Genomic DNA, 57,291 nt, shown 5'->3' with positions numbered 1-57,291 from the left:
GCTGGCTGGCAAGCGGATTGATGGGCTTTCCCCCGAAGCGCGCGATATCGCCATGGTGTTCCAATCCTATGCGCTGTTTCCGCATATGTCGGTCGCCAAAAACCTCGGCTTCGGCCTAAAGATGAAGAATGTGCCGAAAGACGAGCGGGCGCGGCGCATCGCCCATGTGCTGGAGATCTGCAATCTCAGCGCCCTGGTGGATCGCATGCCCCGGCAATTGTCCGGCGGCCAGCAGCAGCGGGTAGCTTTGGCCCGCGCCATCGTCATGCAGCCAAGTCTTTTGCTGTTTGACGAACCGCTCTCCAATCTCGATGCCAAGCTGCGTGACAGCCTTCGCCACGAGCTGGTCGAGCTGCATCGCCGTATCGGCGCGACAAGCCTTTACGTCACCCACGACCAGGCCGAGGCCATGGCGATGTCCGACCGGATCGTGGTGATGAATGGCGGTCAGGTTGTCGAAATCGGCACGCCGCTTGAGCTGTACCGGGCGCCGAAAGCGGCCTTTACCGCCAGCTTCCTCGGCCAGACCAATCTTCTCTCCGTCAAGGCGTCCGGCATGGATGCATTGCTGCCCTGGGGCCAAAACGTGATGCTGGACCGTCCCGCTTTAGGCTCAATGCAGATTTCGGTCCGCCCGGAAAATATCGGCATCGAGCGCGACGAGAGCGGATCGGCAACCGTCACCTCTGTTTCATTCATGGGTGCCAATATCCTCTACACCGCCGATATCGGTGCTGTCGGGATCAAGATCAGCCAGTCGGGTGGCGGCACACCGATAGAAGCCGGCAGCCGGGTCTCGCTGACTTTCCACGATGCCGTGCATCTGCTCGAAGACCAGCCGGTGATGGAGGCCGCCTGATGCCATTGCTGCTTCGCCGCCGCTCAATCCAACTCCTGCTATTGCTTCTGCCGGGTGTCGGCTACCTGCTGTTCTTCTTCGGTCTGCCGCTGCTGTCGGCGCTGGTCGGCAGCTTCCGGCTGGAAGATGGAAGCTTTACACTGAGTTGGTATCAGCGGATCTTCACCCGGCCCTCCATGCTGCGCGGCTTGTCCACATCAATCTATTACGGTGTCATGCCGGTTTTCGTCTCGCTGGCGCTGTCTGTGCCGCTGGCGCTTCTGCTGCGCAAAAGTTTTCTTGGGCGCAAGCTGTTCGGCGGGTTTTACAAGCTGCCGATGGCCGTTCCGAGCATCATTGTCGGGCTGATGATCATCGTCGTCTTCGAGCGTGGCGGCTTTTTCGACCGCCTGCTGGCACCGCTGGGCTTTACGCTGCCGAAAATGGTCCGCGACGATTGGGGTGCTGGCGTTATCATGGCCAGTTCCTGGAAGCAGATCCCGTTCATGACGCTGATCATCACCAGCGCCTTTGCCGCCATTCCCGAGGATATCCGCTTTGCGGCCCGCACGCTTGGTGCATCCCGGCTTCGGACATTCCTGGCTGTGGACGTGCCGCTTGCCATGCCGGGCATTACCGCCGCCATTCTCCTGACCTTCATCGGCTCGATGGGCTCCTATGCCATTCCTGATATCGTCGGCCCGCCGACGGCGCGACCACTCTCTGTCCTAATGGTTCAGGAGTTCAAACAGGGACGGTTCGAGCAGGTCTATGCGATGGGCATGGTCCTCAGCCTGTTCGCGGTCATCGTTCTCCTGACCTATTATGCTCTAACCAGCCGGATCGGTGCTGGCAATACGCGGGGGAAGGCATGATGGCTGTTCTTGAGCTCGATACCCCTGCCACAGCAAAACGCCGCATGTTCCGCCCCGAAGACCGCCTGCTGGTTTCCATCGGCCTGTTCGCCACACTCGCCCTGGCCATCGCCCTGCCGCTTGCCCTGATGTTTGTCTGGAGCATCGCCGATGGCTGGCAGCCGCCGCATGTGCTGCCGCAAGTCTATACGATCAGCCGCTGGGCCAGCGTGCTCAGCGATCAAGGCCTGATCCAGGCCATGGTCACCAGCCTCGCCATCGCCTTCACGGTCACGTTCGCAACGGCTGTCATCGCCTTGCCGACAGCCTGGGCCATGGCCCGCTTTCCCTTCCGGCTGAAACGGCTGGTGGAGATCTTCATTCTCGCGCCGGTCATCATTCCCGGCCTGGTGGTCGCGGTCGGCATCGGCCAAGTGTTCCTGGCGCTGGGCCTTGCCTATTCGGTGGCTGGCGTCATCATCGTCCAGATCGTCGGCACCTTGCCGCTGATGATCCGGCTGATGACCGCAACGCTGGAGACCATTCCTGACGAATTGATCCATGCGGCCCGCTCGCTGGGTGCCGGAACAGTTGGCATTGTCGCGCATATCATCCTGCCGCTGGCCGTACCCGGCCTGCTGGCGGGCGGAATGATGTCGTTCATCGGCAGTTTCGAGGAATTCGACAAATCCTTCATCGTCGGCGCGCCTGTGGTCCAGACCCTGCCGATCAAGCTTTACATGTATCTCGACCCCTATTCGATGCAGCTACCGCTGGCTGCCATCGTTTCCTTCATCCTGCTTTTGCCAGCCCTCATCGTCTTCATCATCGCTGGTCGCATCCTGCGCGACGACCTGATGGCGGCAGGCATGGGCAAGATCTGATTCCTTCCATAATCCTAACAGCCGAAAGTCTAACCCATGCCTGTCCAGATATCCACGCTTGCGCACCAATCCCTGGTCACCCACCCCTGCTCGATTGCCGAAATGGCGTCGCGCACCAATCCCACCATTCTGACCATCGCCCATCGTGGCCTGTGGAAGAGCACGGCGGAAAATTCGCTGGCCTCAATACGGGAAGCAATTGCCCAAGGTGTGGATATGGTCGAAATCGACACCCAGGCCAGTGCCGATGGTCATCTCGTGGTTATTCACGATGCGACCCTGGACAGAACGACGACCGGCAGCCGCACGGTCAGCGATTTGCCGTTCGATGTCATCCGTCAGGCAAAGCTGCGCAGCGGCGCGGGCGGCCCTGAGGCTGATATAACCGAGGAATGCGTTCCGACACTTGAGGAAATTCTCGAAGAAGCCCGTGGTCGTATTACCGTCAATATCGACACGAAATTCACCCGTGATCTGCCGCAGGTGATGGAGACGGTGCTGCGGATGAACATTGCCGATCAGGTTCTGGTCAAGACCGACATCGATCTCGACGCGGACCATTTCGCCATTACCGATGCCGACTGGTTCGGAAAAATCCCGCATATGCCGATGTTTCCCGTTCGTCCTGGCCGGTTTACCGAGGACCTGCGCCGCATCGAGAGCCTCAAGGCGCCGATGATCGAAGTGAAGTTCACGGATCTGGCCGATATCGCCGATGCGCGGGCCGAGCTGGATCGCCAGAACATCCGCGTCTGGATCAACACGCTCGACGTATCGCATTGCCTTGACTTCAACGACACCCGCGCCCTTGCCGATCCGGACGGTGTGTGGACCGTTTTGGCAGATGCAGGCGTCGGCGCCATCCAGACCGACGAGGTCGAAGCATTCAAGGCTTGGCTCCACGCCAGACAGGCGTAAGCATAAACGGAGACGCCGTGCATCCCTTCGGATGCACGGCGTCTATTAGCGAGTAGCCTTGATCGATAATTACTTGGCAGTCATGCCCGGCAAGGTCACGCGGAACACCTGGAACATGGTATCAACCTCAGCACCGCCTTCAGCCTTGTAGGCAGCACCGACCTGATAGCCATCCTGGGTCAGGAAGTCGTTGTCATTGGCGACGAACAGGAAATAGTCATCCGGAGCGGCTGGATCGAGCGCCGATGCGACCGACATGGCTTCCCATTTTTCAGAGAGATTACTCTTGTCGTTTGGCGCGCCATTGTGCAGACCAAAGCGGGCGAGGTCCTTGTTGTCGTTGATGTCGATGAACGGCGTCACTGCTGCCACCTTCACAGAGGCATCCACCACGCCCTTCGGGGCAACCGGCTTCGCATCGTCAAACGCGCCATTGGCAATATCGGTAGCAGCAGACAGATCGACCAGGTCGATTTTGCGGTAAACCGAGGTATCGCCCTTCATGCTCTGGCCGTTATTGCTGTCACGCGCCAGCATCAGGAACGTCTTGTCCGACAGTGCCAGAATTTCGCTCTGAGCAGCAACGGCAACCTTGCCCTTGTTGTCGAAGGTCGGCAGCGGCACGACATATTCATGCACCAGCTTCAGATGATCCATATCGGCTGCATCATAGACGAGGGCGCGGGTATTCATCCGGGTGGAGCTGCTATCACCGCCATCCTGGCGGGTTGCAGATTGCAGCAGCGCAATCAGGAACTTACCATCCGGTGTCAGCGACATGCCTTCCAGGCCCTGGTTGTTCTGGCGACCGCTATCTGGGTCTTTCGGGTCTGGCTTCTTGCCGCCTTCGCCAACATTGTTGGACGAGAAGTTCAGCTCACCCTTGCGCATCGGCAGCAGAGCCTTTGGCGGCTGGGTGGCGGAGAGCAGTTTGCCCGCAGCCGAGAAGTGATAGATATAGGGACCGTATTCGTCGCTGATCATCATCGAGCCGTCCTTCAACAGAACGACGGCTTCCGGATCGAGCGAGATCTTGCCCGTGGTCGCTTGCGGCAAGGCTGGCAATGTCTTGGTCGCGGCGCGAATGCCGGATTCAGGATCAAGACCGGTCAGGCTCTTGCCCTCGCCGTCCGTCAGCAGGATCGTATCGGCAAGCTTTGCGTCAAAGCCCTTCTGCTGCTTGTCGGCTGGCAAAGTGGTTCCTGCCGGTGCTGGCGCAAGGGTAAAATCAATCTTGTTGATGCGGGTATTGTAATCCGTCGTGCCTTCGACATTGTAGCCACGATCCGGCAGGAGCCAAAGCGAACCGGAATAGGTCTCGCCCTGCTTTTTCCATTGCGTCAGATCGACCGCCATGCCGGAACCGGAGCCGAAGGTTTCCTTGAACTTGTCGCGCTCGTTGGCCGGAATGCGGCCGATGGCGACAAGTCCCTTGTTGGCGATTGTCACCCCATTGGCGCTGACCGTTCCTTCCGCCAGAACGACACCAACTGAGGAAACCAGAACAGTTGCAGCCAGAAGCAATGCCTTGCGTGAAAATACCATGATCCCGATCCTTTGCATCAACCGGGGCAGCGCTCAGCCTTGATGGGATACGGAATTGTCTGCCGTATCACTGCTCCCCCATCAGGGCCATTAGAAGCTTCCCGTGACAGGATCGTGACAAGGTCATACAGGAAACGGGCATTCTGCCGAAAGCCTACAGCCCCTTTTTCCCGCTGCAACTTACAAGACGGGCGGCATGGCAATTGTGCCAGAGCCCGGCTTCCACTCTGGCATCACCAATCCACCGGAAATCAGCAGCTTGGCGCCCTCCTCCGGCGTCATATCCAACAGTTTCAGACGGCTGCGCGGCACGAACATCAGGAAACCCGCCGTCGGAACCGGGGTCGGCGGCATGAAGACGGCAATCATCTCCTCGCCCTCCTCATTCAGCCGGGCCGCGATTTCGCCAGTGACTTCAGTGGCAACAAACACCATGGCCCAGGTGCCTGGTGCCGGGAACTCGATCAGCCCGACCTTTTTGAAGGAGCTGGATTGTTCCTTCAGCACCGTTTCAAAAATCTGCTTCAGGCTTTTGTAAAGGGTGCGAACCAGCGGCATCCGGCTGAGGATCGATTCCCCGAAATTGACGACGGAGCGCCCGACAAGATTGCGCCCCAGAAAACCGATCATGGTGATGCCGACCACCGCGATCACCAGGCCGGTGCCGGGAATGGCGATATTGAAGTAATATTCCGGATTGTAGCGCTGCGGAATATAGGGCGTCACCCAGCTGTCGGCCCAATCGATGAAGGTGAAGGTCAGCCAGACGGTGATCGCCAAAGGCGCACAAATAATCATGCCGGTCAGGAAATTGGTCCTTAGCCGGCTTGCAAAAGAAATTCGTTCTGGTTTATCCGACATATGATCCGATTTTTCATGAAATGGCCTGCTTCGCCGTACGCCGAACAAGGATGGCCCACAGCGACGCAGTATGGCCAAAGTGTGCGGCACCTTGCCCGCCAAGACAAGGTGCGCAGGCGATAAATCGATCACTCAACCGTGACGGATTTCGCCAGATTGCGCGGCTGATCGACATCCGTCCCCATGAACACCGCCGTATGATAGGCGAGCAACTGGATCGGCAGTGAAAACACCATGGGCGCGATGATTTCCGCCACATCGGGCAGAACGATGGTCGCCATGGTTTCCAGCCTGGAGGATGCAGCGCCCTTCTCATCAGTGATGAAAATAATCCTGCCGCCGCGCGCCGCCACTTCCTGCATGTTGGAGACGGTCTTTTCAAAGAACCGGTCATGCGGAGCGATGACGATAACAGGCATGTTTTCATCGATCAGTGCAATCGGCCCATGCTTCAGCTCACCTGCGGCATAGCCTTCGGCATGGATATAGGAAATTTCCTTGAGCTTCAGCGCCCCTTCCAAGGCCAGCGGATAGCTGGTGCCGCGACCGAGATAGAGCACGTCCTTAAATTTAGACAGGTCCCGAGAAAGGCTTTCCATCTGCGGCTGGATCAGGTTGACCACCCGGCTCATGATGCGCGGCAGTTCGGACAGATGCCGCACCATCTCCTTTTCTTCCTGTTCACCGATCAGGCCCCGCGCCTTACCGGCAGCTATCGCCAGCGATGCCATGACGGCGAGCTGGCAGGTGAAGGCCTTGGTGGAGGCAACGCCGATCTCCGGCCCGGCCAAAATTGGAAAGACCGCATCGGCCTCGCGGGCAATGGTCGATTCCTGCACATTGACGACCGCGCCGATTTTCAGCCCCGCCTCCTTGCAATAGCGCAGCGAGGCCAGCGTATCGGCGGTTTCGCCCGATTGCGAAATGAACAGCGCTGCCTGATCCGGCGACAGCGGCATTTCCCGGTAGCGAAATTCGGATGCGACATCGATTTCGACAGGCAGCCGGGCATAGCGCTCGAACCAGTATTTGCCGATCAGACCCGCCAGATAGGCCGTACCGCAGGCCGAAATCGCCAGCCCGCGCAGGCGGGCAAAATCCAGGCCGATCACGTCGCTCTTCACCGTATGGGCGGCCAGATCGACATAATGCGCCAGCGCGTGGGAGATCACCTCCGGCTGTTCATAGATTTCCTTCTCCATGAAATGGCGATGATTGCCCTTATCGACCAGATAGGCGCTGCCCTGGGAGGTCTGCTTGATACGCTTGACCGGCTTGCCAGCGAAATCCATGATCTGGGCGGTGCGGTGGCCGATCACAGCGAAATCCCCATCGACCAGATAGGTGATCTGGTTGGTGAAAGGCGACAGGGCAATGGCGTCAGAGCCCAGGAACATTTCGCCTTTGCCATGGCCGATGGCCAGCGGCGGCCCAAAACGAGCGGCGAAAAGCTGGGTCGGATCATCGGAAAACATCACCACCAGCGCATAGGCGCCGGTAATCCGGTTCAGCATCGCCAGCATCGCGGCTTTATGATCCAGCCCCTGACAGCGGAAGCGGGCAAGAAGCTGGGCGACGACTTCTGTGTCGGTCTGGCTGGTGAACGTAGCGCCATCAGCGACAAGCTCGTCGCGCAGCTCGGAGAAATTCTCGATAATGCCGTTGTGAACGACCGCGACGCCTTCGACGAAATGCGGATGGGCATTGGCTTCATTCGGCACGCCGTGCGTGGCCCAGCGAGTATGGGCAATGCCGATCAAGCCTGGAAGCGGCTGTTGTGCCAGCTTGGTTTCCAGATTGAACAGCTTGCCCTCGGCGCGGCGGCGATCCATCACGCCATGATCGAGCGTCGCAACGCCTGCCGAATCATACCCCCGATATTCCAGCCGCTTCAGGGCATCCACCAAGCGTTCCGAAACCGGCCGATCACCGACAATTCCGACAATACCGCACATGCAATTCTCCTTCTCGCGCTCACGCGAGGTCAGTCCTACCAATTCCGGAGGATTTCTCAATTCCAGGGATGGTCAATTTGGATATCGTGACGTTACGAAAATATCCGTGATCAGGAACCGGATTTTTTCATGGCCACTTTTGTTTTACGCATTTCCGGACGGAAAACCGCTTCACACTTTTCCTGAAAATGCTTTGATCGCCATATTCCGCTCGCGGATGACTTTTGCCCGCTCCGGTTTGATTTCCTGGCGCGCCCGGCCAAGCGCCAGAGCATCGGCAGGCACATCATCCGTAATCACGCTGCCAGAGGCGATCAACGCGCCATCGCCAATCGTGACCGGGGCGACCAGGGCGCTGTTGGAGCCGATAAAGGCATTCGCGCCAATCCGGGTCTCATGCTTGTTCACCCCATCGTAATTGCAGGTGATGGTGCCCGCGCCAATGTTGGTTTCCGCGCCAATAAAGGCATCGCCGATATAGGTGAGATGGTTGATCTTGGCACCTGCGCCGATCTCGGCCTTCTTCACCTCGCAGAAATTGCCGACCTTGGAGCCCTCGCCAAGATTGGCGCCAGGCCGCAGCCGCGCAAACGGGCCGACTGTCGCACCAGACGCCACATGCGCACCTTCCAGATGCGAAAAGGCATGGATCACAGCGCCGCTTTCCACCGTCACGCCGGGGCCGAACACCACATTCGGTTCGATCAGCACATCCTGGCCCAATACCGTATCATGAGCCAGAAACACGGTTTCCGGGGCGATCATCGAAACACCGGACAGCATAATCTCGTGACGTCGGCGCTCCTGCCAGAGCTTTTCGATCACCGCCAGTTCGGCGCGATTGTTGCAGCCGGCAAGCTCGGCTTCCGGCGCATCGACCGCAACCGCCTTGCCGCCCAGAGACCTGATGATTTCGACCAGATCGGTCAGGTAATATTCACCCTTGGCATTGGCATTGCCAATCCGCCCCAGAAGGTCCAGTGCCTTCGCACCATTGATCGCCATCAAGCCACTATTGCACCAGGTCACCTTGCGCTCTTCGTCGCTGGCATCCTTTTCTTCGCGGATAGCGACCAATTCACCATCCTCGACCAGAAGACGGCCATAGCCGGTCGGCTTTTCCGTGTGAAAGCCGATCACCGCAATGTCATTGCCGTCAGCCAAAGCCGCACGCGCCGCCAGCAGCGGACCTGGCGTAATCAGCGGCGCATCGCCATAGGCAACCAGAATATCGTCATAGCCTCGGGCAAGTGCCTCGCGCGCTGTCAAAACGGCATGGCCGGTGCCAAGCCGCTCGGTTTGCTCGAAGGCGGTAACGGACAGGCCTTTAACGCTGGCGGCTTTTGTCACCTTATCGGCATCACGTCCGACGACCAGCGCCACATCGGTAATATCGCTGGCGGCAATCGTCTGCATCACATGGGCAATCATCGGCAGGCCCGCCACCGGATGCAGCACCTTGGACATCGCGGATTTCATCCGCGTGCTATCGCCTGCGGCGAGAATGACGGCAAGACAGGTGCGGCTCATCAGGTATCTCCAGCCAGTATAGGGTCCAGCATGCACGGCAATACGACCGGCGAACGCTGTTTACCAGCTTGAATGAAAACTACAAATGGAGAAATATCAGCCGTCTTCGCTACCGGCCGACGAATGGACGGAACGATAGGCTGCCAGCAGCTCTTCGACAGAGATCCCATCGATGGTGGCTCCAATCATCCGGCAGCCGACGATTTGCAGACCGGAGAGATTGGCGTCGTGAATTTGCGCACCGGACAAGTTCACATCATTGACCCGCAGACCCGAGAGATTGGCATTATCGATCTGCCAGCCGGACAAATCGCCGTCGGTGAAGCGGGCACCGGAGACGTTGACCTGCTGAAAATGGCTGCCCGAAAGATTGGCATCTTGAAACTCCGATCCAGACAGATCGCAATCCTTCACATCCAACCGTTCCGTCACGCCATGAAGCTGCATGTCTTGATATCCTTGTTCGCAAAAAAGCCGCCCGGCCTTGACCGAGCGGCTCAATTTAACTGGATCGGACCTTCAGGCCAAGCTTACTTCGGCAGCTTGTCGTCCACGCCTTCGACGTAGAAGTTCATGCCGAGCAGCGTCTTGTCATCGGCCTTTTCACCAGCCTTCAACCAAGCCGTGCCGTCCTGCTTGTTGACAGGACCGGTGAAGGGATGCAATTCACCGGACTTGATCTTGGCTTCGGTTTCCTCGGCCAGTTTCTTCACATCGTCTGGCATGTTGGTGTAGGGCGCCATGGTCAGGATGCCGTCCTTCAGGCCGTCGAAGCTCTGTTCAGAGGTCCATTTGCCGTCCAGCAGGGCCTGGGTGCGCTTGATGTAATAAGCGCCCCAGGTGTCCTTGATGGCGGTCAGCTGCGAGGTCGGGCCAGCGGCGATCATGTCGGAGGCCTGGCCGAACGCCTTGATGCCGCGCTCCTGAGCGATCTGCATCGGGGCGGTGGTGTCGGTGTGCTGGGTCAGGATATCGACGCCCTGGTCCAGCAGCGCTTTAGCTGCATCGGCTTCCTTGCCAGGGTCGAACCAGGTGTTGACCCAGATGACCTTCATCTTGAAATTCGGATTGACGGATTTCGCACCCTGCTCAAAGGCATTGATGCCCATGACAACTTCAGGGATAGGGAAGGAGGCGATGTAACCAGCGTCACCCTTCTTCGACATCTTGCCGGCAATCACGCCGGAAATGTAACGGCCTTCGTAAAAGCGCGAATTGTAGGTCGCAACATTTTCAGCCGATTTGAAGCCAGTTGCGTGCTCGAATTTCACCTTGGGGAATTTCTTGGCGACCTTGACGGTGGCATCCATGAAACCGAAGGAGGTGGTGAAGATCAGCTTGCAGTCTTCGCGGGCCAGACGCTCGATAGCGCGTTCGGCATCCGGTCCTTCAGGCACGTTTTCAAGGAAAGGCGTGTCGATCTTGTCGCCGAAATGCTTCTGCAATTCCTGACGGCCCAGCTCGTGAGCCTGGGTCCAACCGCCATCGGTTTTGCTGCCAACATAAACGAAGCAGATCTTGGTCTTGTCGGCGGCGCTGGCGCTACCGGCAACGGAAAGCATCGTGGCGACGGAGGCCGCAAATGCGAGTGCGAGTTTTTTCATAATATCCCCTGATTGCATGAGAGTGAAGATGATGGGTCAGCGATCTGGAACGAAAGGCTTTCCCAGAGAAGCGGGCGTATTGATCAGCGTTGTGCGCCGATTATGCGAAATCGCGATCAAAACGACAATGGTGGCAGCATAAGGAAGTGCTGATAAAAACTGCGATGGCAATCCGATACCGAACGCCTGCGCATGTAGCTGGCCAATGGTGACCGCCCCGAACAGATAGCCGCCCGCCAGAACGCGCCCCGGCCGCCAGGAGGCAAACACCACCAGCGCCAGCGCGATCCAGCCGCGCCCGGCCGACATGTTTTCCACCCATTGCGGCGTATAGACCAGCGACAATTGCGCCCCGGCCAGACCGGAACAGGCACCGCCGAACATCACCGCCAGATAGCGGGTGCGGATAACTTTCAGCCCCAATGTATGGGCGGAGGCCGGACTATCGCCCACCGCCCGCAGCATCAGCCCGGCCCGACTTTTGAACAGGAACCAGTGGACGCCGATAACGAGGACAATCGCCAGATAGAAGATCAGATCCTGCCGGAACAGAAGAGAGCCGATGACGGGAATATCCGACAGCAGCGGAAATTCGATGGCCTGAAGCTTGACGCCAGGCTTGCCGACAAAACTCTCGCCCAACTGGCCGGAGACGCCAAGCCCCAGAATGGTCAGCGCCAGCCCGGTCGCAACCTGGTTGGTGACCAGCGTCAGCGTCAGAAACCCAAATAGCAGGGAAAACCCCGCCCCGGCGACAATGCCCGCTACCACGCCCAGAAGCGGTGACCCGGTAGAATAGGCGCATGCGAAGGCGGCGACCGCCCCCATGACCATCATGCCTTCGACGCCGAGATTGAGCACACCGGCGCGCTCAGTGACAAGCTCGCCAAGAGCGGCGATAACCAGCGGCGTCGAGGCAGTGATAACCGTCAGGAGAATGGCTTCGAGGATCATTTCGCACCCTCTGCCACGGAAGAGCGGGTTTTGGAGAACACCAGACGAACCTTGTAATAGATCAATGTGTCGCAGGAGAGCACGAAAAACAGCAACAGGCCCTGAAACACCCGCGCCACCTTATCCGAAACGCCGATCGCCAGCTGCGCGCCCTCGCCGCCCAGATAGGTCAGCGCCAGAACCAAACCGGCAACAATGATCCCAAGCGGATTGAGCCTGCCCAGAAAGGCGACAATAATCGCCGTAAATCCGTAGCCCGGTGAAATCGACGGCTGCAAGTGATTGATCGACCCAGAAACCTCCGAAATCCCGGCAAGACCGGCCAGCGCGCCGGAAAACAGCATGGAAAACCACACCATGCCCCTGGAGGAAAACCCGGCAAACCGCCCTGCCCGTTCCGACTGGCCAAGCACGACGATTTCAAAGCCCTTCAGCGTATAGCGCATCATCAACCAAACGCCGACAGCCGCAATCAGGGCAAAGACAAAGCCCCAATGGGCGCGTCCTGATTCTTCCCAGATGGCAGGCAGAATGCCCTCCGTGACGAATTCACGCGTCTGGGGAAAATTGAAGCCTTGCGGGTCACGCCACGGGCCGCGCACCAGATAATCCAGAATGAACTGAGCAATATAGACCAGCATCAGGCTGGTGAGAATTTCATTGGTGTTGAAGCGGGTTTTCAGCAGGGCCGGGATGGCGGCGTAGAGCGCACCGCCAACCATGCCCATCACCATCATTAGCGGCAAAAGCAGCGGTGATTGCCATTCGTAAAAGATCACCGGAATGATCGATCCGCAAATCGCCCCGACCGTGAACTGGCCTTCCGCGCCAATATTCCAATTGTTCGAGCGATAACAGACCGACAGGCCAACGGCGATCAGGATCAGTGGCCCGGCCTTGATCGCCAGCTCATGCAGCGACCAGATCTCGGTGAGCGGCGCGATGAAGAAGCTGTAAAGCGCAAAAAACGGGTCCTTGCCCAGGGCTGTAAACATCAACCCGCCGAACAGCAGCGTCAAAGCCAGCGCCAGCAGGGGCGAAACCAGCGTAAACAGTCCGGACGCGCGGGCGCGTTTTTCCAGTTCAATGCGCATCGGCGCTCTCCAGACCATGCAAGCCGCCCATCAACAACCCGATCTTCTCGCGGTTCATCACGCCGCTTGGATAGACTTTCGACAGCCTGCCTTCCGAAATCGCCGCAATCGACGTCGAGACTTCGAAAATCTCGTCCAGATCCTGGCTGATGATCACCACAGCCGAGCCTTGCGCCGCAAGATCGATCAGAGCCTGGCGAATGCGGCTGGCCGCACCCGCATCCACACCCCAGGTTGGCTGGTTGACGACCAGCACCGCCGGTTTGCGGTCCAGTTCACGCCCAACAATGAATTTTTGCAGGTTGCCGCCCGAAAGCGATCCGGCAACCGGGTCCTCGCCACTCTTGCGCACATCCATCGCCTCGCAAATCTGCCGGGTGGACGCCTTGATGGCACGATGACGGATCATTCCGAACAGTCCGGAAACATAGCGACCACGATCCGACCCATGCCGCGCCAACAGCAGATTATCCGACAGCGAAAGGCCGGTAACAGCCGCATGACCATGGCGCTCTTCCGGCACAAACCCCGCGCCGATCAACCGGCGCCGGTTGATGCCGAAACGCCCGACCGGTTGGCCGCAGAGCTGAATAGCCTGATGGTCACGCACGGTATATTCGCCGGACAGCACATCGAACAATTCGCTCTGGCCATTACCAGCCACGCCCGCCAGACCGAGAATTTCACCGGCACGCACATTCAGCGACACATCCTTCAGTGCCATGGAAAATGGTGTCCGCGCATCGACGCTGAGATGGGTGACCGTGAGCAGGTCCGCACCAACAGGAGCCGCACTATCCGGCGTAACACCCACCACTTCGGCACCAACCATCATTCGCGCCAACGTGGCCGGGGTTTCTTGGCGTGGATCGCAGGTCCCTGTCACCTTACCGTGGCGCAGAACCGTGGCACGATCGCAAATGCGCTGCACTTCTTCCAACCGGTGGCTGATATAGAGCACCGAACGCCCTTCGGCCCGCAGTTTTTCCAGCGTTTCGAACAGCTTGTCGGCCTCCTGCGGGGTCAGCACCGAGGTCGGCTCATCGAGAATGATCAGTTTCGGATTTTGCAACAATGCGCGGACGATTTCGATCCGCTGGCGCTCGCCCACCGACAGATCGGCCACATGGGCCGAAGGATCGAGCGGCAAACCGTAAGACAACGATAACGTCCGCGCCTGTTCGGAGATTTCGCCAATCGACACCGAGCGATCCAGGGACAAGGCGATGTTTTCAGCCACCGTCAGCGCTTCAAACAGCGAAAAATGCTGGAAGACCATGCCGATGCCAAGGCGGCGGGCCTCCGCTGGAGAAGCGACATCGACGGGACCTTGATGATCCCAATGGATCTCGCCAGCGCTTGGCGTCAGCACACCAAACAACATTTTGACAAGTGTGGATTTGCCCGCGCCGTTTTCCCCCAGCAGGGCATGGATTTCGCCGGGAAGAATGTCGAGATCAATACCATCGCAGGCGGCAAATGTGCCGAATCGCTTCGTCAGGCTGCGAACCGAAAGCAGCGGAGATGGCGCTACTTCTTTGCTATGCGACACTCGACCCCCTTGCTCCGCCTCGGTCGGGACGAACATCCACAACAAGGAGACGAAACGGATACCTAAACCATTTCAACACCTTCACACCATAGAACAGCGTGAAGAACAGATTGCTGAATGTATTGATACCGGTTTTATTGCCGCTTACAACTACCGGAAAGGTTATTTTTTGGGTCTTGCCCGTTTTTAAGGCAGGGCATTGTTTTCAACTACGGCCAAGCAACGGAAAAGCCTGGAGAATTCCACCAATCACATAGAGGTAAATGCCACTGATAATGAAGGGGATGACCAGGAAAGACGGCGTTTGGAAGTGCATCAGCAAGGCCGCGCCCCCCAGTCCGCACCACAGGAAAAACACCGCCAGATTAAGCGGTCTCAGCCGTTTGACCCGGACGGGATGCAGGAAGCTGATCGGCAGGAAGGTGAGCGCCACGGAAATGCCGACCACGATCATCGCTGTCGTCGCCGATGCATCGATGACGAACAGGGTGAAAACGATCATATTCCACACCACCGGAAAGCCGGAGAAGAAATATTCGTCGGTCTTCATGCCCATATCGGCATAGTAGATAGCGCTGGACACCACGATCATTCCGGCAGCGACGAAGGACCAGGGCTGGCCGATCATACCGCTCTGATAAAGCGCAAACGCAGGAAGCAGGACATAAGTGACATAATCGATAATGTTATCGAGCGTATCGCCTGACCAATTGGGCAGGACCTCCTTGACCTTGACCTTGCGGGCAATCGGCCCATCAATGCCGTCCACGGCCAGCGCCAGGCCAAGCCACCAGAACATATCGACAAAACGATGCTCTGCGGCGGCCACGACCCCCAGAAAGGCCAGGAACGAGCCGGAGGCTGTCAGAATATGCACGGAAAACGCGCGCATCTCTGCATAGGGTACGCGCTTATAGTTGAAAATCTTCATAATCCGCCGGTAGAAACCCCTTTGATTGGTTGGGGGATATTCTCCGAATCTGCCCCAAATGCAACCTTTCATCCAGGCTTTACCCGTTTTCCAGCACCACGCCGCGACATATCGTCATTCGGTTGCGACACACAAGCCCATGGATTTTCAGCGTCAGACACCCTATTTTGCAGATGAATGCATGAAGGAGCAGACGATGGAAACGGTCGATGTCACGGTAATTGGCGCGGGTCTGGCTGGGTCGGTCGCGGCGCTGACGCTGGCACGGCGCGGGCGCAAGGTAACGTTGGTTGCCGGGGATACCCGCCCGAAAGATCGCCGCACCACGGCGCTGATGGATCAATCGATCCGCTTCCTTGACCGTCTCGGCCTGTGGGAAGACCTCAAATCCCAAGGCGAAGCGCTTTCGACCATGCAGATCATCGATGGCACCCAGCGACTGCTGCGCGCGCCGCCTGTCGCCTTTCGCAGTTCTGAAATCGGGCTGACCGCCTTCGGCTATAATTTTGAAAATCGCGATCTTCTCGATGTGTTCGACGCTGCCCTGGCGCGAGAACCCAATCTTACCATTTTGCATCAACAAGCCGCCTCGATTGATTTTACGACCGACACTGCTCGCGTAACGCTTGCCGATAACACTGTTATCGAATGCGATCTGGTGGTCGGTGCCGATGGCCGGCACTCGATGACGCGCGGCGCGGCGGATGTGGCGGTGCGGACCTGGTCCTATCCGCAAACGGCCGTGGTGCTGAATTTCACCCATGCCCTGCCCCACAACAATGTCTCGACCGAATTTCACACCGAAACCGGGCCGTTCACTCAGGTGCCGCTCAAAGGCAACCGTTCCAGCCTGGTCTGGGTGGTCGAGCCTGCGGAAGCGGAGCGGCTGACATCCTTGCCGCTCGAAGAGCTCAGCGCTCTGGTCGAAGCACGCATGCAGTCCCTACTGGGGCAAGTCACAGTCGAGGCACCGGCCCAGGCGTGGCCGCTTTCGGGCATGAGCGCCAACCGCTACGGAAAGGGCCGCGCCGTTTTCATCGGTGAGGCGGCGCATGCCTTCCCGCCCATCGGCGCGCAGGGCCTCAATCTCAGCCTGCGCGACATCATGGCCCTTGAAGATCTTGTCGGGCATGAGCCGCAAAAGCCACTCGGCGCAACACTTGGCGACCGATTCGACCGCCGCCGCAAGGTGGATGTCTGGAGCCGCACTGCCAGCGTCGATCTTCTGAACCGCTCGCTGCTGTCGTCCTTCCTGCCGGTGCAAATGGTGCGCGCCGCCGGTATTCACCTTCTCTCAAACCTGTCACCCCTGCGCCATTTTGCCATGCGCGAGGGCGTCGCACCGGGCCGTGGTTTCGGCGCATTTCCGCAAATGATCCGCGACAAGCTGAAGTCGCGATTCTGAGATCAGGCTTGATGGACCGAAAACTTATCCGATCCGCGACAAGATCGGAAAGCTCTGCTGAAACCAGATCGCCAGATCGGACACAAAACCGAAGATGAAGGCAAGCCCGGTTGCGACCAGCAGCAACCCCATGAGCTTTTCCACAAGGCCGAGATGGCGGCGAAACCGGGTAAGAAACCGCATGAAAGCCCCTGAAAAGCCAGCGGCGATCCAAAAGGGAATGGCAAGCCCCAGCGAATAGACCGCCAGCAGCACCGCCCCCTGTCCGACCGTGTCACGGGCTGCGGCGACCGCGAGAATAGCACCCAGTACCGGGCCGATGCAGGGCGTCCAACCGAAGGCAAAGGCCAGCCCCATCACATAGGCCCCTGTCAGGGTCGCAGGCTTGCCGCCACCTGAAAAGCGCATTTCGCGGGCCAGCAGGCCAATGCGAAACAACCCCAAAAAATTCAGCCCCATGATGATGATGATCAAGCCACCGATCTTCGACAGCAGATCGAGATGCTGACGCAACATCATACCGATGGAGGAAGCACCTGCCCCGAGCGCCACAAAGACGGTGGCAAAGCCCAGGGTGAAACACAGCGCCGAAAAAATCACCGCCGAGCGCGCCCGCCGGTCAACCGCCACCGCCTCACCGCGAAACTGCTCGACGCTGACCCCCGCCATATAGCAGAGGTAAGGCGGCACCAGCGGCAAAACACAGGGCGAGAGAAAGGACAGCGTCCCGGCCACAAGCGCCGTCAGAAATGGAATTTCAGCAATCGTCACAATGTCCTCACCGCCCGGTATCTATTTTAATCGGTGTGGTAGCCCCGATGGCAATGACGTGCCAATCACCTTTTTGCCAAAGCCATAAAAACCTCTGGTGAAAATGTGAAAAAAGCTGTTTTTTTGGGTTGACCGAAAACACCGCCCTGCATATGGTCCGCGCACTTCCAGAGGGGCAGTTGCTCCGCTTCGGGAGCGCGTAGCTCAGCCGGTAGAGCAACTGACTTTTAATCAGTAGGTCCAGGGTTCGAATCCCTGCGCGCTCACCACTTTCCCAGAAGATGTCAGCTTATCATTTTACCGCATGGTGCGTTCAAAACTTGCCTGCCACCTCGCTACAGTACGTGAGTACCGGAAGCGCAGAAATTGCCATTTGCAAACGGCCAGCGGCGATTATTGGTTAGACTGTTAGAACTCGCCTGCAACCTCCCGGCGTCGCAGGTCCAGTTCTTCACTATAGCGGCGAAGCGTGTGGCTTTCGGTCAGCAAGCCGATTGGACGGTTCTGGACGCGGTCGTTCATCACGGCCAGCGCTTCGCTCTGGGTGGAATCAAAGATGGCGGCGGCCTGTTTGACATTCATGGTCGGCAAAAGCACATCCTTGGTATAGCGCAGATAGGTTTCCAGGCTGCGGCTCTCATCCTCGCGGTCCATTGGATCGGCATAGATTTCCGGCAGAAGCACGATACCGGCATAGCGGCCGTCGTCATTGACCATGATCACCCGCTGGGTCGAGCCCAAGGGAAATTGCTTGCAGAATTCCTCAAGCCCCATGGAGAGCTTGGCGGTGCGGACATCGGCGCGCATCATCTTGGCCACCGTCAGGTCACGTATCCAGCCGACATCCTGGGCGCTGCGAATGGTTTCGCCGCGCAGGTGAAAACGCCAGGTGGCGAAGGAATAGCCGAACGACACCCGCACCACCAGCGAGGTGGTGATAACAGAGGCAAGCACCAGCGCGGTGATCGGAAAGTCGCCGGTCAATTCCAGAGCCAGAAAGGTCATGGTCAGCGGTCCACCAATGACGGCGGCGGCAAAGGCGCTCATGCCGACCACGGCATAAATCACCGGCGTCAGCGTCAGAACTGGAAACAGCATGGCACCAAAGGCAAAGATCTTGCCGAGCAGCGCACCCATGAACAGCGAGGCGAAAAACAGGCCGCCACGAAAGCCGGAGCCGATGGAGACGGCGCTGGCAATGGATTTCAGGACGAACAGCAGCACCAGCGCATAAAGGCTGCTCTGGGTATTGAGGTTGATATGCAGCGCACCGTGGCCACCGGCCAGAACCTGCGGGGAGACCAGCGCCAGAAGGCCGATGATGATCCCGCCGATCATTGGCCTGAAGGGCTGGGAGATGAAGCTCTTGCGCGCGGTTTCCTCGATGAAGGATACCGCCTGCATGAGCACGATGCCAACGCCTGCGCAGACAATGCCGAGCATGACGGCGGGCAGGTAATCGATTGGGGTGATGTTACCAACCGCACCGATGTCAATGGACAGGCCCTGCCCGCCGATCTGGCTGGTAACGATTTTTGCCACCAGCGCCGAGACGATCACCGGGGCAAGCGTCACGACCGTATAGGAGCCGATGATCAGTTCGACCGCGTAGAAAGCACCGGTCAGCGGCGCATCGAAGGCCGCAGCAATCGCACCGGCGGCCCCGCAGCCCACCAGCAGCCGCAAGTCACCGCGCCGCAGCTTCAGCTTGACGCCAAGCTTGGAGGCAAAGCCGGAGGCGATCTGGGTGTAACCGGCCTCCAGCCCCACTGAGGCCCCGAAACCGTTGGAAATGATATTCTGCACGCAAACGATGATGCTGTCGGTCAGTGACAACCGTCCGCCATGCAGCGCATTGGCCTCGATGGGGTCGACCATCGGCTTTTTACGGGTTTTGGACAGGATGAAGACGATAATGCCAAGGATGACCCCTCCGATTATAGGGCCGCCCAGCACAATAGGGCCGGTAATGCCGCTGCCACTCAGCGTGCCTTCCACTCCGAAAATAAGAAAATGCAGACTGGCGCTTAAGAAACTGACCAGTGACACCAGCAAACCCGCGAGTATGCCGATAATGGCGGCCAGCACCACAAGCCCCAGTTCGCCCCGCCGTAGCAGTGCCTGAAGCCGGGATGCTTTCAGATTGTTGAGAAAGCTGGCTGTGCTGGGAGATTGAAAAGGCTTGTTCAACATCGTCTATCCTGGCCCGCGCCATGTTTTCGAGAAATCAGGCTGAAAGCGTGACCTCGAATTGCATCTGGTCATAGGCCGGCTCGACATGGTCAGGCGTTTCGCGCAGGACGGTGTCGTAATCGAGCGGAATATGCATATGTGTCAATATCGCCCGCTTCGGGGCAAGCCGGTCGATCCATGCCAGTGATTGCGACAGCGACAGGTGGCTCGGATGCTCCCTATATTGCAGGGCATCGATAACAAGCACATCCAGCCCAGCCAGGCGCGGCACGGTATGCGCTGGGAAATCACTGACATCGCTGCAATAGGCGACATCGCCGATCCGAAAGCCGAGTGAAATAATGTCGCCATGCTGCTGTTCCAGCGGCAGGAGCGCAATGCGCCCGCCTGCGCCATCGATCTCGACCGGACGGTCCATGTCCTCGATGAGATGCGGGCGCACGATGGGGGGATAATTGCTACCATCAGGGGTCTTCAGGCAATAGCCGAACCCCGTCTCTATCCGGCGCATGGTCTCCGGCTCGGCATAGATCGGAATGCGTCCGCGCTGCATCAAGGAATAGCCGCGCAGGTCATCGATGCCATGCAAGTGATCGGCATGGGCGTGGCTATAAACCACGGCGTCCAGCGATTGGACACCCGCTCGGATCATTTGTTCACGAAAATCCGGGCCGGTATCGACGAGAACCACGGTCTTGCCGCCATCAGGGCCGATCTGCTCGATCAGGAAAGACGCGCGTGTGCGCCGGTTTTTCGGGTTTGAAGGATCGCAGTCTCCCCAGTCACCATTGATCCGCGGCACGCCCGGCGACGATGAGCATCCCAGAATGGTGAAGCGGCGGAGATAGGTCATCTGTCACTCAAAGCCTTGGCATTTTCGAAAACAGTCTTAATGCATTATCCGTGGTGATCGCGGCGATGTCCGCGTAGCTGACACCCTTGACCTCCGCCAGCACCTCCGCCGTATTGACGACATAGGAGGGTTCGTTGCGTTTTCCACGCCAGCGCTTCGGCGCAAGGTAAGGCGCGTCGGTCTCCACCAGTAGCCGGTCCATCGGCAGATCCTTGGCGATATCGCGCAGCTCCTGCGATTTCGGAAAGGTCAGGATGCCGGAAAAGGAAATATAGCCACCCAGCTCCACGCCGGTTTTCGCCAAAGCCTCGCCAGCCGAAAAGCAATGCAGAATGAAGGGAAACGCACCCTTGGCCGTCTCCTCACGCAGGATCTGCGCCATGTCGTCATCGGCGCTGCGGCTATGGATTACCAGCGGCAATTGTGTGCGGCGCGACGCCTCGATATGACGCAGGAAGCCGGTCTTCTGGTCTTCAGGCGTTTGGGTATCGTAGAAGTAATCCAGGCCGCATTCGCCGATGGCAACGACCTTCTCATGCGCCTCGGCCAGCCGCACCAGATCATCAGCACCAATCTCCAGCTCTTCATTGGCATTGTTGGGATGGGTACCAACCGAGCAGAAGACCGAAGGATAGCGCTCCGTCAGCGCCAACAGCGCCGGAAGCTTGGCAACGCGGGTGGATATTGTCACCATCTGCTTGACGCCCGCGTCATGGGCGCGCTTCACCAGCGCGTCGCGCTCTTCCTCGAAATCGGCGAAATCCAGATGGCAATGGGTATCGATCAGCATCTATCAGGCCTTGTCTGCTGCTTTGTCTGCGTCCGGGGCAACGTAGCGCGGGAAGACCGGTGATACGGCAAGAAGCTCCGTTCCGGGTGTCAGGCGGCCTGCTTGGCCCAGTTTGGCGAACACCCGATCATCCGGTGCAATGGCCACGAGATCAAGCAGCTTCGCCGCACTGTCGGGCATGATCGGCTGGAACAGGATGGCAATCTGCCGCACCACTTCCGCCGTGACATACAGAACCGTTTCCATGCGCGGCACATCCGTCTTGCGCAGCACCCAGGGTGCCTGGGCGGCGAAATAACGGTCGGCTTCGTTGACAATGTTCATGATTGCACCCACAGCCTTGTGGATCTGCTGGCGAGACATTTCCTCGCGGCAGATGGTAATGGCCTCGTCGGCAATCGCAAGAATGGCCTCGTCGGCCTCAGTCAGAGGGCCGGGCTGCGGCACCTTGCCGTCGAGGTTCTTGGCGATCATCGATAGCGAACGGCTGGCAAGATTGCCGATGCCGTTGGCGAGATCGGCATTGATACGCGGAGCAATAAGCTCAGCATTACAATTGCCATCCTGCCCAAAAGAGATTTCGCGGCACAGGAAATAACGGACATTATCAAGACCGAACTGCTGCAACAGGTCAAAGGGGTCAACCACATTCCCAAGCGATTTTGACATCTTCTCGCCCTTGTTCAGGACGAATCCGTGGGCGAAAATTCGCTTAGGCAACGCAACACCCGCCGACAGCAGGAAAGCCGGCCAGTAGACGGCGTGGAAGCGGATAATGTCCTTGCCGATGATATGGGCGTCTGCTGGCCAATATTTGGCGCGCGGACCGTTTTCATCCGTCAGATAGCCGGTGGCTGTGATGTAATTGGTCAGCGCATCGACCCAGACATACATGACATGCTTGTCATCGCCGGGCACCTTGATACCCCAGTCAAAGGTGGTGCGCGACATCGACAGGTCCTTGAGACCGGACTTGACGAAGGACAGCACCTCATTGCGGCGCTCATTAGGGCCGATGAAATCCGGCTGATCCTCGTAGAGCTTCAGCAGCTTGTCTTCATAGGCTGAAAGACGGAAGAAATAGCTCTCCTCTTCCACCCATTCCACCGGCGTTCCCTGTGGCCCATAGCGAACGCCATCGGCGCGCATTTCGGTTTCGTCTTCGGCGTAATAGGCCTCGTCGCGCACCGAGTACCAGCCCGCATAGCTGTCCTTGTAGATGTCGCCGTTTTTCTCCATCCGCTTCCAGATTTCCTGGCTGGCGGCGTGGTGGCGGGCTTCCGTGGTGCGGATGAAATCGTCGTTGGAGGCATTGAGCAGCTTGCCCATGGCGCGGAATTCGTCAGAATTGCGCTTTGCCAGCTCCTCTGGCGCAATGCCTTCGTTGCGGGCGGTCTGCTGCATTTTCTGGCCGTGCTCGTCGGTGCCGGTCAGGAAGAACACGTCCTTGCCATCCAGCCGCTGGAAGCGCGCCATCGCATCCGTGGCGATCAGCTCATAGGCATGGCCAATATGCGGCTTGCCGTTCGGATAGGAGATGGCGGTGGTGATGTAGAACGTATCTTTCATGGGTCGGCCCTTGCAGTCCGCTTTATCGATCAGGAATGTCCGCCGCTCTTAGCGCATGTCGCCGCGTTGCGAAACAACAAGTTTCTCGGCCAAGCGCTTTGCGCATGAGGTCTTCGCCTTGACCGGCGTGCATTCCTTTCGCTAGATCGCTTTCATCGGCCCTGTCCGAATCCGAGGAGGCGACGTTCTGACCGGTTTTTCATTCGATCCAATGGTTTCGCTTTCAGGCTTTTTCGTGGGAGCTCTGGTTGGTATTACCGGCGTCGGCGGCGCATCGCTGATGACGCCGTTGATGGTGCTGCTGTTTGGCATTCATCCGGCAACCGCCGTGGGAACCGACCTTCTCTATGCGGCAATCACCAAGATGGCGGGTGCCGCTGTGCATCATCGCCACGGACATATCCGCTGGCGGCTGGTCGGCCTGCTGGCGCTGGGCAGCATTCCGGCCACGTCAGTGACGCTCTGGCTGATGAGCGGTGTTGACAGGAAAAGCGCCCATTCCACCGATCTCCTGACCACCAGCCTCGGCATCATGCTGATGATCACTGCACTCATCCTGCTGTTTCGCGATCTGCTGATGCGCTATGAAATCAACTGGCTTCAAGCCCATCGCAGCCCGAGCCCGCGCGCCATTGCAATCGGCACTGTCGTTCTAGGTCTGGTGTTGGGTGCAGTCGTTACGCTGACTTCGGTTGGCGCTGGGGCCATCGGCGTCACCGTGCTGCTGTTTCTCTATCCACGTGCCGCCATCAACGACATCGTTGGCTCTGATATTGCTCACGCCATTCCCCTGACGCTGATTGGCGGCATCGGCTATTGGGTGATCGGCGATGTCAACTGGGTGCTGCTGGGCTCCTTGCTGATCGGCTCCATTCCCGGAATCGTCTTGGGAAGTTATGCGGCACCACGCCTGCCGGAAAAAGCAGTGAGAATGATCCTGGCGGTTATTCTGGTCGTCGTCGCTGCAAAGCTGATCGCGCTATAGAACCCGATCAAGCTTATACAGCCGCGACCTCACCAAGAATTTCCAACAGCGTCTGCTTGCGATCGAGGTTATAGGCCCCGGCCACGCCAAGCTTTTCGACGATGGCACTGGAAAGCCGCGATAGCCGTTCGGCCCGGGCAAGATCACCGGCCATGGCGACTTCACGCGCATTGTCCATCAGGAATTCGGACAGATGCTCGATGAAGAAATGATAGATCACGTCACTGTCCTTGGCTGAAAGCGCATCGGCCAGCTTGTGCATCTGCCGTCTTGCCGCCGGGCCTTCGCTCGCCAGGATCGCATTAAAGGCAGCGATGATTTCCATGCCGCCATAATTAATCAGTTTCAACGCCTGCGACACGCTGCCCTTGGAGAGATCGGAAAGCGCCGCCATCTGCTCCACAGGAGGCGAAACATCCAGGTGCGCCAGCACGCTGGCCAGATCGTCCACGCCAAGCGTTTGTAATTTCAGCGGCATGCAGCGCGAGCGGATGGTGGGCAAAAGCTTGCCCGGCGCATGCGACAGAACCAGGAATAGCGACCGTTTCGGTGGCTCCTCCAGCACTTTCAAAATCGCATTAGCCGCATTGCGGTTCATGTCGTCGGCGGGATCGAGAATAACGATCCGCCAATTGCCACCGCCCGAGGTCTGGGAAAAGAAATGCCCGGCCTTGCGGATTTCTTCCACAGTAATCGAGGCTTTCGCCCTGCCGGTCTTCTCATCCACCGGTCGGGCAATATGCAGGAGGTTATGCGAGGCCCCGGAGGCAATTTGGCGTCCGACCAGCGAGTTCGGGTCCGGGTCGGCAAGAACGAAAGGCGCGCTGGCGGGGTCGGGATGCGACAGGACATGATGAGCAAAACGGAAGGCCAGCGTTGCCTTACCGATCCCTTCCGGCCCTTCGATCAGGATTGCATGATGCAGCTTGCCGGACTGGTAGGAGCCCGCCAGAAACTGTTCCGCCGCGCCATGGCCAAACAGCTTGTCATTGGCAAAGGGCGCAATGGCGCCATCGAGAAGACCGGGCTTTTCCATCCTAGTGCCTTCCGTGGTTTTGAGGCAGAAGTGGTTTCACGGCTGCAAAAATCTCCTCGGCGATCTGCTCGATCCCGACGCTCGCATCCACCACTCTGCAACGCGCAGGCTCGGCCCGCGCAATAGCTTGAAAAGCCTCGCGGCGGCGTTCGTGAATGGCGATTTCCTCTTTCTCGAAACGATCAGGCGCATCTTCTCCCAAGGCCCCAGCCCGGTTTTTCGCCCGCGCCAATCCGATATTTGCCGGCAGATCGAGGATGATCGTCAGGTCCGGCACCACGCCGTCCACGGCAATGGCTTGCAGCCGCTCGATGAAGGCAGAAGAGAGATTGCCGGTCGCGCCCTGATAGACCCGCGAGGAATCCATGAAGCGGTCGCAAAGCACCACATCGCCCCGCAGCAGCGCCGGGCGCAGCCGGGCTTCGACATGGTCATTGCGGGCGGCGGCAAACAGGATGGCTTCCATTTCCACCCCGAACGGCTCGGCGGCACCCGACAGCAGCACATGTCGCAAGGCCTCGGCGCAGGGTGAGCCACCCGGTTCTCGGCTGATGACGACGGCAAAGCCGAGTGCCTCCAGCGCGTTTGCCAGAAGCCTGATCTGGGTGGACTTGCCCGCGCCCTCGCCGCCTTCGAATGTTACGAATAATCCGCTGCCAACCGACACTGATCCGCTTTCTTTCCTGTTTAGAGCGTTTCGGTGTTTCATGGAAACACCGAAACGCTCTAAACTTTTGTTTTTACGCATTTCCGGACGGAAAACCGGTTCCCACGTTTCGGTCCGTTGCTCTAGAACCGCTGTGTAACGCAAGCTTGCGCCCTGGGAAACCTCTGTCGGCTCAAACCCAGGAAAACAGCAATTCCACCAGTGCGTCACGGGTGCGTTTGACCAGCGAGCCCAACGTTGACGGCGACGCGGCCTGAAGCGGCATGTCGCGCAGCAGCTTATCGCCGAGCATCACCTTCAAATGCCCGACCTGCTGGCCCTGGGCAACGCCGGGGCGCAATGGCCAGGGATAGATCACCTTGGCTTCCAGCTTATCGCTTGCGCCAACCGGCAGATAGACATCAACCGGCTGCGGCGAGACCAGCGGTACCTGTGCCGGTTCCCCACCATAAACGCTGGCCTCGCCGATCACTTGCCCCGCCTCAAACAGGCGGCGCTTCTCAAAGGCGGAAAAGCCCCAGGCCAGCGCCTTTGCCGCATCCTCCTGCCGGGACTTGTCACTTTCGCTACCAGCCAGGCCGAGATAGAGACGCACGCCGTTCTGCTGCGCGGAGGCGACGATGGAATACCCTTCCCCCTCGGCAAAGCCTGCCGCCAGGCCATCCACACCGGGTGACTGGCCAAGAAGCGGATTGCGATTGCGCTGGAAAATCTTGTTCCACTCGAAATCCGGCTGAGCGTAGAGCGCATAGAAATCCGGGTAATTGGACTTGAGCGCCTGCGCCAGCGTGATCATGTCGCGCAGGCTGACTTTATTACCGGGATCGGGAAGGCCGGTTGCATTGGCAAAATGGCTGTCCTTCAGGCCAAGCGCTGCCGCCCGTTCATTCATCAGCTTGACGAAACCCTGCTCCGATCCGGCCATGCCTTCGGCAAGGATCAAGCAGGCATCATTGGCCATCTGCACCATGACGCCCTTCAGCAACGCCTCCACCGGCACGCGCGAGCGCACGGCAGCAAACATCGTCGCCGTGCGTGACGGCGCGCCACCGGTGCGCCAGGCAAATTCGGAAACGGGAAACTCCTGGGACAGCGTCAGGCGACCGGATTTCAGCGCATCGAGCACCACTTCCGCAACCATCATCTTGGAGAGAGAGGCCGAGGTGAAGGGCTGATCGCTGTTCTTTTCAAACAGCACACTGCCGGTTTCGGCCTCGATCAGCAGGACCTGCTTGGCCTCGGTGGCGTAGACGGCGGGCGTTGCCGTGTCGGCTGCCGCTCCTTGCGCAAACGTGCTGGTCTGAAAACTTACGCCGTAGAAAAGTGCTGCAAGCAGCACAAGCATCTTTCTATAGTATGATCCACCATACGCCCAGAAGCGCTTTGTGACCGGCAAGCCGATATGCATCGCCATCCTTCACCAACAATAATATGCTGGACGGCGAGAATCGCGACCGGCATCTATAATGGATAGGTTTTATGGAGGAAGGCGTCTACCCTTGAAAGCGGCTAGAGCAAGGCTCGAACAAGCCTCACCAGCGCCAGTTGGGATCAACCTTCATTGGGATTGGAATAGGCATTGGCTGTTACCGGAGCCGGGCCAACATGCCAGCCGGGCGGCAGGCCGCCATTGGACGGTGCAGCCACGGGCTTTTGACGGGTTGCGGTAGCCCGAACCGGCTGCGGTGCGGCCACAGGCGCCATCTCCCGGCGAGCAACGCCGGTGCTGGCAGCATTGCGCGGCTGCGGCATCGGCTCAGCGGAGGCAATGGCCGGAGCCTGCCATTCACGGGTCGGCTCAATGCGGGTCGGTTCTGGCCGCGATACGGCGACCGGCTGATGCTGGACCGGGCGCGGTGCATTGGCACTGGCGGAAGACGGATAGGAGTTGCTGCCGTAAGCCGTGGCTGATGCCGACGCAATAACCGGTTTTGCAGTTTTGGGCTGCGGTGCAGAGGCACTGGCCGGGCCTGCGAAACGACCGAAGAAATTCTGCTGCGGCGCATTCGACGCCACCATCACGCCACTGGCGATCTGGCCTCCACCGAAGGGATCGACGCCGGGAACGCGCTGGCCCTTGCGGACATAAGACGCCATCAGATAGGGCATGTCATGGCCGGTCATGTCGGCAGGACCGACATATTTGACCTTCACATGGGCCGTGCCATGGCCCTTGACGTCAAGGAGTTCTGCCGCCTTGTCGGAAAGGTCGATCAGGCGATTGGCGTGAAACGGGCCACGGTCGTTGACGCGGACAATAACCGAACTGCCGGTATCGAGATTGGTAACGCGAGCATAGCTGGGCAGCGGCATGGTCGGGTGGGCGGCGGAAATGCCATATTGGTCATAGACTTCGCCATTGGCGGTGTAGCGACCATGGAAAGCGGAGCCATACCAGGAAGCAAGCCCGGAGGCTTCGTAATTGGGGTTTTCGCGCGGCTTATAGACCTTGCCAGCGACCACGTAGGGGTTCCCGACCAGACGGCGACCGCCGCCTTTCGGCACGGGACCGTTTTCCACCACACGCGGGCTGGCCTTCACGCCATAGGCGGATTCGGCAAAATATTCCTTGCTGCGTTTCTTGGTCGTGCTGACCTTGCTGACATCATGGTTGGCGCCACAGGACGTCACCGCCACGCCCGCCAGAACAACCCATGCCATCCGAAAACATCCGGAAACTGAACGCCGCTGCAAAACCATTTTTACCGTCATCGCACCGACACACCAATCAGGACCGCAAGACGGCCATTGCAAAGAATAAATGTCAAATTTTAGTCCCCCGAAGTGACACAGGACTGTGCCACAATAGAAATGGGGATAAAATGGCGAAAATGCGATTATGGTTAAGGCGTTAGGGGGAATAGTTCGCGTTATGGTTAATGAAGAGTTAATCGCAAGCCTTCAAATCGACAACCCTACCCATCATCAGGGAGCACGTCTTGCGCCTCCCGCGGTTATACCGACCGGGTCAGTCCACCATCCACTTTGAGATTTTGGCCGGTGATATAGCCCGCACCTTCGGATGCCAGGAAGGCGACGGTCGCGGCAATCTCAGCACTTGTGCCATATCGCTTCATCGGAACAGCATCCTGGCGCTCTTCGGTCGCGGGCAGGCTGTCAATCCAGCCCGGCAGAACATTGTTCATGCGAATATTGTCAGCGGCATAGGTATCCGCAAAAATCTTCGTATAGGCGGCAAGACCGGCGCGAAATACCGCCGAGGTTGGGAACATCGACGAGGGTTCAAACGCCCAGGCGGTGGAAATATTGATGATCGCGCCCGATTTTTGCGCCTGCATGATCGGCGTCACGAGACGGACAGGACGAACGACGTTCATCAGATAAACGTCCATGCCCATATGCCATTGCTCGTCGGTGATCTCGATGATCTGAGCGCGCGGGCCGTGACCGGCGCTGTTGACCAGCACATCGATCCGACCACAGGTGTCCATGGTAGTATCGATCAGACGCACCAGATCGTCATTGGATTGATTGGACCCGGTTACGCCAATACCGCCAAGCTCCGTTGCCAGTGCCTCTCCCTTGCCGGAAGAGGACAGGATGGCGACCTTGTAGCCATCAGCGGCAAGACGTCTGGCGCATTCGGCTCCCATGCCGCTTCCACCAGCCGTAACAACAGCAACTTTCTCTGCGGACATCATATCTCTCCCAAGGACGAACCGGAAAATTATGCAGTCTATACGCTTGGTGAAACGCACAATGCTCTAGACGCAGCCACCCGTGATCCGTTCGTGCGGCAGCAACACTGTCGCACGAAACTCGGTATCAACGATACAGCACCGAAAATCAGCCGACGAACGCCCGCTCGATGACGAATTCGGCTGGCTTGTTGTTGGCGCCTTCGGTCAGCCCCGCCTTTTCCAGCAGCGCCTTGGTGTCCTTCAACATGGCCGTCGAGCCGCAGATCATTCCACGGTCAATGGCTGGGTCCAGCGCCGGGACGCCGAGGTCGGCAAACAGCTTGCCGTTTTCGATCAGGTCGGTGATCCGGCCCATGAAGGGATAGTCTTCACGGGTAGCGGTGGCATAATGCTTCAGCTTGTCGCCGACGATTTCGCTCAGCATCTCATCGGCCTTGATTTCGGAAATCAGGTCGAACCCATATTTCAGCTCGGCGACATCGCGGCAGGTATGGGTGAGGATGACTTCCTCAAATTTCTCATAGGTTTCCGGGTCGCGGATCAGGCTGGCGAACGGTGCAATGCCGGTGCCGGTCGAAAACATATAAAGCCGCTTGCCGGGCGTCAGCGCGTCCAGAACCAGGGTTCCGGTCGGCTTCTTGCGCATCAACACCCGGTCGCCCGGCTGAATCCGCTGCAAATGCTGGGTCAGCGGGCCGTTCGGCACCTTGATGGAGAAGAATTCCAGTTCCTCGTCCCAGGACGGGCTGGCGATGGAATAGGCGCGATAGAGCGGCTTACCCTCCACCATCAGGCCAATCATCGCGAACTCGCCCGACCGGAAGCGAAAACCGGCGGGCCGGGTCATCCGAAAGCGGAACAGGTGGTCGGTATAATGCGTCACGCTCAGCACCGTTTCGGCATAGACGCCTTCCGGCACGATCAGTTCGGCATTGTCGGTCTTTGCAGGAGCATTCATCAGCGTTCGGATCCTTCAAATCTCACGCCGAACTGCCTCGCATAGGGCATATTCGGGCATGCATTATCCGCCTTTTCGGCCTGTTACTGTAAAATCCTGCGCCTGACCAGTGGCCATGCGCAGATGCGATCATAAACCGCAGTGTCGCACGCCTTCCGCAATCGGGAAAACGTGCAACAGACAGTGAGGCCATCGATCAGGCTCTGCCATGGGTGATAGTCCGCTCCTCAAGACGCAGACCGGCGGCGCCAGCTATAACCACCAACCTCGTCCGCTGGCCGGGCGGTTGGCTGATAGTGATTAGCAATCCCCGGCAGACGCCCCTCTTCCAGCCGTTTCAGCGCCACCGCATTGGCCACGGCAAAGCTGTCAAAGCCGGTGCGCAGCATCAACGGCACCTGATCGATCAGCACGTCGCCCACCGCCCGCAATTCGCCCTGATAACCAAGCCTGTCGCGCAGCAGCGAGGCATGGCTGAAGCCTCGGCCATCGTTATAGGCTGGAAACTTCACGGCAATGATGGCGATGCGGTCGAGATAGGGTTTCAACTTCGTCACGTCATCGGCTGGCGCGATGACCACGCCGAGATCGACGGCATTGCTGTCTTCGGCCGCAGCGATAAAGGCATCCAGCGGCAGAAGCGCCTTCTGGCCCTCAGCCGCTTTCACCTCTTCGGTCTCCTCCAGCCAGATGTCCTGTGCGGCGAAACCGGTTTCGGTCCAGATACGGGTCATGATCGCGCTCCTCAGGCGGCTTCGGCGGATGCGCCGCCATACAGGGCTTCCTTGAAGGGCTTTGGCCCGACACGGCGATAAGCCTCAAGGAAGGTTTCCTTCGGATCAAGCCGCAGCGCCAGATAGGTTTCAACCACGGTCTCCACCGCATCCGTCACCTTTTCCGGCTCGAAACCGCGACCGATGATTTCGCCGATGGACGAGTTTTCATCCCCCGATCCGCCAAGCGTGATCTGGTAAAGCTCCGCGCCCTTCTTTTCCACACCCAGCAGACCAATATGCCCGACATGGTGATGGCCGCAGGCATTGATGCAGCCGGAAATCTTGATTTTCAGCTCACCGATTTCCGCCTGACGGGCCTGGGAGCCGAAGCGCGTGGAAATCGCCTGCGCCACCGGAATGGCGCGGGCGTTGGCCAGCGCGCAATAGTCCAGCCCGGGACAGGCAATAATATCGGTAATCAGGCCTGCATTGGCCGTGCCAAGATTAGCACTGGACAGCGCCTGATACAGCGCTGGCAGATCGGCCATCGCCACATGCGGCAGGATCAGGTTCTGCTCATGGCTGACGCGGATTTCGTCAAAACCAAAACGCTCCGCCAGATCCGCCACCAGATCCATCTGAGCATCGCTGGCATCGCCGGGGATGCCGCCGATAGGCTTCAGCGAAATCGTCACCATGCCGTAATCGGGATGCTTATGCGGCTGCACATTCTGCCCAAGCCAGGTAGCAAAACCGTCATCCGCCTTCTTGGCTTTGGCCAGAACTTCCCAGCCTTCCGGGCGTTCAACCAGATCAGGCAGGGCGAAATAACTCTCGATGGCGCGAATATCGGCATCGGGCAGTTTCAGCACACTGTCCTTCAGATTTGCAAATTCCGCATCGATCTGGCGGGTCAGTTCTTCCGTGCCGGTTTCATGCACGAGGATCTTGATCCGCGCCTTGTATTTATTGTCGCGGCGGCCATGCAGATTATACACCCGGACAATGGCGGTGATATAGGACAGCATATCCTCTTCGGGCAGGAAATCCTTGATCTTCTTGGCAATCATCGGCGTTCTGCCCTGACCGCCACCGACATAGACGGCAAAGCCAAGATTTCCGCTCTCATCCTTCTTCACGTGCAAGCCGATATCATGCACCTGGATGGCGGCGCGGTCGCGCTCAGCCCCAGTCACGGCAATCTTGAACTTGCGCGGCAGGAAGGAAAACTCCGGGTGGACCGAAGACCATTGCCGCAGAATTTCAGCGTAAGGGCGCGGATCGGCAAATTCGTCCTGGGCTGCACCGGCAAAATGGTCGGCGGTGACATTGCGGATACAGTTGCCGGAGGTCTGGATGGCGTGCATCTCGACGCTGGCCAGTTCTTGCAGAATATCGGGCGTATCCGACAGTTTCGGCCAGTTATACTGGATATTCTGCCGCGTGGTAAAATGGCCGTAGCCACGGTCATATTTGCGCGCCACATGGGCCAGCATTCGCATCTGCACGGCATTCAGCGTACCATAGGGAATGGCAACGCGTAGCATATAGGCGTGCAATTGCAGGTAGACGCCGTTCATCAACCGAAGCGGCTTGAACGCATCTTCCGCCAGTTCGCCAGACAAGCGGCGACCTACCTGATCGCGAAACTGGTCTACGCGGGCCGCAACAAAGGCGTGGTCGAATTCATCGTAACGATACATGTCTTTCCTCAGGCTCTAGAGTCGGTCAGGTTCAGATTGAACCAAACAGACACTAGATCTTTTTTGTTTTCGTTTATCTTTCGGGAAAACCGGGTCCCACTTTTCCCTGATAAACTTTAGACGGCAACAAAATCGGGATCAGCATGCCCATGCCCATCCGCATAGGGAATGGTCGGGCCTGCGGCGCGGATACGCTCACGCAGGCGCAGCGGCCATAACTTTCCATCCCGCTCTTCCACATCGACCACGGCGACGTCAACAACGAGATTATTGGTAAAATCCCGCTTGCCGCTGCCTTCCAGCGCCGCGACAGCCTCGGCGTGACGGGCAACCAGCGACGATTGCAGGTCTTCCACCCATTGGCCGGAGGCGTCGAGCCAGACGGCGATGCCATCGCTCAAGCGGTTGGCGGTCAAGACTTTCTCTGCCATTGTCAAACCCTCGTCATCTGCTGTTGATCGACATTCGCCAGCGCAAGACGCGCCTGCGCCAACGGCATCGACCGCTCAAAATTCGCACCCGCCACCGCATCGCCGATAATGACCATCACGGGTCCGGTCAATTCCGTCATGGCTTCCAGACCCGGCAATTCCCTCAGCGTGCCATGCAGCAGCCTGCGGTCACCGCGCCCGGCATTTTCCACCACGGCAACCGTGGTGTCCTGCGCCAGACCACCGGCAATCAGCCGTTCAGCCACGGAGGCCGCCACTGTGCGCCCCATATAGACGGCAACGGTTGCGCCTGATAGCGCCAGCCGCGCCCAATCGGGCAGCACATCGCCGGTCAGGTCATGACCGGTGGTAAAGACCAGCGAGGACGAGACGCCTCGCAAGGTCAAGGGCAATTCAAAATCGGCCGCTGCCGCCAGGGCCGAGGTGACACCGGGAACAATCTCATAAGCGATACCGGCGTCGCGCAGCGCCGCCATTTCCTCTCCTGCCCGACCGAAGATCAAGGGGTCACCGGATTTCAGCCGCACAACGCGCTTTCCAGCCTGACCGAGTGCCACGAGGAGATCATTGATCTCACTCTGTGACTTGGAATGACAGCCCTTGCGCTTGCCGACCGGAATGCGGTCCGCATCGCGCCGGCCCATATCGACCACGGCCTGCGGCACAAGCGCATCGTAAACAATCGCATCGGCTTCCATCATCAAACGGTGGGCGCGCAATGTCAGCAGGTCTTCTGCTCCCGGCCCTGCCCCGACCAAAAAGATCCGACCTTCCGGCACGGTATTGGCCGCCGCCTTCAGCAGCTTTGTCGCCCGGCGGCGCGCGACCTTCACATCGCCGCTTTCCATGGCATCCGCCACGTCGCCTTGAAAGAAAGAGCGCCAGAACAGACGGCGCGCCACACCGCGCGGCACCAGCCGGTCAACAGCATGACGGTAGCTATTGGCCAACCGACCCAGCTTGCCCAGCGACCTTGGCAATTGCCGGTCGATCCCGGCGCGGATCATCTGGGCCAGCACTGGCCCGACGCCTTCCGTGCCAATCGCCACCGCAATCGGGGCGCGATTGACGAGAGCTGGCGTATAGAAATCGCAGTAGTCCGGCTGATCGACGGCATTGGCAGGTATTTTTTGCAGCCGTGCCGCGTCAACAATCATCCGATCCGCCGCGCCATCACCGGTCGCGGCAAAAACCATTTTCATCCCCGTCAACAGATCAGGAGAAAACGGCGATGGATCGATCTCAATGGATTTACGCTTCAGAAAGGCTGCGTAAGCAGGCTCCGGATCCTGGGTAAAGGCAATGATGGTCGCAGATGTATTGGCGATCAGTCTGGCCTTGGCAAACGCCTCGTCGCCATCGCCAAACACAGCCAATTTCGCGCCGGAAACGCGAAAAAACGCCGGAAAAACCGCCAGCTTGTCAGACTCGATGCTCAAAGACCCATTCCTTGTTATCTCGCCATTATCCGGGAAAACAACGCTGTTATGAAGAAACACGAATCTGCCTTCCCGACAGCATCGATATTTCTATCCTAACGCATTTGAAGATAAGAGCAAAACCAACCCACCCCGGCAATTTTCAATCAATACGCAGAGTAAGGCTTTCCCTTGGCCCCTGCTTGCCGCTAAATGCGCTGCGAGTTTGTCCTGCAAAAGTGTCCACCGGTTTTGCCGAAACGACCAAGACGGATTTCAAGGAGCGCCGCCCATCATGACCGATCAAAATCTCACCGCCAGATTGCTTGACGTGATCGAGCAGGACATCATACCGCTGACGGAAAAAGGCGTGGCCGACGGCAACAAGATTTTCGGCGCGGCGATCTTGCGCAAATCGGACCTATCGCTGGTGCTGGCGGAAACCAATAACGAGCTGGAAAACCCGCTCTGGCATGGCGAAGTCCATACGCTGAAGCGCTTTTACGAACTGGGCGAGCGCCCACCGACATCAGAGCTGATTTTTCTCTCCACCCATGAACCCTGCACCATGTGCATGTCGGCAATCACCTGGGCCGGTTTCGACAATTTCTATTATTTCTTCAGCCATGAGGATAGCCGCGATGCCTTTGCTATTCCCCATGACCTGAAAATTCTGAAGGAAGTGTTCGGGCTGGAACCCGGCGGCTATCGCAAACAAAACGCCTTCTGGCACAGTTTCGCCATCAACGACATGATTGAAGTGGAAGACGATGCAATCAGGGGGGAACTGCTGACCCAGGCCCAGAAGATCCGTGGCCTCTACGGCAATCTGTCCGGCCAGTATCAATCGGCCAAGAGCGGCAACGACATTCCGCTAAACTGATCTTCTTGAATAAGGAAAAACCATGCAGCCCTCACAGGATATCGCCCGGCTGATCGAAATCATGGCGGCGCTTCGCGATCCGCAAACCGGCTGCCCCTGGGACATTGTCCAGACATTCGAGACGATCAAGCCCTATACGCTGGAAGAAGCCTATGAGGTGGCGGACGCCATCGAGCGCAACGATCCGGACGATCTCTGCGAAGAACTGGGTGATCTCTTGCTGCAAGTGGTGTTTCATGCGCGAATTGCCGAGGAGGCCGGTCTGTTTTCCTTCGGCGACGTGGTCGAGGCGGTGACCTCCAAGATGATCCGCCGTCATCCGCATGTGTTCGCCCGCTCGGATGCGGATACGCCTGACGCCGTCAAGCTGCAATGGGATGCGATTAAAAAACAGGAAAAGCAGGAACGAGCCGAACGCCGCGCAGCGCGTGGTGTAGCCGACGTGTTTAAAGACGGTCATCTCGGCTCGGTGCAGCGAACGTTTCCAGCCTTGACGGAGGCCGTCAAACTTCAGGAACAGGCTGCAAAGGTCGGGTTCGATTGGGCTGAGGCAGAACCCATTCTCGACAAGATCGAGGAGGAGATCGCCGAACTGCGAGAAGCACTCCAAACAGCGCAGCCAGACAAGATAAAGGACGAGTTGGGAGATCTGATTTTCGCTCTGGTCAATATCGGTCGACACACCGGCAGCGATCCAGAGCAAGCCCTGCGGGGAACGAATGTGAAATTTAGAAGGCGCTTCGGCTATATCGAAAAATCATTGGCCACCGAAAAATCAACGCTGGAAGACGCCAGCCTTGAGCGGATGGAGCAGCTCTGGCAGGCGGCAAAGCAGTTGGAACGCGGCGTTAAAACTGATGGCTAGCCAAATTCCAATCGCGGACCACACGCGACGATTCTGATTTTAAATACTTTTGGGATTTTCTCAAAAGCGCAATCGTATCGGTGGATGCGATTGCCCACGTGATCGCAGCACTCCATTCTCGCACAAGTTATCATTTATAATTATTTTTAATAAATATTATATCGACAACGCTTGCCTCGGAGCTGGCCAGTCGCTTGTGGAGCTCGCATCATGAACGTACACGTCAAGACCAAGCCACCCGGACAGGCACCGCAGCCCGCAGACATTGCCCATTTCATGCAGATTCTCTCCTGTATCCCGGATGTGCAGACGGCATGTTGGATGGGGACGGAGTTCCTTGCTCAACTGGCGCCACAGGACCTCCAGGAGGCAACGGTGGCGCTGTCGCATGTTCACCCGTTCTTCTTGCCCGACATCGACAACGATGCCGCAGAAAACCTCAAACTTTGCCTCGGTCGGTTTGCCGAGACGGTCCTTCAGGCGCGATTGACAGCTCATCGGGCGAAAAATCTCAACCTGCTTTTGGCTGGCACACCAGGATCGGCAGACATTGCCGGACATGCTCTGCGCAAGACGCTCGGGCTGCGCTCAGCCAATCTCGTCACCATGGCCTATTCGGATTATTCGGCCTCCCTGTTTGGAGCCAATCTCAGCTCAAAAGAGCTGGACGAACTGGCCTTGCAGCGCAACGGGCTGGACGGTGTCGGATATGTGGCAGAGCATCCGGTGCTTTGCACACCCTATGCTGCCCGACAAATGGCGCTCTATGGCATCAAGCCCATCGTTACCATCCGCAACTTCTTCGTTTCCCTGATCTGCACGGATGACGCGCTGATGCAAGCAAGGGGCTTGCAGAACAGCATGGGTGAATGCTTCTTCGACGATGGACTGCCCGCCTGCTATCAGGATCTACCCCTGGAGAAACGCCTGGATCTACTGGTAGACGCGCAAGCCGTCTGGTACGCGCAATTTGTCGCCAGTTGGCAAAAATGCGAAGCGAGTGGACAGGTGAAGCCGCTCTGGATTTCCTATGAAAAGGATATTCTCGGAGATGCGCACCCTCTGGCCGAGAAAATTGCCGATTTCATTGGTAGTCATCAGGCTGACGCCACGGCCATTGCCCAGGCGCTGGCTGATGAGAAAGCTACCAACACCATAATGGCCGACAAAAGTCTCCCGTATCGGGCAAAAATCATACCCGCACCCATCCGCGACCGCGCCATGAAGATCTTTGATCGCTATGCGGGGGACGCTGATCTGAAAAGCCTGATTGGAGAATAGATCCACAGATCAGTTGCGCTATTCAGTCCCAATCCTCGCTGCGAACCGGCTGGATCAGGCCAAGCTTGCGCTCCAACGCACTGGCCTGTTGCTCTGACAGGCGTAAATCGAGGGAAACAGAACCATCGTCCCGGTCCTCGCGGCTGTCCACCATGGTGTTCTCATAGACCCAGGAGATCAGGGAGAGCTTGTCTGGCGGCAAAATCACCGTGGTTTCCGTCACCACGCCAGAAAGCCGCTCTGCGATTTCGGCCATCAGGGCATCGACCCCTTCGCCCGTGACGGCAGAAACAGCCATCACGTTTTTCCGGCCAGTTGCCTTTTCCGCGATAGCCTGATGCGCTTCCGGCTCCAGCCGATCGATCTTGTTCCAGACCTCGATGATGCGTTCGTCACGCTCTTTTTCATCGATGCCAAGGTCGGAGAGAATCCGCAAAACGTCGCCTGCCTGCGCACCGTTATCCGGGTCGGCCATGTCACGCACATGCAGGATCAAGTCCGCTTCCAGCACTTCTTCAAGCGTAGCGCGAAAGGCTGCGACCAGATGGGTCGGCAGATCAGAGATGAAGCCAACCGTATCCGAGAGAATGACGGTGCGGCCTTGTGGCAATTTCATGCGGCGCAGCGTCGGGTCCAGCGTGGCAAACAGCATATCCTCGGCCAACACGCCTGCCCCGGTGATCCGGTTGAACAGCGTCGATTTTCCGGCATTGGTATAGCCAACAAGCGCAACGATCGGATGTGGCACCTTGCGACGCTTGGCGCGGTGCAATTGGCGGGTGCGAACAACTTGCTCCAGTTCGCGTTCCAGCCGCACGATGCGGTCCTGCAACATCCGCCGGTCGGCCTCGATCTGGGTTTCGCCCGGACCGCCCATGAAGCCCGCACCGCCGCGCTGACGCTCCAAGTGGGTCCAGCTGCGCACCAGACGGCCCTTCTGGTAATTCAGATGGGCGAGATCGACCTGCAACGTGCCTTCCTTGGTGGAGGCGCGGCGGCCGAAGATTTCCAGGATCAGACCCGTGCGATCGATGACCTTGGCATTCCATTGCTTTTCCAGATTGCGCTGCTGCACCGGCGTCAGCGGATGGTCGACAATGACCAGACCGGCATCATGGCTATCGAGCAGTGCCTTGATTTCCTCGATCTTGCCACTGCCAATCAGGGTCGCCGGACGCGGCTGGTTGACGGCAACGATCAAGCCCTGCACGATTGTGAGATCAATGGCGCGCGCAAGGCCCATGGCCTCTTCCAATCGGCTCTCGTGGCTGCGGGTCGTGGTCGGACCATGCTCAGCCGAGGCCTTTTCAGTGGATCGGGCCTGCTTCAACACCGGAACAAGAACCACGGCGCGCATGTCGTCGCGGTGCATTTCCTGTTCGGGAATAATGCTATCGGATGTGGTGTCTCGATTGGCTATAGCCGTTGTCCTGTTGTTAAACGCCAAAAATGGATTGTTCCGCCTGTCCAACGGAAATCAACCCATTCTGTTCCGGCAGGAAGTCTTGTCGAATTTATGATGCGGCTTCTTCGCTTTCGAACATCTGCATGGGCTGGCCCGGCATGATGGTCGAAATGGCGTGCTTGTAGACGAGCTGGGAATGCCCATCGCGACGCAACAGCACGCAGAAATTATCGAACGAGGTGACGACGCCGGTCAGCTTCACGCCGTTGATCAGAAAAATAGTGAGGGAAATCTTCTGCTTGCGAACCGTATTGAGAAATAGGTCCTGCAAATTCTGAGAACGTTCCGCCATGGCGCCGCTTCTTTCTATCTTGCCGGTCGGGGGTGCCGGTTGCAATTTTCTAATTTTTTTGGACAGGCTTCCCCAAATGCCCATCAGTCTTGTTTGGTATCAAATCGGAAGTGGTTCCGCAATCGGGAAACCCCAAGCAAATTCATTGTCGAATTGCAATGGATTCTCTTGCCAGCCAACGCCCAAACCAGATCAAACGCCAAGCGACTTCAACTTCCGGTGCAGCGCCGATCGCTCCATGCCAACAAATTCCGCAGTCCGGGAGATATTGCCGCCAAAGCGGTTGATCTGGGCGATCAGATAATCGCGTTCAAACATTTCGCGGGCTTCGCGCAGCGGCAAGGTCATGATCTGGTAATCGCTGCGACCGGAGACTTTCGGCAGCATTTCGCCAAGATCCGTCGGCAGCATTTCCGCGTTGATCGGCACATCCGCCCCATCGTTCTGGGTCAGGATCAACAGCCGCTCGATATTGTTGCGCAATTGGCGGATATTGCCCGGCCAGTCATGGGCCTGCAACACCGCCATCGCGTCCTCACCGATCTTGCGCTGGCGAATACCGGCCTGTTCGGCGATATGGCGCATCAGCATATCAACGAGGAAGGGAATATCTTCGCGCCGCTCCGCCAGCGGCGGCACCCGCACCGGCACCACCGCCAGGCGATGAAACAGATCCTCACGGAACCGGCCTTCGGCAATCAGACTTTCGAGATTATACGCGCTGGAGGAAATGATCCGCACATCGACCTTGACCCGCTTGGAACCGCCGACGCGCTCGAATTGCTGATCGACCAGCACCCGCAGGATCTTGTTCTGGGTCTCGCGCGGCATTTCGCCGACTTCATCCAGATAGAGGATACCGCGATGCGCCTCTTCCAGCGCGCCAATGCGACGAGACTGGCCGGGACCACCTTCGGTCCCGAACAGCGCCACTTCCATGCGGTCGGGGGTGATGGCTGCGGCATTCAATGTCACGAACGGTCCGGCGGCGCGGGCCGAGCGCTTGTGGATCATCCGCGCCACCAGTTCCTTGCCGCTGCCGGACGGGCCGACGATCATGATCCGGCTATTGGTAGGCGCGACCTTCTCGATGGTCTGGCGCAGTTGCGATACCGCCACCGAACTGCCGATCAACTCGTTGGCATCGCCGGTGCGCCGTTTCAATTCAGTCACTTCACGTTTCAGCTTGGAATTTTCCAGCGCCCGCTCGGCAATCAGGATCAAACGGTCGGCCTTGAACGGCTTTTCGATGAAGTCGAACGCGCCGCGCTTGATGGCCGACACCGCCGTTTCGACATTGCCATGCCCCGAAATCATCACCACCGGCAGGTCAGGATGCCGGGCCTTGATTTCGTCCAGCAATGCCAGCCCGTCCAACCGGCTGCCATGCATCCAGATATCGAGGAAAATCAGCCGGGGCGCCCGGTCGGAAATCGCCGCAAGCGCGCTGTCGGCATCATGTGCCGTGCGGGTTTCGTGCCCTTCGTCGCTCAAGATGCCGGAGACGATCTCGCGAATATCTTCCTCGTCGTCAACCACCAGGATGTCAGAGGCCATAAGCTGCTTCCTTATCATGTTCTTCAGTGGCGGCAGAGGCTGCCCCGGCTTGTCGCGGCAGCACAACGCGGATCATCGCGCCACGTCCACCGTCGAATTCTGCCGGCGCATCATGCAATTCAAGCTGACCGCCATGCTCTTCAATGATTTTCTTGACGATGGCGAGGCCGAGGCCCGTGCCCTTCTCCCGCATCGTCATATAGGGCTCCAGAATGCGATGGCGATTATCGACCGGCAGTCCCTTGCCATTGTCAATGATATCCACCACGAAACCGTCACGCCCTTCGTCCGTTGTCGCCCTGATCCACACCCGGCCCGGCAGTTTTTCAGCATCGGAGGGAACAGCCTCGATTGCTTCCACCGCATTCTTGATCAGATTGCCGAAGGCCTGGGCCAGCATGCGGGCATCGAACGAACCTTCGAGTGGAAACTCGCCAACGTCGCGAATGAATTCACAATCGCTATGACCCATTTCCCGCAGGAAGATTGCGTCCTTCAAGACGTCGCGCAGATCGGCAGGCTGCTTGGTCGGCTTCGGCATCCGGGCAAAGGACGAGAACTCATCGACCATCCGGCCGATATCCTCGACCTGACGCACTATCGTATCGGTGCACTGGTCAAAGACCTGACGGTCCTCGCTGGCGATCTGCTTGCCGAAGCGGCGCTTCAATCGCTCTGCCGAGAGCTGGATCGGGGTCAGCGGGTTCTTGATTTCATGGGCAATCCTTCGTGCCACATCGGCCCAGGCCGTGGAGCGCTGGGCAATCACCAGATCTGTGATGTCATCCAGCGTGATCACATAGGATTCGGTGGCGTTGCGGGTTTCCTCGCGTGTCACCTGCACCGACAGGGTCCGCTCTTTACCGCTGCGCACCAGATTAATCTGCTTGCGGAAATCACCGCGATGGCGAAGCCCGGCTTCGGCAAACACCGTGTTGATCTCCGGGGCAACCGTTTCAAGCTTCTCGCCCAGCAATTCCTCGGCGCCGCGCGCCAGAAACAGTTCCGCCGAAGGATTGACGATGGTGATCCGACCATCATCCTCGACGCCGATCACCGCTGCTGTCACGCCCGACAGCACCGCTTCGATGAAGCGGCGACGGTCATCGACCTCGTCCTTGGCCTCCAGAATTTCATCGCGCTGGGTGCGGATCTGGGAAATCATCTTGTTGAAGGTGCGCGACAGGCTGCCCACATCGCCATCGGCAACCCTGACCGGCACCACGACATTCATATTGCCTGACGCGACATTATCGGCAGCGCCAATCAACAGCCGAATCGGCCGAACGATGCGGTCGGCAACGGCAATCGCAGTCCAGATGGCAGCCAGCAGCACGATCAGCGCGAAGCCAAGATAGAGGACGGCAAAGGCGATTTGCAGCGTGGTGCGTCCCGCCTCCATCGATTTATATTCGGCGGTATTGTCCTCCATCTCACGCATTGCCCGCATGACCTTCGGATCAACGGCACGGATCGTGTAGAGATAGGCACCGCTCAGCGAATCCATCTTGATGATCCCGCCGACCAGATTGGTGACACCCGGTGGGATCAGCGTCGGCTGGCCGGCGGCGGCCTTGTCCAACGCATCCTGGGGAATAGCGGGCAGCGGCTTTTCTGTCGAAATATCCGCCTGAATGATGGGCGTGCCGTCCTTGCGGACCAGAAAGGCACCCAACAGTCCGCGTCCCTTGGCCTGACGGGTCATCAACTCGATAAAACCGGTGCGGTCGAGGAAGAATAACGGCCTGTTTCGCTCCAGATCCGTCGCCATGGAAATCGTCTGGCCCTGCAAATAGCTGGCATTTTCCAGCATATAAGCCTGGGCCACATTCATCGATGAATTGATGATGCTCTGGGTGCGGATGGAAAACCACCGATCCAGGCCGACATTGAGGGTAATACTGGCGAAAATCGCCACCAGGATTGCTGGCGTAATCGCCACAATCGAAAACAGCACGACGATGCGCACATGCAGCCGGGCCGCCGCCCGTCCCCGGCGCCGCGCCTTGACGAGACGGCTGACTTCCCGACCTATCAGGAACAGCAGGCCAAGCACGAAAAGCGTATTGATGACGACAGAGCCGATCAGCACATTCGAGGTCGGCGCAATCGGGGTGAGGCCAAGCAGGACCGGCAGGGTGAACATGGCGCAGGCCAACGCGCCCCCGGCCAGAATAAGGCCCGGCAAGGCAAAGGAGGACTTGCGCTCCTGCAGCAGCGTCAATGCTGCTTCCTCTTCGGTCTGCCCCGCAGGCCGCCGCGTTTTCATCCAGTCTCGTCTCCGCAAACGGAAAGATGAGATGCCTTATCGGCGAACTAAGTCTCTGCTGCACCCTGACGATACGGGATGCAAAAAGAACCGTATCCCACGACCGAAGAGGCAGGATCACGAAACGAAGCCTTACCGTTAAAGCTCTCCACCGTTGCTATTGAGCAACGCATTGTGGCGAAATTGCAACGCTTGTCAGGCGAATGTCAAGCACTACGCGAGCTTCTGTAAACCGAAACACCCAATTCGCGGATTTTCTTGCGCAGCGTATTTCGGTTCAAACCCAAAAGGTCGGCGGCCTTGATCTGGTTTCCACGGGTGGCGGTCAAGGCCGCCAGGATCAGCGGATATTCCATTTCGGTCAAAACCCGGTCGTAAAGGCCGGGCGGCGGCAGGTTATCGCCAAATGAAGCAAAGTAGCTGCGCATATTTTCTTCGACAGCCTGGGCAATGGTCATATGACCGCCGCCCGAACCACCCTTGGTCAGCGGGCTGTCGGTAATGTCGGAACGCAGTTCCTGCTCAATGATTTCGCGGGTGATAACATCCTGTGGATAAAGCGCCATCAACCGGCGCACCAAGTTCTCCAGCTCACGAACATTGCCGGGCCAGGCATAGGATTTCATCACTTCGAGCGCTTCCTGCTCGAATCGCTTGGCGTCCAGACCTTCCTTCTCGCCCTGCTGGATGAAATGGCGCACCAGATCGGCAATATCCTCGGCCCGGTCACGCAATGGCGGCAGGCGCAGCGGCACGACGTTAAGGCGATAGTAGAGGTCTTCGCGAAACAGGCCCTGATTGATCGACTGTTTCAGGTCCTTGTTGGTGGCGGCGACAATGCGCACATCGGTGCGGATCGGCGTGCGCCCGCCAACAGTGGTATATTCACCCTGCTGTAGAACACGCAGGAGCCTCGTCTGGGCATCCATCGGCATATCGCCGATCTCATCCAAAAACAGCGTACCGCCCTCGGCCTGCTCGAAACGCCCGGTTGAGCGGTTCTGCGCGCCGGTAAACGCACCCTTTTCGTGACCGAACAGCTCTGATTCGATCAGGTCACGCGGAATGGCCGCCATGTTGATCGCCACGAAGGGACCATTACGGCGTTTGCCGTAATCATGCAGCGCCTTGGCGACCAATTCCTTTCCCGTGCCGGATTCGCCAGTGATCATCAGCGTCAGATCGGTCTGCATCAGCCGGGCCAGAACCCGATAGATTTCCTGCATGGCGGCGGAACGGCCAACCAGCGGCATGCCGTCCTGCATGTCATCGCCCAGCCGCGCCGGCTTTTTCTTCGGCTCGGCCAAGGCTCGGCCGATAATGGCGATCAGTTCGGTCAGGTCGAAGGGCTTGGGCAGATAGTCATAGGCGCCCTTTTCCGAAGCGCGGATGGCGGTCATAAAGGTGTTCTGGGCGCTCATCACCAAAACGGGCAGGTCTGGCCGGGCCTTCTTGATGCGCGGCAGGAGATCGAAGGCGTTTTCGTCCGGCATGACCACGTCGGTGACGACAAGATCGCCCTCGCCGGCTGAAATCCAGCGCCACAGGGTCGCAGCATTTGACGTGATGCGGACATCGTAACCGGCGCGGCTCAGCGCCTGGTTCAAAACGGTGCGGATCGCAGCATCGTCATCGGCAACAAGGATAGTGGCTGTCATCTTGATCTTCCCACGGATTTCGCAAAGGGAGTGTCTTCATCAACCGTTTCCTTGGAAACCGGCATCAACACGCGGAATAGTGTCCGGTTGCCCTGACTGTCGCATTCGACAATGCCGCCATGGCCGCCAATGATCTTGGCCACCAGCGCAAGGCCCAGGCCGGATCCGTTGGTCTTGGTGGTAATGAACGGATCAAACAGATGCGGCAGAAGGTCGGATGGCACTCCAGGACCATTATCGGCAACGCAGAATTCCAGCGGCAGCGAGATCTTTTCCCGCGATCCGGCAACCGACAGCCTTATGCCGGGGCGATAGGCTGTGGTCAGCTGGATTTCGCCATCGGCCCGGTCGCCGACCGCCTCGGCAGCATTCTTGATCAGGTTCAAAAACACCTGCACCAGTTGATCCCGGTTGGCAAACACCGGCGGCAGCGATGGATCGTAGCTCTCGGTGATCTTCAAATGCCGGGCAAAGCCCGCTTGGGCGATGGCCTTCACATGGTCCAGCACCGAATGGATATTGATCGAGGTGCGGTCCACGGGACGCTCGTCGGAAAAGATCTCCATACGGTCGACCAGCGAGACGATCCGGTCGGTCTCATCGCAGATCAGCCGCGTCAGGCTGCGATCTTCTGGAGGCACGGAGCTTTCCAGCAATTGCGCAGCCCCACGAATGCCAGACAGCGGGTTCTTGATTTCATGGGCAAGCATAGAGGCAAGACCGGTAACGGAGCGGGCGGCGGCACGGTGGGTGAGCTGGCGATCGATCTTGTCGGCCATCGAGCGTTCCTGAAACACCACCACAACAGCGCCCGGCTCGACAGTGACCGGTGCAACGTAGAGATCCACCAGCTTATCCTGGCCAAGCCGGGGGGAACTGAGATCGACACGGTATTCATTGACCGGTGCCCGCCGCTCCCGCACCTGATCGATCAATTCCAGCAACGGACTGCCGAACGGAATGAAGGTGGAAATCTTGTGACGGGCGAGATGGCTGGCGCTGGCGCCGAAAAACGCCTCTGCCTCCCAATTGGCAAAAACGATATGTCCCTCGCCATTGACCATGACCACCGGGTTCTGGATGGCGTTGAGCACGGCCATCGCCAACACATTTCCAGCCGCTGGGCCAGCTCCCGAGCCATCGCCGGGTTTCATATCACTGCTCATGCGGCCTCCTCAAGCGGTCTTGGTGCCGCACCAGCCAACGCCGCAAACAGGCGGTCGGCGACATGGTCGGGATCTTTCGATGTCATCAGCGCAGTCTTTTCGGCAGGATCAAGCTGCACACCATGCCGCTCCAGATACCAGCCGACATGTTTGCGCGCATGTCGAACGCCGACATGCGCGCCGTAATGATCCAGCATGGCGCGGTAATGGGCGACGGCAATCGCCGGAATTTCATCCGCGCTTGGTGGCGCATGACCAGCCAGCACGCCCGCATGCCAAGGACGGCCTTGGCAGGCCCGCCCCAGCATCAGCGCATCGGCGCCAGACCGGCGCAGGATCTCCTGCGCATCATCAAGTGTGTCGATATCACCATTGGCAATCAGCGGAATGGAAATCGCCTCACGCACGGCGGCAATCGCATCCCAATCGGCCCGGCCTTCGTAAAACTGCATGCGAGTGCGGCCATGCACTGTGATCGCCTGCACACCGGCATCCTGCGCACGGCGCGACAGGTCCGGCGCGTTGATCGAATCGGAATCCCAGCCAAGCCGCATCTTCACGGTGACGGGGACTGAAACGGCCTTGACTGTCGCCTCGATCATCGCCAGCGCAATCTCCGGCTCGCGCATCAGCGCCGATCCGGCATAGCCGCCGATGACTTTTTTAGCGGGACACCCCATATTGATGTCGATAATATCGGCGCCATTGGCCTCGGCAATTTTCGCGGCCTCCGCCATCCAATGCGGATCGCGCCCGGCCAACTGCACCATGTGCGGCGTCAAGCCCGCACCTTTCAGCCGCGACCAGCTTTCCGCCGCATTGAACACCAGCTCGCGACTGGCAACCATTTCCGTCACCACCAGCCCTGCCCCATGGCGAAAGGCCAATTGCCGAAACGGCAGGTCGGTGACGCCGGACATCGGCGCGAGCACAACGCGGTTGCGAATAGCAACCGAGGCAATGCTAAACCCTGTCTGGAGATCCGGCTGCGGCAATTGTCTAACTTTCGGGCAAGATACTAATTTGCCCGATTTTTAGACATAAAAAAGATCATTGCCAAGCTCTTTCCAAGCGATACCGACAATTTTTCGGGCAAATGCTGGAAAACTTTTAACCGCACCGATAGACAGGCGGAAATCTGTTTCAAACACTGGAATGACATGGTGCATATTCAAGCGGACGGGGCAAGGTCAACAGCGGTGATATTGGTCGCGGCAGGCCGGGGAGAGCGCGCTGGCGCCTCCAGCGAGGGACCGAAGCAATATCGGAAGATTGGCGGCAAGCCGGTGATTGTCCATAGCCTGCAAGGCTTCGCAGATTTTCTCCCGCAGGCAGCGCTGATCGTCGTCATTCATCCCGATGACGAGGCTTTGCTGACCAAGGCTCTCGCCCCCTATCCACAACTCGCTGCCTCGCTGATCATCACCCACGGCGGCAAAACCCGGCAGCAATCGGTTCTGGCTGGCTTGAAAGCCTTGCGGGATCAAAAGCCGGATTATGTGCTGATCCATGACGCGGTTCGTCCATTTTTCGATCAGCCGATGCTGCAACGGATTATCGCCCGGCTTGACGACGGTGCCGATGCCGTCTTGCCCGCCATCCCGGTGGCCGATACGCTCAAACGCGGCGATGAGAACGCGCGAGTCGTTGATACTGTGGCGCGCAGCGGGCTTTTTGCGGCTCAGACACCGCAGAGCTTCCTCTATGGCAAGATAACGACTGCCCATGAAAACGCCGTAAGCGCCGGGCGGGACGATTTTACCGATGACGCCGCCATCGCCGAATGGGCAGGACTGACTGTCCACCTGGTGGAAGGCTCGCCTGACAACTTGAAACTGACCGTGAAACGGGATCTTGAAATGGCTGATGCCCGCCTCTCTCATAACGCTTTGCCCGATGTGCGCACCGGCAATGGCTATGATGTCCACCAACTCGTGCCGGGCGATGGTGTAACGCTCTGCGGCATTTTCATCGCCCATGACCAGGCCTTGAGCGGCCATTCCGACGCCGATGTCGCCTTGCATGCCCTGACCGATGCGCTGCTGGCCACCTGCGGGGCTGGCGATATCGGCGACCACTTCCCGCCGTCAGATCCGCAATGGCGCGGCGCCGCGTCCCGGATCTTCCTGGAACATGCCGCAAACATCGTGCGCGAAGCGGGCGGCACGATTATGAATGCCGATATTTCGCTGATCGCTGAAGCACCGAAAATCGGCCCACATCGCCAGATCATGCGCGAAAAACTCTCGGAGATTCTCGGCATTGCGCTGGACCGCTGCTCGGTCAAAGCCACGACCAACGAGAAAATCGGCTTTGTCGGTCGGGGCGAAGGCATTGCGGCAATTGCCACTGCGACTGTGGTTTTCCAGGGAAAGCCGCAATGAGCCTGTTTCCCGACGATCTGGAAAAGGCTGCCCGGACCATCATTGAAGACTTCACCAGACGCGGCCTGACCATCGCCACCGCCGAATCCTGCACCGGCGGGCTGATCGCTGGCCTGCTGACTGAAATCGCCGGATCATCCGCCGTGGTGGATCGCGGCTACGTCACCTATTCCAACCAGGCGAAAATGGACATGCTGGGCGTGCCATCGCTGACGCTGGAAGCCTATGGTGCCGTATCGCGCCAAACGGCGCTGGCCATGGCCCACGGCGCCCTCTACCGCTCCGGCGCCTCCATTTCGGTTGCGGTGACCGGTATCGCCGGGCCGGGCGGTGGCAGCGATGAGAAGCCGGTGGGGCTGGTGCATCTGGCATCGGCCAGCCGATCCGGCGCAATCCTGCTTCACGCAATGCGTTATGGCGACCTTGGGCGTGAAGGCATACGGCTGGCAACTATTCGCACTGCGCTCGCCATGTTGGGCGAAATTGCTTAATCGACCGGCGCTTTAAGCGGTCCCATAAACCTTATTGGCCCTGGTCTCGAACGCCTCGGAAAACATCCGGAATGCCCGATCAAACATCGAGCCCATCAGGGCTCCGAGAATCATGCTTTTGAACTCGTAATCGATGTAGAAATTCACCGCGCAAGTGCCGTCGCCGAGGTCTTCAAAACGCCAGCGATTGTCGAGATATTTGAACGGGCCTTCCAGATATTTGACATCAATGGCCCGCTCGTCCGGCTTCAGCAGGACTTGCGAAACGAAGGTCTCGCGGATCGCCTTGTAGCCCACGGTCATATTGGCGATCAGCAAAGTCTTGCCGTCGCGCTCCTTGCGCGATTGCACGGCAAGCTCCTCACAAAGCGGCACGAATTCGGGATAGCGCTCGACATCGGCGACGAGCTCATACATGCGATCGGCTGAGTGCTGGACAATACGGCGGGTTTCAAACTTCGGCATAAGCCGCACTTAATCCTGCGCAACGGCAAGATCAAGAAGTCGCTCCTGTGGTTTGAGAAATTTACAAGGAAATTCCTCAAAACCGCAGTGGGATCTACCATCCTGATAAAAATTCACGACGAATTGAGGCCGAAATTTCCGATTGGTGGCAAGGTCTCTCCGGAGGTGCTAGCCTTCCGTTATTGAAAGTCACGATGTCACTAAGCTGTTTTAGAATCGAATTATTTTAGCAAGGAACCGCCAATGGCCGCTCCCTCGACCAACGACAATATAGCCACCCCTAAACCTCTCCAGGGCAAAGAACTACGCAGGGTCATGCTGGCCAGCGTGATCGGCACCACAATCGAGTGGTATGATCTGTTCATTTTCGCCACCGCTTCGGCTCTGGTGTTCAACAAGGTTTTCTTTCCCAGCGTCGATCCGCTGGTGGGTACGCTGCTGGCGTTCAGCACTTTCGCCTCCGCCTATCTGTCGCGTATGGTGGGCGCAGCCCTTTTCGGCCATTTCGGCGACAGGATGGGACGAAAATCGACATTGATGTTGTCGCTGAGCCTGATGGGTATTGCCACATTCGCCATCGGCCTGCTGCCCGGCTATGAAACACTCGGAGTATGGGCACCTATCCTCCTCGTCGTGCTGCGGCTTTTGCAAGGGCTGGCGCTGGGCGGCGAATGGGGCGGGGCCGTGCTTCTGGCGGTGGAACATGCTCCGCAAAACAAGCGCGGGCTTTACGGGTCCTGGGTGCAGATCGGTGTTCCCGCTGGTACGTTTCTGGCCAATTCCGCCTTCCTGGTGTTATCCTCGGCCCTCTCGGATCAGAGCTTCCTGCTCTGGGGTTGGCGGGTGGCGTTTCTGATCAGCATCGTGCTCTTCGCCATCGGCTTCTATGTGCGCATGTCGGTGAGCGAAACACCAGCATTCGCCCGCCACAGGCAAAAGGCAGAGACGCAACGAATGCCACTCGCCGATCTCATGCGGCGGCATTGGGCAAAGGTTCTGCTTGGCGGCTTTGCCACCCTGTCCATCGGCTCGTCTTTCAATCTGATTGCGGTATTCGGCCTGTCCTATGGCACGCAGACGCTGCATTTTCCCAAACAGCAGGTCTTGGCGATGATCCTGATCGCCTGCGCGGTCTGCGTTGTGCTTCTGCCGGTGTTTGGCGCGCTTTCGGACCGGGTCGGTCGCCGAAACGTTATTCTGGCCGGCATTTTTGCGGAAATCCTGTTTGCTTTCCCAATGTTCTGGCTGATGGACCACGGCGGCTTGCCGTGCGTGCTTCTCGGATTCCTGCTGATGATGACAGCTTTTGCTGCCAATTTCGGACCGATTGCCACCTTTCTGTCAGAACTGTTCGAGACCGGCGTGCGCTATACCGGCCTGTCGATCTGCTACATGCTGGCCGGCGTGCTGGGCAGCGCGATGACCCCGATCATCACCTCCTGGCTGGTGGCCACCACTGGCAGCGCTGCTTCCGTGGCATGGTATATCATGGGAGCCTCCGCCGTTTCCGCCGTGACGCTGCTGGTGCTTTCCAGCCGCAGGCAACCGGCGGCAGCTTTCGCGGCATAAAGCGGGAAGCGCCCTACCCCGAAGCGCCGACGAGGTCGAGAAAACGCGCGACCTCTCGGCGGGATTTCAGCACCAGAACTGGAACGTCCGGGCCGTGAAGGTCGAAATTGCGGATGAAGATCGGTGCGTGCTTGCGCTCGAAATTCCAGATGTAAGAAAGGAATTCCCGATCAGGCAACGGCTCCTTGCAGCCTTCGGCCATGGCAACGCGCACTTTTCCATAATTGCGTAACACCCGTCCAGCGATGCCTCGAAGGCAGGCCAGTCGAGACATTTTCACCCAGATCACCAAGTCTGTTCGAGGCAGTCGCAAATCAAAGGTCGAGGGATTGCTTCCGTCCATCACCCAGCGTTCATGTGAGACCAGTTCAACAACAATGTCTCGCTGAGCGTGCTTATCTCTTTGCTGCCAGCCGGGAAGCCAACGGACATCCCGATCGATCGACTGATAGTCGAGCCCAAAGCGAGACGCGAGTTTTTGCGACAAGGTGGTCTTACCACCTCCCGAACAACCAACAACCATGATCCTGTTACTGCGGCCAAGAAGACCGGCGGCGGCGGACATCTCCACGTAACGCACCATGTCTACCTCCGCTGGCACCCGCCTAAAGCCGCTAGAAACTCATTGGTCTGCCGGTGCGACCTGAGAACGACAACCGGAAGGTCGGCCCGCGCATTTTCAAACTGCGCCTGAAACTGCGGCACTTCTTTCGCCTCGAAATTCCAGACATATTGAAGAAAGGGCCAATCGATCTTTTCAGGACATCCCGGCGCCATCTCTGGCCTGACCGTTCCGCGATGTTTCAGCCAACGCGACAGAACACCGTAGATCGATAGGTGGCGCGGCGGGCGCATCCAGATCACCATGTCGGCGCGCGCCAGCCTGGCTGGCAGGCTGCCGGGGCTGTTGCCGTCGATAATCCACCTCTCACCGGCCACGAACTGATGCATCAACTCAAGCGCTTCCGGCCTTGGCCTCAGCTTCCAGCCGGGTAGCCAGAAGACGTCGCGATCCATGGAGATGTAGTCGAGGCCCAGCCGCTCGCACAGAATTTGCGATAGTGTACTCTTGCCGCTGCCGGAGCAGCCGACCACGCAGATGCGCTTGGCCGAGTTCAACAGTGCTGCCGCATCGTCAAGCTTGTCGATATATCGTGCCATGCATCACCTGCAAACTTTAAAGCCCGACGCTTATAGGCGACGGGCTCCAATCTCGGCAAGCATCATGTAGCGGAAATCTACTCCGCTGCCGCCAGCAGCTTCTTTTCGCGGTTGGCCTTCAACCGGGCAAAATCGTCGCCGGCATGGTGAGAGGAGCGGGTGAGCGGGCTGGAGGCGACCATCAGGAAGCCCTTGGTATAGGCAATATCCTCATAGGACTTGAATTCTTCCGGCGTCACGAAGCGTTCCACCTTGTGGTGCTTACGGGTCGGCTGGAGATATTGGCCTATGGTCAGAAAATCCACATCCGCAGTGCGCAAGTCGTCCATCAATTGCAACACTTCGTTACGCTCTTCGCCAAGACCAACCATGATGCCGGATTTGGTAAACATTGTCGGGTCGAGTTCCTTGACCCGCTGCAACAACCGGACAGAGTGGAAATAACGGGCGCCCGGACGGACCGTGAGGTAATTGCCCGGAACGGTTTCCATATTGTGGTTGAAGACGTCGGGCTTGGCGGCAACGACACGCTCCAGCGCACCGGGCTTTTTCAAAAAGTCCGGCGTCAGGATTTCGATGGTCGTGGCGGGCGAAGCCTCGCGGATGGCCCAGATCACCTGTTCGAAATGCTCGGCGCCGCCATCGGCCAGGTCATCGCGGTCCACGGACGTGATGACCACATGCGACAGGCCCATTTGGCGCACGGCCTTGGCCACATTGGCAGGCTCTTCGCGGTCAAGCGCATTCGGCTTGCCGGTCGCCACATTGCAGAAGGCGCAGGCGCGGGTGCAAATCTCACCCATGATCATGAAGGTGGCGTGCTTCTTTTCCCAGCACTCGCCGATATTCGGGCAGCCCGCTTCTTCGCAGACGGTGACCAGCTTGTGGGAACGCACCAGTTCGCGGGTTTCCTGATAGCCCTTGGAGGTCGGAGCTTTCACCCTGATCCATTCCGGCTTGCGCAGCACTTCCGTATCCGGCTTGTGAGCCTTCTCCGGGTGGCGGATGCGCTTGTCGTCCGGCTTGGTTCTATCGAGGATGGTAACCATCGTGTTTCCTTTGCCGCCGATGAGCGGTTTTAAAAGTCTTTATTTCCGCACCAGCTTGGCGACGAACAGCAGAATACAGGCGCCGATAAAGCTGGTGATCAGATAGCCAACCCAGTCGCTGGCGACGAAAATGTCAAAGCGCCGGAAAATAGCATTGGCGATGACCGAGCCGATAATGCCGATGACGATGTTCATGAAAATGCCGAAGCGCATGTCCATCAACTTGCCTGCCAGCCATCCGGCCAGACCACCCACGAAGATCGCCGTCAACCAGCCCACATTTTCCATCGTCTATCCTCTGTTGCCCGCCCCTATATAGCGAGCCGGGCAATGTCTCGCAATGTCACTGTCCGACGGGTCAGGCGTTCAGCACCTTGCCATAGGCATCAAGCACGCTTTCCTTCATCATTTCCGACAGTGTCGGATGCGGGAAGATGGTGTGCATCAGCTCTTCTTCTGTCGTCTCCAGGTTCATGGCGACCACGAAGCCCTGGATCAGCTCGGTCACTTCCGCGCCGACCATATGCGCACCGATCAATTCGCCGGTCTTCTTGTCGAAGATCGTCTTGATCATGCCATTGTCTTCACCAAGCGCGATGGCCTTGCCATTGGCGTTGAAATTGTAGCGACCGACGCGGATCTCGCGGCCCTGTTCCTTCGCCTTGGCTTCCGTGAGACCAACCGAGGCGACCTGCGGATTGCAATAGGTGCAGCCAGGAATCAGAGACTTGTTCATGGGATGGACATGCGGCAGACCGGCGATCTTTTCGATGCAGACCACGCCTTCATGCTCGGCCTTATGGGCCAGCATTGGCGGACCGGCAACATCGCCGATGGCATAAAGGCCCGGCACATTGGTCTTGCCATAGCCATCAATGACGATGCAGCCGCGATCCGTCTTGACGCCCAAAGCTTCCAGACCGAGATTTTCGATATTGCCCTGCACGCCGACAGCCGAGATCAGCCGGTCAGCCGTAATCTGCTGCACCTTGCCATCCTTGGTCTCGACATGAGCGGTGATGGAATTGGCACCCTTTTCGACCTTGGAAACCTTGGCCTCGGTGATGATCTTCAAGCCGCGCTTTTCCAGAGCCTTGCGGGCGATGGTGGAGATTTCCACGTCCTCGACCGGCATGATATTGGCCATCAGCTCAACCACGGTGACATCGACACCCATGGAGCGATAGAAGGACGCAAACTCGATGCCGATGGCGCCTGAGCCCATGACGACGATGGATTTCGGCATGAAATCCGGCTTCATCGCCTCGAAATAGGTCCAGATCAGCTTGCCATCCGGCTCGGTGCCGGGAAGAGCACGCGGACGCGCGCCGGTGGCGACGATGATATGCTTGGCCGTATAGGTGCCCTCACCCAGAACGCCCTTCGGAACCGGATTTTGCGGCTGCACGGCAGGCTTGGACGATGCGCCGACGACGATCTCGTTTGGCTTGGTGAGCTTGGCCTCACCCCAGATCACATCGATCTTGTTCTTCTTCATCAAATAGGCAACGCCGCCGTTAAGACGGGCCGATACGCCGCGCGACCGGGCAACAACGTCTTTCACATCGGCGGTCATCGTGCCGTTCAGCGTCAGGCCGTAGCTCTTGGCGTGATTGGCATGATCGAGAATTTCCGCCGACCGCAGCAGCGCCTTGGTGGGGATACAGCCCCAGTTGAGGCAGATGCCGCCAAGATGCTCGCGCTCGACAATCGCGATTTTCAGGCCAAGCTGTGCTGCACGGATCGCAGTCACATAGCCGCCAGGGCCGGACCCGATGATGATGACGTCATAAGCATTCGACATAGGCGCTTCCACTCCTCGGTTTCCTTGGGGTTGCGCCTCTCGGCCCAACCCGTGACGGGACTGGAAGCGCAACCGGCTTTATAATGCCGGTGTCTCGGCCTCCGGTTCGTGACGAACCAGCATCCCGTAGATTTCATCCTTGAGCCGCATCCGCTTCTTCCTGAGGTCTTCCATATGGAAGTCGTCGAGCGGCTCTATATCGGTTTCAGCGCGGTGAACCTGCCGGTTGATCTCGTGATAGGCATCGAACAGCCGGACGAAATGGCCGTCCGTTTCCTTCAAATGCCGCATCAGAGTCACAAATTCCGGAAATTCCTCTGCCAGTTCATGCGGTGTGTTGGACATGATCTTTCCCCCTTCAAGGTTGCAAGATCATTTTAAACCCGCCGCATTGTCGTTCATTGATTCCAATCAACCCGTGTTGCCGTCGATGCTTTCCCTTCACAGGCCCAGCATCATCCGCACCACAGGCTCCAGACCGCGCCCGATGGCGCGGGTATTGTCAGCATCGAGATGAATGCCATCTATCGTCGTGGTCTTGGCCACCGAACCGGCATCAAAAAAGCCACAGCCCAGTTCATCCGCCGCATCGCGGTACATGCTGGCCAGCATTCCACCTTCTTCGATGGAATGATTGAACATCGCACCGAACATCACATTGGCGGTTTCGCGGATCGGCGGCGGCGAAACAATCAGCACATCCGGGCCTTCGAAATCGAAGCCCCAGTCATGCTGATGGACCAGCTTGACCAACCGCTTGATGCCGCTTGTCGCCCCAATCGCCGTTCCCTGAATGCCGCGCTTCAAATCATTGGTACCCAGCATCAGGATCACCAGATCCAGCGGCTTGTGGGTTTCAAGAATGCTCGGCAACAGCCTCACACCATTGCGGTCGCAATCCGCCAGATGATCGTCATAAGCAGTCGTGCGCCCGTTCAAACCCTCGGCAATCACCCTGACACCATGACCAAGCGCCTTTTGCAACACGCTGGTCCAGAGGTCCTCATGGGCGTGACGGCCTAGCGCGACTGGGTCGTATCCCCAGGTCAGACTGTCGCCGTATGCGAGAATGGTTTTCATTCGTGGCCCACCTTGCGGAAACGAGAGGGGAAAGGCGGATAAAGCCACCCCTCCCCAATTTCATCAGACCAGCATGCCCATCGGGTTTTCGATGTAGCGTTTGAACGCACCGAGAAGTTCGGCACCCAAGGCTCCATCGACCGCGCGGTGGTCGGTGGACAGTGTGACGGTCATGACATTGGCGATTTTCATTTCGCCCTTTTTCACGACAACACGCTCTTCACCAGCGCCGACTGCCAGAATGGTGGCATGAGGCGGGTTGACCACGGCGGCAAAGTTCTTGACGCCCATCATGCCCATGTTGGAGACCGCTGTTGTGCCGCCCTGATATTCCTCAGGCTTCAGCTTGCGGCTCTTGGCGCGTGCGCCCAGATCCTTCATTTCGTTGGAAATGGCGGACAGGCTCTTCAGCTCGGCCTGACGGATGATCGGCGTGATCAGGCCGCCGGGGATCGACACAGCCACGCCGACATCGGCATGCTTGTGCTTGACCATGTTGGTGTCGGTCCAGGAAACGTTGGCATCCGGCACATCGCGCAGCGCCAGCGCCATGGCCTTGATGACCATATCGTTGACCGAGAGCTTGTAGACCGGCTTGCCATCCTTTTCGGGAGCGGCAGTGTTGAGCTGGGCGCGAAGGGCAAGCAATGCATCCAGTTCACAATCCACGGAAACGTAGAAATGCGGAATGGTCTGCTTGCTCTCCTGCAAACGCTTGGCGATGGTCTTGCGCATGCCGTCATGCGGCACAAGCTCGTAAGAGCCTTCGGCAAACAGCTTGAGCACGGCATCGTCAGACATGCCCTTGGCCAGCGCCGGGGCAGGTGCCGCGCCAGACGCCGCCGGGGCGGCAGCAGGCTTTGCACCACCGGTGCTGACAGCCTTTTCAACGTCGCTCTTTACCACCCGGCCCTTCGGACCGGTACCGGAAATCGCCTTGAGATCAAGACCGGCTTCCTTGGCGAGACGACGGGCGAGTGGCGACGAGAATACACGGTCACCGGAGGCGGCTGCCGGAGCAGCGGCCTGAGGGGCAGCTTGGGGGGCAGCAGCAGGAGCATCCGCCTTGGCAGCGGGAGCTTCGGCCTTTGGAGCTTCACCCTTGGGTGCCTCAGCCTTTGCCGGAGCGGATGCACCGCCACCAGCCGCAGCAG

Annotated in this window: 53 protein-coding genes and 1 tRNA gene (2 of these 54 cut by a window edge); 13 read left to right on the top strand and 41 right to left on the bottom strand. The window is 58.4% G+C overall.

Annotated features, from left to right (window positions below; all coding sequences use genetic code 11):
• The 4 genes in view from FS819_RS06940 to FS819_RS06925 are tightly spaced (at most 36 nt apart) and all read left to right on the top strand, a layout consistent with a single transcriptional unit that may run on beyond the window.
• Window positions 1-859: the 3' portion of an ABC transporter ATP-binding protein gene (locus tag FS819_RS06940; protein ID WP_156547781.1), read on the top strand. It extends 182 nt beyond the left edge of the window; only the last 859 of its 1,041 coding nucleotides appear in the window; its start codon lies beyond the left edge, outside the window; it ends in the stop codon at window positions 857-859.
• Window positions 859-1,713 (top strand): ABC transporter permease, encoded by an 855-nt coding sequence (locus FS819_RS06935; protein ID WP_156547782.1) that lies wholly within the window; start codon window positions 859-861, stop codon window positions 1,711-1,713. Before FS819_RS06940 ends, FS819_RS06935 begins: the two co-directional genes overlap by 1 nt.
• Window positions 1,710-2,576, top strand: coding sequence for an ABC transporter permease (locus FS819_RS06930; RefSeq protein ID WP_197434059.1), 867 nt, complete (start codon window positions 1,710-1,712; stop codon window positions 2,574-2,576). Before FS819_RS06935 ends, FS819_RS06930 begins: the two co-directional genes overlap by 4 nt.
• A gap of 36 nt (window positions 2,577-2,612) precedes the next feature.
• Window positions 2,613-3,494, top strand: a complete 882-nt coding sequence (locus tag FS819_RS06925; protein ID WP_197434060.1) for a glycerophosphodiester phosphodiesterase family protein — start codon at window positions 2,613-2,615, stop codon at window positions 3,492-3,494.
• A gap of 69 nt (window positions 3,495-3,563) precedes the next feature.
• Here FS819_RS06925 and FS819_RS06920 read toward each other — a convergent pair whose 3' ends face one another.
• The 10 genes from FS819_RS06920 to pcsA all read right to left on the bottom strand — a co-directional run bounded on the left by FS819_RS06920 (window position 3,564) and on the right by pcsA (window position 15,520).
• Complete coding sequence (locus tag FS819_RS06920; RefSeq protein ID WP_156547784.1) at window positions 3,564-5,039, bottom strand: esterase-like activity of phytase family protein; 1,476 nt, start codon at window positions 5,037-5,039, stop codon at window positions 3,564-3,566.
• Window positions 5,040-5,219: 180 nt separating this feature from the next.
• Window positions 5,220-5,900 carry a DUF502 domain-containing protein gene (locus FS819_RS06915; RefSeq protein ID WP_156547785.1) on the bottom strand — a complete coding sequence of 227 codons (681 nt, stop codon included), beginning with the start codon at window positions 5,898-5,900 and terminating at the stop codon, window positions 5,220-5,222.
• Between the two features lie 128 nt (window positions 5,901-6,028).
• On the bottom strand, window positions 6,029-7,855 hold the full coding sequence (gene glmS, locus FS819_RS06910) for a glutamine--fructose-6-phosphate transaminase (isomerizing) (protein WP_156547786.1): 1,827 nt from the start codon (window positions 7,853-7,855) through the stop codon (window positions 6,029-6,031).
• Between the two features lie 171 nt (window positions 7,856-8,026).
• On the bottom strand, window positions 8,027-9,385 hold the full coding sequence (gene glmU, locus FS819_RS06905; RefSeq protein ID WP_156547787.1) for a bifunctional UDP-N-acetylglucosamine diphosphorylase/glucosamine-1-phosphate N-acetyltransferase GlmU: 1,359 nt from the start codon (window positions 9,383-9,385) through the stop codon (window positions 8,027-8,029).
• Window positions 9,386-9,481: 96 nt separating this feature from the next.
• On the bottom strand, window positions 9,482-9,832 hold the full coding sequence (locus tag FS819_RS06900) for a pentapeptide repeat-containing protein (protein WP_156547788.1): 351 nt from the start codon (window positions 9,830-9,832) through the stop codon (window positions 9,482-9,484).
• A gap of 83 nt (window positions 9,833-9,915) precedes the next feature.
• Complete coding sequence (locus tag FS819_RS06895; RefSeq protein ID WP_156547789.1) at window positions 9,916-10,989, bottom strand: BMP family ABC transporter substrate-binding protein; 1,074 nt, start codon at window positions 10,987-10,989, stop codon at window positions 9,916-9,918.
• A 36-nt stretch (window positions 10,990-11,025) separates the two neighbouring features.
• A complete protein-coding gene (locus FS819_RS06890) occupies window positions 11,026-11,943 on the bottom strand; it encodes an ABC transporter permease (protein ID WP_156547790.1) in 918 nt (305 codons plus the stop codon).
• Entirely contained in the window at window positions 11,940-13,037 is a 1,098-nt protein-coding gene (locus FS819_RS06885) for an ABC transporter permease (protein WP_156547791.1), read from the bottom strand. Before FS819_RS06885 ends, FS819_RS06890 begins: the two co-directional genes overlap by 4 nt.
• Window positions 13,027-14,625, bottom strand: coding sequence for an ABC transporter ATP-binding protein (locus FS819_RS06880; protein WP_234624436.1), 1,599 nt, complete (start codon window positions 14,623-14,625; stop codon window positions 13,027-13,029). Before FS819_RS06880 ends, FS819_RS06885 begins: the two co-directional genes overlap by 11 nt.
• 169 nt (window positions 14,626-14,794) lie before the next feature.
• Entirely contained in the window at window positions 14,795-15,520 is a 726-nt protein-coding gene (pcsA, locus tag FS819_RS06875) for a phosphatidylcholine synthase (RefSeq protein WP_156547792.1), read from the bottom strand.
• A gap of 196 nt (window positions 15,521-15,716) precedes the next feature.
• Between pcsA and FS819_RS06870 the strand changes: the two genes are divergently transcribed.
• Window positions 15,717-16,925, top strand: a complete 1,209-nt coding sequence (locus tag FS819_RS06870; RefSeq protein WP_156547793.1) for a UbiH/UbiF family hydroxylase — start codon at window positions 15,717-15,719, stop codon at window positions 16,923-16,925.
• 24 nt (window positions 16,926-16,949) lie between these two features.
• On the opposite strand, the gene FS819_RS06865 is transcribed toward FS819_RS06870, so the two are convergent.
• Complete coding sequence (locus FS819_RS06865; protein WP_070164653.1) at window positions 16,950-17,696, bottom strand: cytochrome c biogenesis CcdA family protein; 747 nt, start codon at window positions 17,694-17,696, stop codon at window positions 16,950-16,952.
• A 193-nt stretch (window positions 17,697-17,889) separates the two neighbouring features.
• Between FS819_RS06865 and FS819_RS06860 the strand changes: the two genes are divergently transcribed.
• Window positions 17,890-17,965, top strand: a tRNA-Lys gene (locus tag FS819_RS06860).
• Between the two features lie 139 nt (window positions 17,966-18,104).
• Here FS819_RS06860 and FS819_RS06855 read toward each other — a convergent pair.
• Genes FS819_RS06855 through metG form a run of 4 tightly spaced genes read right to left on the bottom strand, consistent with a single transcriptional unit; the run spans window position 18,105 to window position 23,101 of the window.
• The gene (locus tag FS819_RS06855) at window positions 18,105-19,889 is read right to left on the bottom strand and encodes a chloride channel protein (protein ID WP_071206365.1); all 1,785 of its coding nucleotides are present in this window, start codon (window positions 19,887-19,889) and stop codon (window positions 18,105-18,107) included.
• 34 nt (window positions 19,890-19,923) lie between these two features.
• Entirely contained in the window at window positions 19,924-20,742 is an 819-nt protein-coding gene (locus FS819_RS06850) for an MBL fold metallo-hydrolase (RefSeq protein ID WP_156547794.1), read from the bottom strand.
• 7 nt (window positions 20,743-20,749) lie between these two features.
• Entirely contained in the window at window positions 20,750-21,532 is a 783-nt protein-coding gene (locus FS819_RS06845; RefSeq protein ID WP_156547795.1) for a TatD family hydrolase, read from the bottom strand.
• Between the two features lie 3 nt (window positions 21,533-21,535).
• Window positions 21,536-23,101, bottom strand: coding sequence for a methionine--tRNA ligase (gene metG / locus FS819_RS06840; protein WP_156547796.1), 1,566 nt, complete (start codon window positions 23,099-23,101; stop codon window positions 21,536-21,538).
• 211 nt (window positions 23,102-23,312) lie between these two features.
• On the opposite strand from metG, the gene FS819_RS06835 reads away from it, so the two are divergent.
• Entirely contained in the window at window positions 23,313-24,086 is a 774-nt protein-coding gene (locus FS819_RS06835) for a sulfite exporter TauE/SafE family protein (protein ID WP_156547797.1), read from the top strand.
• A gap of 13 nt (window positions 24,087-24,099) precedes the next feature.
• Here FS819_RS06835 and FS819_RS06830 read toward each other — a convergent pair whose 3' ends face one another.
• The 10 genes from FS819_RS06830 to cysG form a co-directional block, all read right to left on the bottom strand.
• Window positions 24,100-25,122, bottom strand: a complete 1,023-nt coding sequence (locus FS819_RS06830) for a DNA polymerase III subunit delta' (RefSeq protein WP_156547798.1) — start codon at window positions 25,120-25,122, stop codon at window positions 24,100-24,102.
• Between the two features lies 1 nt (window position 25,123).
• On the bottom strand, window positions 25,124-25,831 hold the full coding sequence (tmk, locus tag FS819_RS06825) for a dTMP kinase (RefSeq protein ID WP_156547799.1): 708 nt from the start codon (window positions 25,829-25,831) through the stop codon (window positions 25,124-25,126).
• A gap of 130 nt (window positions 25,832-25,961) precedes the next feature.
• A complete protein-coding gene (locus tag FS819_RS06820) occupies window positions 25,962-27,134 on the bottom strand; it encodes a D-alanyl-D-alanine carboxypeptidase family protein (protein WP_070165111.1) in 1,173 nt (390 codons plus the stop codon).
• Window positions 27,135-27,340: 206 nt separating this feature from the next.
• Complete coding sequence (locus tag FS819_RS06815) at window positions 27,341-28,450, bottom strand: septal ring lytic transglycosylase RlpA family protein (RefSeq protein ID WP_156547800.1); 1,110 nt, start codon at window positions 28,448-28,450, stop codon at window positions 27,341-27,343.
• A 293-nt stretch (window positions 28,451-28,743) separates the two neighbouring features.
• Entirely contained in the window at window positions 28,744-29,448 is a 705-nt protein-coding gene (locus FS819_RS06810; protein WP_156547801.1) for an SDR family oxidoreductase, read from the bottom strand.
• A 148-nt stretch (window positions 29,449-29,596) separates the two neighbouring features.
• Complete coding sequence (locus FS819_RS06805; RefSeq protein WP_156547802.1) at window positions 29,597-30,409, bottom strand: ferredoxin--NADP reductase; 813 nt, start codon at window positions 30,407-30,409, stop codon at window positions 29,597-29,599.
• 227 nt (window positions 30,410-30,636) lie between these two features.
• Window positions 30,637-31,143 carry a DUF934 domain-containing protein gene (locus FS819_RS06800; RefSeq protein WP_156547803.1) on the bottom strand — a complete coding sequence of 169 codons (507 nt, stop codon included), beginning with the start codon at window positions 31,141-31,143 and terminating at the stop codon, window positions 30,637-30,639.
• A gap of 11 nt (window positions 31,144-31,154) precedes the next feature.
• Entirely contained in the window at window positions 31,155-32,828 is a 1,674-nt protein-coding gene (locus FS819_RS06795) for a nitrite/sulfite reductase (protein ID WP_156547804.1), read from the bottom strand.
• A 116-nt stretch (window positions 32,829-32,944) separates the two neighbouring features.
• Window positions 32,945-33,259, bottom strand: coding sequence for a DUF2849 domain-containing protein (locus FS819_RS06790; protein WP_156547805.1), 315 nt, complete (start codon window positions 33,257-33,259; stop codon window positions 32,945-32,947).
• 2 nt (window positions 33,260-33,261) lie between these two features.
• A complete protein-coding gene (cysG, locus tag FS819_RS06785; protein WP_156547806.1) occupies window positions 33,262-34,719 on the bottom strand; it encodes a siroheme synthase CysG in 1,458 nt (485 codons plus the stop codon).
• Between the two features lie 274 nt (window positions 34,720-34,993).
• On the opposite strand from cysG, the gene FS819_RS06780 reads away from it, so the two are divergent.
• The 3 genes from FS819_RS06780 to FS819_RS06770 all read left to right on the top strand — a co-directional run bounded on the left by FS819_RS06780 (window position 34,994) and on the right by FS819_RS06770 (window position 37,727).
• Window positions 34,994-35,581 carry a deaminase gene (locus FS819_RS06780; RefSeq protein ID WP_156547807.1) on the top strand — a complete coding sequence of 196 codons (588 nt, stop codon included), beginning with the start codon at window positions 34,994-34,996 and terminating at the stop codon, window positions 35,579-35,581.
• A 22-nt stretch (window positions 35,582-35,603) separates the two neighbouring features.
• Entirely contained in the window at window positions 35,604-36,446 is an 843-nt protein-coding gene (mazG, locus tag FS819_RS06775) for a nucleoside triphosphate pyrophosphohydrolase (RefSeq protein ID WP_156547808.1), read from the top strand.
• 210 nt (window positions 36,447-36,656) lie between these two features.
• Window positions 36,657-37,727, top strand: a complete 1,071-nt coding sequence (locus FS819_RS06770; protein ID WP_156547809.1) for a hypothetical protein — start codon at window positions 36,657-36,659, stop codon at window positions 37,725-37,727.
• 22 nt (window positions 37,728-37,749) lie between these two features.
• Here FS819_RS06770 and hflX read toward each other — a convergent pair whose 3' ends face one another.
• The 7 genes from hflX to dusB all read right to left on the bottom strand — a co-directional run bounded on the left by hflX (window position 37,750) and on the right by dusB (window position 47,129).
• On the bottom strand, window positions 37,750-39,099 hold the full coding sequence (hflX, locus tag FS819_RS06765) for a GTPase HflX (protein WP_156547921.1): 1,350 nt from the start codon (window positions 39,097-39,099) through the stop codon (window positions 37,750-37,752).
• Window positions 39,100-39,241: 142 nt separating this feature from the next.
• Window positions 39,242-39,484 carry an RNA chaperone Hfq gene (hfq, locus tag FS819_RS06760; RefSeq protein ID WP_003539403.1) on the bottom strand — a complete coding sequence of 81 codons (243 nt, stop codon included), beginning with the start codon at window positions 39,482-39,484 and terminating at the stop codon, window positions 39,242-39,244.
• Window positions 39,485-39,676: 192 nt separating this feature from the next.
• Window positions 39,677-41,041 carry a nitrogen assimilation response regulator NtrX gene (gene ntrX / locus FS819_RS06755; protein ID WP_070164636.1) on the bottom strand — a complete coding sequence of 455 codons (1,365 nt, stop codon included), beginning with the start codon at window positions 41,039-41,041 and terminating at the stop codon, window positions 39,677-39,679.
• Window positions 41,031-43,310 carry a sensor histidine kinase NtrY-like gene (locus tag FS819_RS06750; protein WP_156547810.1) on the bottom strand — a complete coding sequence of 760 codons (2,280 nt, stop codon included), beginning with the start codon at window positions 43,308-43,310 and terminating at the stop codon, window positions 41,031-41,033. The genes ntrX and FS819_RS06750 overlap by 11 nt, the downstream gene beginning before the upstream one ends.
• 206 nt (window positions 43,311-43,516) lie before the next feature.
• Window positions 43,517-44,968, bottom strand: coding sequence for a nitrogen regulation protein NR(I) (gene ntrC, locus FS819_RS06745; RefSeq protein WP_015915943.1), 1,452 nt, complete (start codon window positions 44,966-44,968; stop codon window positions 43,517-43,519).
• Complete coding sequence (locus FS819_RS06740; protein WP_197434061.1) at window positions 44,965-46,134, bottom strand: two-component system sensor histidine kinase NtrB; 1,170 nt, start codon at window positions 46,132-46,134, stop codon at window positions 44,965-44,967. Before FS819_RS06740 ends, ntrC begins: the two co-directional genes overlap by 4 nt.
• On the bottom strand, window positions 46,131-47,129 hold the full coding sequence (gene dusB, locus FS819_RS06735; RefSeq protein WP_156547811.1) for a tRNA dihydrouridine synthase DusB: 999 nt from the start codon (window positions 47,127-47,129) through the stop codon (window positions 46,131-46,133). Before dusB ends, FS819_RS06740 begins: the two co-directional genes overlap by 4 nt.
• A 165-nt stretch (window positions 47,130-47,294) precedes the next feature.
• Here dusB and FS819_RS06730 point away from each other — a divergent pair, with 165 nt between their 5' ends.
• Window positions 47,295-48,518, top strand: coding sequence for a bifunctional 2-C-methyl-D-erythritol 4-phosphate cytidylyltransferase/2-C-methyl-D-erythritol 2,4-cyclodiphosphate synthase (locus FS819_RS06730; protein ID WP_156547812.1), 1,224 nt, complete (start codon window positions 47,295-47,297; stop codon window positions 48,516-48,518).
• A complete protein-coding gene (locus FS819_RS06725) occupies window positions 48,515-49,009 on the top strand; it encodes a CinA family protein (protein ID WP_156547813.1) in 495 nt (164 codons plus the stop codon). Before FS819_RS06730 ends, FS819_RS06725 begins: the two co-directional genes overlap by 4 nt.
• A 12-nt stretch (window positions 49,010-49,021) precedes the next feature.
• Here the strand turns inward: FS819_RS06725 and FS819_RS06720 are convergent, their stop codons facing one another.
• Entirely contained in the window at window positions 49,022-49,474 is a 453-nt protein-coding gene (locus FS819_RS06720) for a type II toxin-antitoxin system RatA family toxin (RefSeq protein ID WP_156541647.1), read from the bottom strand.
• Window positions 49,475-49,717: 243 nt separating this feature from the next.
• Between FS819_RS06720 and FS819_RS06715 the strand changes: the two genes are divergently transcribed.
• On the top strand, window positions 49,718-51,043 hold the full coding sequence (locus FS819_RS06715; protein ID WP_156547814.1) for an MFS transporter: 1,326 nt from the start codon (window positions 49,718-49,720) through the stop codon (window positions 51,041-51,043).
• A 13-nt stretch (window positions 51,044-51,056) separates the two neighbouring features.
• Here the strand turns inward: FS819_RS06715 and FS819_RS06710 are convergent, their stop codons facing one another.
• The 8 genes from FS819_RS06710 to FS819_RS06675 form a co-directional block, all read right to left on the bottom strand.
• Window positions 51,057-51,626 (bottom strand): P-loop NTPase family protein, encoded by a 570-nt coding sequence (locus FS819_RS06710; RefSeq protein WP_156547815.1) that lies wholly within the window; start codon window positions 51,624-51,626, stop codon window positions 51,057-51,059.
• 2 nt (window positions 51,627-51,628) lie between these two features.
• Entirely contained in the window at window positions 51,629-52,204 is a 576-nt protein-coding gene (locus tag FS819_RS06705) for a P-loop NTPase family protein (RefSeq protein ID WP_156547816.1), read from the bottom strand.
• A 77-nt stretch (window positions 52,205-52,281) separates the two neighbouring features.
• On the bottom strand, window positions 52,282-53,253 hold the full coding sequence (lipA, locus tag FS819_RS06700; RefSeq protein ID WP_015915933.1) for a lipoyl synthase: 972 nt from the start codon (window positions 53,251-53,253) through the stop codon (window positions 52,282-52,284).
• Between the two features lie 39 nt (window positions 53,254-53,292).
• Entirely contained in the window at window positions 53,293-53,541 is a 249-nt protein-coding gene (locus tag FS819_RS06695; protein ID WP_015915932.1) for a GlsB/YeaQ/YmgE family stress response membrane protein, read from the bottom strand.
• A 70-nt stretch (window positions 53,542-53,611) separates the two neighbouring features.
• Entirely contained in the window at window positions 53,612-55,057 is a 1,446-nt protein-coding gene (lpdA, locus tag FS819_RS06690) for a dihydrolipoyl dehydrogenase (protein ID WP_156547817.1), read from the bottom strand.
• A gap of 78 nt (window positions 55,058-55,135) precedes the next feature.
• Window positions 55,136-55,402 carry an HP1242/YdcH family protein gene (locus FS819_RS06685; protein ID WP_015915930.1) on the bottom strand — a complete coding sequence of 89 codons (267 nt, stop codon included), beginning with the start codon at window positions 55,400-55,402 and terminating at the stop codon, window positions 55,136-55,138.
• A gap of 96 nt (window positions 55,403-55,498) precedes the next feature.
• Window positions 55,499-56,137 carry an SGNH/GDSL hydrolase family protein gene (locus tag FS819_RS06680; protein WP_156547818.1) on the bottom strand — a complete coding sequence of 213 codons (639 nt, stop codon included), beginning with the start codon at window positions 56,135-56,137 and terminating at the stop codon, window positions 55,499-55,501.
• Between the two features lie 63 nt (window positions 56,138-56,200).
• A protein-coding gene (locus FS819_RS06675; RefSeq protein ID WP_156547819.1) for a pyruvate dehydrogenase complex dihydrolipoamide acetyltransferase crosses the window boundary here: on the bottom strand, window positions 56,201-57,291 show its 3' portion. The gene runs 256 nt beyond the window's last position; only the last 1,091 of its 1,347 coding nucleotides appear in the window; its start codon lies off the right edge, out of view; the stop codon is at window positions 56,201-56,203.

It is taken from the genome of Allorhizobium sp. Av2, from assembly GCF_021462805.2.
In the GTDB taxonomy this organism is placed as follows: Bacteria; Pseudomonadota; Alphaproteobacteria; order Rhizobiales; family Rhizobiaceae; genus Allorhizobium; species Allorhizobium vitis_G.
The sequence above is the reverse complement of the archived record's forward strand: the minus strand, read 5'-3'. Positions and strand labels throughout refer to the sequence as shown.

Excerpts from the sequence above, each read along its gene's own strand:
- FS819_RS06935 (WP_156547782.1), top strand. The coding sequence starts at position 859 with ATGCCATTGCTGCTTCGCCGCCGCTCAATCCAACTCCTGCTATTGCTT.
- FS819_RS06930 (WP_197434059.1), top strand. The coding sequence starts at position 1,710 with ATGATGGCTGTTCTTGAGCTCGATACCCCTGCCACAGCAAAACGCCGC.
- FS819_RS06925 (WP_197434060.1), top strand. The coding sequence starts at position 2,613 with ATGCCTGTCCAGATATCCACGCTTGCGCACCAATCCCTGGTCACCCAC.
- FS819_RS06920 (WP_156547784.1), bottom strand. The coding sequence starts at position 5,039 with ATGGTATTTTCACGCAAGGCATTGCTTCTGGCTGCAACTGTTCTGGTT.
- FS819_RS06915 (WP_156547785.1), bottom strand. The coding sequence starts at position 5,900 with ATGTCGGATAAACCAGAACGAATTTCTTTTGCAAGCCGGCTAAGGACC.
- glmS (WP_156547786.1), bottom strand. The coding sequence starts at position 7,855 with ATGTGCGGTATTGTCGGAATTGTCGGTGATCGGCCGGTTTCGGAACGC.
- glmU (WP_156547787.1), bottom strand. The coding sequence starts at position 9,385 with ATGAGCCGCACCTGTCTTGCCGTCATTCTCGCCGCAGGCGATAGCACG.
- FS819_RS06900 (WP_156547788.1), bottom strand. The coding sequence starts at position 9,832 with ATGCAGCTTCATGGCGTGACGGAACGGTTGGATGTGAAGGATTGCGAT.
- FS819_RS06895 (WP_156547789.1), bottom strand. The coding sequence starts at position 10,989 with ATGAAAAAACTCGCACTCGCATTTGCGGCCTCCGTCGCCACGATGCTT.
- FS819_RS06890 (WP_156547790.1), bottom strand. The coding sequence starts at position 11,943 with ATGATCCTCGAAGCCATTCTCCTGACGGTTATCACTGCCTCGACGCCG.
- FS819_RS06885 (WP_156547791.1), bottom strand. The coding sequence starts at position 13,037 with ATGCGCATTGAACTGGAAAAACGCGCCCGCGCGTCCGGACTGTTTACG.
- FS819_RS06880 (WP_234624436.1), bottom strand. The coding sequence starts at position 14,625 with ATGTTCGTCCCGACCGAGGCGGAGCAAGGGGGTCGAGTGTCGCATAGC.
- pcsA (WP_156547792.1), bottom strand. The coding sequence starts at position 15,520 with ATGAAGATTTTCAACTATAAGCGCGTACCCTATGCAGAGATGCGCGCG.
- FS819_RS06870 (WP_156547793.1), top strand. The coding sequence starts at position 15,717 with ATGGAAACGGTCGATGTCACGGTAATTGGCGCGGGTCTGGCTGGGTCG.
- FS819_RS06855 (WP_071206365.1), bottom strand. The coding sequence starts at position 19,889 with ATGTTGAACAAGCCTTTTCAATCTCCCAGCACAGCCAGCTTTCTCAAC.
- FS819_RS06850 (WP_156547794.1), bottom strand. The coding sequence starts at position 20,742 with ATGACCTATCTCCGCCGCTTCACCATTCTGGGATGCTCATCGTCGCCG.
- FS819_RS06845 (WP_156547795.1), bottom strand. The coding sequence starts at position 21,532 with ATGCTGATCGATACCCATTGCCATCTGGATTTCGCCGATTTCGAGGAA.
- metG (WP_156547796.1), bottom strand. The coding sequence starts at position 23,101 with ATGAAAGATACGTTCTACATCACCACCGCCATCTCCTATCCGAACGGC.
- FS819_RS06835 (WP_156547797.1), top strand. The coding sequence starts at position 23,313 with ATGGTTTCGCTTTCAGGCTTTTTCGTGGGAGCTCTGGTTGGTATTACC.
- FS819_RS06830 (WP_156547798.1), bottom strand. The coding sequence starts at position 25,122 with ATGGAAAAGCCCGGTCTTCTCGATGGCGCCATTGCGCCCTTTGCCAAT.
- tmk (WP_156547799.1), bottom strand. The coding sequence starts at position 25,831 with ATGAAACACCGAAACGCTCTAAACAGGAAAGAAAGCGGATCAGTGTCG.
- FS819_RS06820 (WP_070165111.1), bottom strand. The coding sequence starts at position 27,134 with ATGCTTGTGCTGCTTGCAGCACTTTTCTACGGCGTAAGTTTTCAGACC.
- FS819_RS06815 (WP_156547800.1), bottom strand. The coding sequence starts at position 28,450 with ATGGCATGGGTTGTTCTGGCGGGCGTGGCGGTGACGTCCTGTGGCGCC.
- FS819_RS06810 (WP_156547801.1), bottom strand. The coding sequence starts at position 29,448 with ATGTCCGCAGAGAAAGTTGCTGTTGTTACGGCTGGTGGAAGCGGCATG.
- FS819_RS06805 (WP_156547802.1), bottom strand. The coding sequence starts at position 30,409 with ATGAATGCTCCTGCAAAGACCGACAATGCCGAACTGATCGTGCCGGAA.
- FS819_RS06800 (WP_156547803.1), bottom strand. The coding sequence starts at position 31,143 with ATGACCCGTATCTGGACCGAAACCGGTTTCGCCGCACAGGACATCTGG.
- FS819_RS06795 (WP_156547804.1), bottom strand. The coding sequence starts at position 32,828 with ATGTATCGTTACGATGAATTCGACCACGCCTTTGTTGCGGCCCGCGTA.
- FS819_RS06790 (WP_156547805.1), bottom strand. The coding sequence starts at position 33,259 with ATGGCAGAGAAAGTCTTGACCGCCAACCGCTTGAGCGATGGCATCGCC.
- FS819_RS06780 (WP_156547807.1), top strand. The coding sequence starts at position 34,994 with ATGACCGATCAAAATCTCACCGCCAGATTGCTTGACGTGATCGAGCAG.
- mazG (WP_156547808.1), top strand. The coding sequence starts at position 35,604 with ATGCAGCCCTCACAGGATATCGCCCGGCTGATCGAAATCATGGCGGCG.
- FS819_RS06770 (WP_156547809.1), top strand. The coding sequence starts at position 36,657 with ATGAACGTACACGTCAAGACCAAGCCACCCGGACAGGCACCGCAGCCC.
- hflX (WP_156547921.1), bottom strand. The coding sequence starts at position 39,099 with ATGCACCGCGACGACATGCGCGCCGTGGTTCTTGTTCCGGTGTTGAAG.
- hfq (WP_003539403.1), bottom strand. The coding sequence starts at position 39,484 with ATGGCGGAACGTTCTCAGAATTTGCAGGACCTATTTCTCAATACGGTT.
- ntrX (WP_070164636.1), bottom strand. The coding sequence starts at position 41,041 with ATGGCCTCTGACATCCTGGTGGTTGACGACGAGGAAGATATTCGCGAG.
- FS819_RS06750 (WP_156547810.1), bottom strand. The coding sequence starts at position 43,310 with ATGAAAACGCGGCGGCCTGCGGGGCAGACCGAAGAGGAAGCAGCATTG.
- ntrC (WP_015915943.1), bottom strand. The coding sequence starts at position 44,968 with ATGACAGCCACTATCCTTGTTGCCGATGACGATGCTGCGATCCGCACC.
- FS819_RS06740 (WP_197434061.1), bottom strand. The coding sequence starts at position 46,134 with ATGAGCAGTGATATGAAACCCGGCGATGGCTCGGGAGCTGGCCCAGCG.
- FS819_RS06730 (WP_156547812.1), top strand. The coding sequence starts at position 47,295 with ATGGTGCATATTCAAGCGGACGGGGCAAGGTCAACAGCGGTGATATTG.
- FS819_RS06725 (WP_156547813.1), top strand. The coding sequence starts at position 48,515 with ATGAGCCTGTTTCCCGACGATCTGGAAAAGGCTGCCCGGACCATCATT.
- FS819_RS06720 (WP_156541647.1), bottom strand. The coding sequence starts at position 49,474 with ATGCCGAAGTTTGAAACCCGCCGTATTGTCCAGCACTCAGCCGATCGC.
- FS819_RS06715 (WP_156547814.1), top strand. The coding sequence starts at position 49,718 with ATGGCCGCTCCCTCGACCAACGACAATATAGCCACCCCTAAACCTCTC.
- FS819_RS06710 (WP_156547815.1), bottom strand. The coding sequence starts at position 51,626 with ATGGTGCGTTACGTGGAGATGTCCGCCGCCGCCGGTCTTCTTGGCCGC.
- FS819_RS06705 (WP_156547816.1), bottom strand. The coding sequence starts at position 52,204 with ATGGCACGATATATCGACAAGCTTGACGATGCGGCAGCACTGTTGAAC.
- lipA (WP_015915933.1), bottom strand. The coding sequence starts at position 53,253 with ATGGTTACCATCCTCGATAGAACCAAGCCGGACGACAAGCGCATCCGC.
- FS819_RS06695 (WP_015915932.1), bottom strand. The coding sequence starts at position 53,541 with ATGGAAAATGTGGGCTGGTTGACGGCGATCTTCGTGGGTGGTCTGGCC.
- lpdA (WP_156547817.1), bottom strand. The coding sequence starts at position 55,057 with ATGTCGAATGCTTATGACGTCATCATCATCGGGTCCGGCCCTGGCGGC.
- FS819_RS06685 (WP_015915930.1), bottom strand. The coding sequence starts at position 55,402 with ATGTCCAACACACCGCATGAACTGGCAGAGGAATTTCCGGAATTTGTG.
- FS819_RS06680 (WP_156547818.1), bottom strand. The coding sequence starts at position 56,137 with ATGAAAACCATTCTCGCATACGGCGACAGTCTGACCTGGGGATACGAC.